The sequence below is a fragment of the Prolixibacter denitrificans genome (genome assembly GCF_003014495.1).
In the GTDB taxonomy this organism is placed as follows: domain Bacteria; phylum Bacteroidota; class Bacteroidia; order Bacteroidales; family Prolixibacteraceae; genus Prolixibacter; species Prolixibacter denitrificans.
This window is the reverse complement of the sequence record NZ_PYGC01000004.1, coordinates 287,160-344,830: the sequence shown is the minus strand read 5'-3', so window position 1 is coordinate 344,830 and position 57,671 is coordinate 287,160. Positions and strand designations below refer to the sequence as shown.

At 44.6% G+C, this 57,671-nt stretch carries 48 protein-coding genes (2 of these 48 cut by a window edge); 24 read left to right on the top strand and 24 right to left on the bottom strand.

Annotation, left to right across the window (positions count from 1 at the left end; translation table 11 throughout):
- The 3 genes from CLV93_RS10510 to CLV93_RS10500 form a co-directional block, all read right to left on the bottom strand.
- On the bottom strand, positions 1-308 hold the 5' end (the start) of the coding sequence (locus CLV93_RS10510) for a polysaccharide deacetylase family protein (protein WP_106542150.1). The gene continues 643 nt to the left of window position 1, outside the view; only the first 308 of its 951 coding nucleotides appear in the window; the start codon lies at positions 306-308; its stop codon lies beyond the left edge, outside the window.
- 105 nt (positions 309-413) lie between these two features.
- Positions 414-3,032 carry a PAS domain S-box protein gene (locus CLV93_RS10505; protein WP_146142004.1) on the bottom strand — a complete coding sequence of 873 codons (2,619 nt, stop codon included), beginning with the start codon at positions 3,030-3,032 and terminating at the stop codon, positions 414-416.
- A 350-nt stretch (positions 3,033-3,382) separates the two neighbouring features.
- A complete protein-coding gene (locus CLV93_RS10500; RefSeq protein WP_106542148.1) occupies positions 3,383-5,269 on the bottom strand; it encodes a beta-N-acetylhexosaminidase in 1,887 nt (628 codons plus the stop codon).
- 324 nt (positions 5,270-5,593) lie between these two features.
- Between CLV93_RS10500 and CLV93_RS10495 the strand changes: the two genes are divergently transcribed.
- From CLV93_RS10495 to argJ, 5 genes are all read left to right on the top strand, one after another.
- Positions 5,594-6,391 (top strand): undecaprenyl-diphosphate phosphatase, encoded by a 798-nt coding sequence (locus CLV93_RS10495; RefSeq protein ID WP_106542147.1) that lies wholly within the window; start codon positions 5,594-5,596, stop codon positions 6,389-6,391.
- A gap of 361 nt (positions 6,392-6,752) precedes the next feature.
- The gene (argB, locus tag CLV93_RS10490) at positions 6,753-7,583 is read left to right on the top strand and encodes an acetylglutamate kinase (protein WP_106542146.1); all 831 of its coding nucleotides are present in this window, start codon (positions 6,753-6,755) and stop codon (positions 7,581-7,583) included.
- A gap of 2 nt (positions 7,584-7,585) precedes the next feature.
- Positions 7,586-8,782 carry an aspartate aminotransferase family protein gene (locus tag CLV93_RS10485; protein ID WP_106542145.1) on the top strand — a complete coding sequence of 399 codons (1,197 nt, stop codon included), beginning with the start codon at positions 7,586-7,588 and terminating at the stop codon, positions 8,780-8,782.
- Entirely contained in the window at positions 8,775-9,812 is a 1,038-nt protein-coding gene (argC, locus tag CLV93_RS10480) for an N-acetyl-gamma-glutamyl-phosphate reductase (protein WP_106542144.1), read from the top strand. The genes CLV93_RS10485 and argC overlap by 8 nt, the downstream gene beginning before the upstream one ends.
- A gap of 100 nt (positions 9,813-9,912) precedes the next feature.
- Entirely contained in the window at positions 9,913-11,124 is a 1,212-nt protein-coding gene (gene argJ / locus CLV93_RS10475; RefSeq protein WP_106542143.1) for a bifunctional glutamate N-acetyltransferase/amino-acid acetyltransferase ArgJ, read from the top strand.
- A 69-nt stretch (positions 11,125-11,193) separates the two neighbouring features.
- On the opposite strand, the gene CLV93_RS10470 is transcribed toward argJ, so the two are convergent.
- Positions 11,194-12,027: a sulfite exporter TauE/SafE family protein gene (locus tag CLV93_RS10470; RefSeq protein ID WP_170108919.1), complete on the bottom strand. Its 834-nt coding sequence runs from the start codon at positions 12,025-12,027 to the stop codon at positions 11,194-11,196.
- Positions 12,028-12,128: 101 nt separating this feature from the next.
- Between CLV93_RS10470 and CLV93_RS10465 the strand changes: the two genes are divergently transcribed.
- Positions 12,129-12,701 (top strand): nitroreductase family protein, encoded by a 573-nt coding sequence (locus CLV93_RS10465; RefSeq protein WP_106542141.1) that lies wholly within the window; start codon positions 12,129-12,131, stop codon positions 12,699-12,701.
- Positions 12,702-12,712: 11 nt separating this feature from the next.
- Here CLV93_RS10465 and msrA read toward each other — a convergent pair whose 3' ends face one another.
- Positions 12,713-13,378 (bottom strand): peptide-methionine (S)-S-oxide reductase MsrA, encoded by a 666-nt coding sequence (gene msrA, locus CLV93_RS10460; protein ID WP_106542140.1) that lies wholly within the window; start codon positions 13,376-13,378, stop codon positions 12,713-12,715.
- Positions 13,379-13,398: 20 nt separating this feature from the next.
- On the bottom strand, positions 13,399-14,421 hold the full coding sequence (locus CLV93_RS10455; RefSeq protein ID WP_106542218.1) for an adenosine deaminase: 1,023 nt from the start codon (positions 14,419-14,421) through the stop codon (positions 13,399-13,401).
- Positions 14,422-15,062: 641 nt separating this feature from the next.
- Between CLV93_RS10455 and CLV93_RS10450 the strand changes: the two genes are divergently transcribed.
- The gene (locus CLV93_RS10450; protein WP_106542139.1) at positions 15,063-15,767 is read left to right on the top strand and encodes a hypothetical protein; all 705 of its coding nucleotides are present in this window, start codon (positions 15,063-15,065) and stop codon (positions 15,765-15,767) included.
- 49 nt (positions 15,768-15,816) lie between these two features.
- On the opposite strand, the gene CLV93_RS10445 is transcribed toward CLV93_RS10450, so the two are convergent.
- Both CLV93_RS10445 and corA read right to left on the bottom strand, forming a co-directional pair.
- On the bottom strand, positions 15,817-17,034 hold the full coding sequence (locus CLV93_RS10445) for a dicarboxylate/amino acid:cation symporter (RefSeq protein WP_106542138.1): 1,218 nt from the start codon (positions 17,032-17,034) through the stop codon (positions 15,817-15,819).
- Between the two features lie 120 nt (positions 17,035-17,154).
- Complete coding sequence (gene corA, locus CLV93_RS10440) at positions 17,155-18,243, bottom strand: magnesium/cobalt transporter CorA (RefSeq protein ID WP_106542137.1); 1,089 nt, start codon at positions 18,241-18,243, stop codon at positions 17,155-17,157.
- Positions 18,244-18,970: 727 nt separating this feature from the next.
- Between corA and CLV93_RS10435 the strand changes: the two genes are divergently transcribed.
- From CLV93_RS10435 to CLV93_RS10425, 3 genes are all read left to right on the top strand, one after another.
- Complete coding sequence (locus tag CLV93_RS10435; protein ID WP_106542136.1) at positions 18,971-23,311, top strand: CusA/CzcA family heavy metal efflux RND transporter; 4,341 nt, start codon at positions 18,971-18,973, stop codon at positions 23,309-23,311.
- 2 nt (positions 23,312-23,313) lie between these two features.
- On the top strand, positions 23,314-24,468 hold the full coding sequence (locus CLV93_RS10430; protein WP_106542135.1) for an efflux RND transporter periplasmic adaptor subunit: 1,155 nt from the start codon (positions 23,314-23,316) through the stop codon (positions 24,466-24,468).
- Positions 24,469-24,730: 262 nt separating this feature from the next.
- Positions 24,731-25,213, top strand: coding sequence for a thioredoxin family protein (locus tag CLV93_RS10425; RefSeq protein WP_106542134.1), 483 nt, complete (start codon positions 24,731-24,733; stop codon positions 25,211-25,213).
- 77 nt (positions 25,214-25,290) lie between these two features.
- Here CLV93_RS10425 and CLV93_RS10420 read toward each other — a convergent pair whose 3' ends face one another.
- Positions 25,291-26,592: an alpha-L-fucosidase gene (locus CLV93_RS10420; protein ID WP_170108918.1), complete on the bottom strand. Its 1,302-nt coding sequence runs from the start codon at positions 26,590-26,592 to the stop codon at positions 25,291-25,293.
- Between the two features lie 65 nt (positions 26,593-26,657).
- Complete coding sequence (locus CLV93_RS10415; RefSeq protein ID WP_106542133.1) at positions 26,658-27,233, bottom strand: HDIG domain-containing metalloprotein; 576 nt, start codon at positions 27,231-27,233, stop codon at positions 26,658-26,660.
- Positions 27,234-27,427: 194 nt separating this feature from the next.
- On the opposite strand from CLV93_RS10415, the gene CLV93_RS10410 reads away from it, so the two are divergent.
- The 4 genes from CLV93_RS10410 to CLV93_RS10395 all read left to right on the top strand — a co-directional run bounded on the left by CLV93_RS10410 (position 27,428) and on the right by CLV93_RS10395 (position 30,112).
- Positions 27,428-28,351 (top strand): glutaminase, encoded by a 924-nt coding sequence (locus tag CLV93_RS10410; RefSeq protein WP_246187230.1) that lies wholly within the window; start codon positions 27,428-27,430, stop codon positions 28,349-28,351.
- A gap of 98 nt (positions 28,352-28,449) precedes the next feature.
- Positions 28,450-28,872: a hypothetical protein gene (locus tag CLV93_RS10405; RefSeq protein WP_106542132.1), complete on the top strand. Its 423-nt coding sequence runs from the start codon at positions 28,450-28,452 to the stop codon at positions 28,870-28,872.
- Between the two features lie 54 nt (positions 28,873-28,926).
- Positions 28,927-29,583, top strand: a complete 657-nt coding sequence (locus CLV93_RS10400; RefSeq protein ID WP_106542131.1) for a tetratricopeptide repeat protein — start codon at positions 28,927-28,929, stop codon at positions 29,581-29,583.
- Positions 29,584-29,617: 34 nt separating this feature from the next.
- Positions 29,618-30,112 carry a TIGR00725 family protein gene (locus CLV93_RS10395; RefSeq protein ID WP_146142003.1) on the top strand — a complete coding sequence of 165 codons (495 nt, stop codon included), beginning with the start codon at positions 29,618-29,620 and terminating at the stop codon, positions 30,110-30,112.
- A 152-nt stretch (positions 30,113-30,264) separates the two neighbouring features.
- Here CLV93_RS10395 and CLV93_RS10390 read toward each other — a convergent pair whose 3' ends face one another.
- The 4 genes from CLV93_RS10390 to CLV93_RS10375 all read right to left on the bottom strand — a co-directional run bounded on the left by CLV93_RS10390 (position 30,265) and on the right by CLV93_RS10375 (position 32,793).
- Positions 30,265-30,702 (bottom strand): phosphate-starvation-inducible PsiE family protein, encoded by a 438-nt coding sequence (locus tag CLV93_RS10390; RefSeq protein WP_170108917.1) that lies wholly within the window; start codon positions 30,700-30,702, stop codon positions 30,265-30,267.
- Positions 30,703-30,818: 116 nt separating this feature from the next.
- Complete coding sequence (locus CLV93_RS10385) at positions 30,819-31,472, bottom strand: CPBP family glutamic-type intramembrane protease (RefSeq protein WP_106542128.1); 654 nt, start codon at positions 31,470-31,472, stop codon at positions 30,819-30,821.
- Between the two features lie 127 nt (positions 31,473-31,599).
- Positions 31,600-32,079 (bottom strand): DUF456 domain-containing protein, encoded by a 480-nt coding sequence (locus tag CLV93_RS10380; RefSeq protein ID WP_106542127.1) that lies wholly within the window; start codon positions 32,077-32,079, stop codon positions 31,600-31,602.
- A 12-nt stretch (positions 32,080-32,091) separates the two neighbouring features.
- Positions 32,092-32,793: a hypothetical protein gene (locus tag CLV93_RS10375; protein ID WP_106542126.1), complete on the bottom strand. Its 702-nt coding sequence runs from the start codon at positions 32,791-32,793 to the stop codon at positions 32,092-32,094.
- Between the two features lie 336 nt (positions 32,794-33,129).
- Here CLV93_RS10375 and CLV93_RS10370 point away from each other — a divergent pair, with 336 nt between their 5' ends.
- On the top strand, positions 33,130-34,068 hold the full coding sequence (locus CLV93_RS10370; protein WP_106542125.1) for a cation diffusion facilitator family transporter: 939 nt from the start codon (positions 33,130-33,132) through the stop codon (positions 34,066-34,068).
- 25 nt (positions 34,069-34,093) lie between these two features.
- Here the strand turns inward: CLV93_RS10370 and selD are convergent, their stop codons facing one another.
- On the bottom strand, positions 34,094-35,155 hold the full coding sequence (selD, locus tag CLV93_RS10365) for a selenide, water dikinase SelD (RefSeq protein WP_106542124.1): 1,062 nt from the start codon (positions 35,153-35,155) through the stop codon (positions 34,094-34,096).
- A 7-nt stretch (positions 35,156-35,162) separates the two neighbouring features.
- The gene (mnmH, locus tag CLV93_RS10360; protein ID WP_106542123.1) at positions 35,163-36,188 is read right to left on the bottom strand and encodes a tRNA 2-selenouridine(34) synthase MnmH; all 1,026 of its coding nucleotides are present in this window, start codon (positions 36,186-36,188) and stop codon (positions 35,163-35,165) included.
- Positions 36,189-36,446: 258 nt separating this feature from the next.
- Between mnmH and CLV93_RS20250 the strand changes: the two genes are divergently transcribed.
- A complete protein-coding gene (locus tag CLV93_RS20250) occupies positions 36,447-36,776 on the top strand; it encodes a hypothetical protein (RefSeq protein WP_153637037.1) in 330 nt (109 codons plus the stop codon).
- Positions 36,777-36,818: 42 nt separating this feature from the next.
- On the opposite strand, the gene CLV93_RS10350 is transcribed toward CLV93_RS20250, so the two are convergent.
- Together CLV93_RS10350 and CLV93_RS10345 are read right to left on the bottom strand one after the other, a co-directional pair.
- Positions 36,819-37,544 carry a LytR/AlgR family response regulator transcription factor gene (locus tag CLV93_RS10350; RefSeq protein WP_106542122.1) on the bottom strand — a complete coding sequence of 242 codons (726 nt, stop codon included), beginning with the start codon at positions 37,542-37,544 and terminating at the stop codon, positions 36,819-36,821.
- 11 nt (positions 37,545-37,555) lie between these two features.
- Positions 37,556-38,635 (bottom strand): sensor histidine kinase, encoded by a 1,080-nt coding sequence (locus CLV93_RS10345; RefSeq protein WP_106542121.1) that lies wholly within the window; start codon positions 38,633-38,635, stop codon positions 37,556-37,558.
- Positions 38,636-38,885: 250 nt separating this feature from the next.
- On the opposite strand from CLV93_RS10345, the gene CLV93_RS10340 reads away from it, so the two are divergent.
- Positions 38,886-40,709, top strand: a complete 1,824-nt coding sequence (locus CLV93_RS10340) for an alpha-amylase family glycosyl hydrolase (protein WP_106542120.1) — start codon at positions 38,886-38,888, stop codon at positions 40,707-40,709.
- A 5-nt stretch (positions 40,710-40,714) separates the two neighbouring features.
- The gene (locus CLV93_RS10335) at positions 40,715-41,653 is read left to right on the top strand and encodes an alpha/beta hydrolase (RefSeq protein WP_106542119.1); all 939 of its coding nucleotides are present in this window, start codon (positions 40,715-40,717) and stop codon (positions 41,651-41,653) included.
- Positions 41,654-41,755: 102 nt separating this feature from the next.
- Here CLV93_RS10335 and CLV93_RS10330 read toward each other — a convergent pair whose 3' ends face one another.
- The 5 genes from CLV93_RS10330 to CLV93_RS10305 form a co-directional block, all read right to left on the bottom strand.
- The gene (locus CLV93_RS10330) at positions 41,756-42,046 is read right to left on the bottom strand and encodes a YciI family protein (RefSeq protein WP_106542118.1); all 291 of its coding nucleotides are present in this window, start codon (positions 42,044-42,046) and stop codon (positions 41,756-41,758) included.
- 130 nt (positions 42,047-42,176) lie between these two features.
- Positions 42,177-42,752: a DJ-1/PfpI family protein gene (locus CLV93_RS10325; RefSeq protein WP_106542117.1), complete on the bottom strand. Its 576-nt coding sequence runs from the start codon at positions 42,750-42,752 to the stop codon at positions 42,177-42,179.
- A 141-nt stretch (positions 42,753-42,893) separates the two neighbouring features.
- Positions 42,894-43,964 carry a winged helix DNA-binding domain-containing protein gene (locus CLV93_RS10320; protein ID WP_106542116.1) on the bottom strand — a complete coding sequence of 357 codons (1,071 nt, stop codon included), beginning with the start codon at positions 43,962-43,964 and terminating at the stop codon, positions 42,894-42,896.
- Positions 43,965-44,240: 276 nt separating this feature from the next.
- Positions 44,241-44,696 carry a cold-shock protein gene (locus CLV93_RS10310; RefSeq protein WP_106542114.1) on the bottom strand — a complete coding sequence of 152 codons (456 nt, stop codon included), beginning with the start codon at positions 44,694-44,696 and terminating at the stop codon, positions 44,241-44,243.
- A gap of 465 nt (positions 44,697-45,161) precedes the next feature.
- Positions 45,162-48,380, bottom strand: a complete 3,219-nt coding sequence (locus CLV93_RS10305) for a PAS domain S-box protein (RefSeq protein ID WP_106542113.1) — start codon at positions 48,378-48,380, stop codon at positions 45,162-45,164.
- 276 nt (positions 48,381-48,656) lie between these two features.
- Between CLV93_RS10305 and CLV93_RS10300 the strand changes: the two genes are divergently transcribed.
- The 3 genes from CLV93_RS10300 (at position 48,657) to CLV93_RS10290 (ending at position 55,753) form a co-directional block, all read left to right on the top strand.
- Positions 48,657-49,850 carry a saccharopine dehydrogenase family protein gene (locus CLV93_RS10300; RefSeq protein ID WP_106542215.1) on the top strand — a complete coding sequence of 398 codons (1,194 nt, stop codon included), beginning with the start codon at positions 48,657-48,659 and terminating at the stop codon, positions 49,848-49,850.
- A gap of 235 nt (positions 49,851-50,085) precedes the next feature.
- Positions 50,086-51,903 (top strand): outer membrane protein assembly factor BamA, encoded by a 1,818-nt coding sequence (gene bamA, locus CLV93_RS10295; RefSeq protein WP_106542112.1) that lies wholly within the window; start codon positions 50,086-50,088, stop codon positions 51,901-51,903.
- Between the two features lies 1 nt (position 51,904).
- A complete protein-coding gene (locus tag CLV93_RS10290) occupies positions 51,905-55,753 on the top strand; it encodes a translocation/assembly module TamB domain-containing protein (protein ID WP_106542111.1) in 3,849 nt (1,282 codons plus the stop codon).
- A 4-nt stretch (positions 55,754-55,757) separates the two neighbouring features.
- Here CLV93_RS10290 and CLV93_RS10285 read toward each other — a convergent pair whose 3' ends face one another.
- On the bottom strand, positions 55,758-56,453 hold the full coding sequence (locus CLV93_RS10285) for a Crp/Fnr family transcriptional regulator (protein WP_106542110.1): 696 nt from the start codon (positions 56,451-56,453) through the stop codon (positions 55,758-55,760).
- Positions 56,454-56,656: 203 nt separating this feature from the next.
- Here CLV93_RS10285 and CLV93_RS10280 point away from each other — a divergent pair, with 203 nt between their 5' ends.
- The 3 genes in view from CLV93_RS10280 to mnhG are tightly spaced (at most 1 nt apart) and all read left to right on the top strand, a layout consistent with a single transcriptional unit that may run on beyond the window.
- Complete coding sequence (locus CLV93_RS10280) at positions 56,657-57,151, top strand: Na+/H+ antiporter subunit E (RefSeq protein WP_106542109.1); 495 nt, start codon at positions 56,657-56,659, stop codon at positions 57,149-57,151.
- Positions 57,144-57,404, top strand: a complete 261-nt coding sequence (locus tag CLV93_RS10275) for an MrpF/PhaF family protein (RefSeq protein ID WP_106542108.1) — start codon at positions 57,144-57,146, stop codon at positions 57,402-57,404. Before CLV93_RS10280 ends, CLV93_RS10275 begins: the two co-directional genes overlap by 8 nt.
- Position 57,405: 1 nt before the next feature.
- On the top strand, positions 57,406-57,671 hold the 5' portion of the coding sequence (mnhG, locus tag CLV93_RS10270; protein WP_106542107.1) for a monovalent cation/H(+) antiporter subunit G. The gene runs 94 nt beyond the window's last position; 266 of the gene's 360 nt are visible here — the first part of the coding sequence; the start codon lies at positions 57,406-57,408; the stop codon falls past the right edge of the window.

The window sequence follows — 57,671 nt, the reverse complement described above, 5'->3', positions numbered from 1 at the left end:
TCAGACGTTAATGTGAGATGGATGCCAATATCTGCTTTGGGATTGTTTTTCGCGAAAGCGGCTATTTCCGGGAACCACGGACAGGGAACCATAATACTTCCCGAGGTGATTCCTTTCTTTTCAAACGCACTGATGACAGCCGCATCGGTACTGTGCGACAAGCCCAGGTCATCTGCATGGATGATTAGCAATTTGGCATTTTTGTCGTAGCCCAGTTTTTCGGCCAGATTTGGAGTTGATTGTGCGAAGCTCCCGGATACGCTCATGAAAAGCATAAGTATTCCGGTTCGTAGTGTAGTCAGTTTCATGATCTTGTTCGTTAGTTTTCGGTTCTGAAATTACAAAAAGGGAAAGGAATTTTGACAGGATTTATGGAGAAACCAGCATGTTTGTTTTCCATAGGTACAGTGATTTTACATCTGGTCACGGCTCTCGTACGGAAGATCGAAAAAGAATAAGGCGCCATCCTCTTTATTCCTTTCCAACCCAATCTCTCCGCCAAGCATTTCAACATATGCTTTCGATATGGCCAGTCCCAGCCCGGCTCCTTCGTGGTTTTTGGTACGGGTTTGTTCAGCCTGGATGAAGCGTTCAAAAATTTCGTCCTGCATTTCTTTTGGAATACCAATGCCGGTGTCCTTCACGTAGAAAAGTATCCGCTTGTCTTTAATGGTGTAACCAAAGTTAATTTCGCCCTCATGAGTAAATTTAAGGGCGTTTTTAATCAGGTTGGTTAAAATCTGGTATAACTTCAATTTATCGGTGTTAATTTGAACGGAAGAATCATTTTCCCGGTGGCTGGTATAATTGATTTTCAAACCCTTCTTTTCCGCTTCCAGCACAAAGAAATCGAGCAGCTCTTTCATCAACTCTTCTACGTCGACCTGCTGTTTGTATAGGGTCACCTCTCCGGCTTCGATTTTGGAGATATCGATCAGGTCACTGATGATGGTCATCAGGCGGGTTCCACTTTCGTGGATAATCCGAATGTATTCGAGGCGTTCGTTGTTGGTTTCCGATTCCTGCAACAGCTCCGAAAATCCGAGAATCCCGTTCATGGGAGTCCGAATTTCATGAGACATATTCGCCAGGAAGGCGCTTTTCAGTCGGTCGCTTTCTTCGGCTTTTTCCTTTGCCAGCTTGAGATCGCGGTTATATTGTTCAATTTGTTTGTGGCTGCGGGCCAGTTCCAGTTCGGCTTGTTTGCGCTGCGTTATGTCGATAATTGTTCCGATGTAACCCACCAGTTTTTGGTGCATGTTGTATTCCGGGATGGTCATTCCCATTACCCAAACGATCGTGCCATCAGGTCTGACGAAGCGGTATTCTGCCTGTGAGGGTTGTTGGTTTTCAACACTGATATTCCAGTTGTATTTAACCGTTTGAATATCCTCAGACATAACCGCCTTCAACCAGCCGTATCCTAATGCCGATTGCTTGTCGATACCGGAAAGTTGGCACCATTGTGGATTGACATAGATGGTTTTTCCCTCTGCATCGGTGCGAAAAATACCTACCGGCGAATGATTGACCAGTGTATGGAATAGTCGTTCGCTTTCCAGCAGTTTCACCTCCATTTCCAGATGTTCGGTAATATCGTTAGCGAGAATCAGTTCTGACGGACGATGCGAAAACTCGATTCTTCGTGTGAAGGTTTCCATAAAAGCCACTTGGCCGCTTTTCAGCAAGAAAGGACGGATGTGCACATGGTGAAATTTCGAATACTTTTTCGAGGTTTCTTCCATAATGCCTGCCGAATTGTCCTTCGGTTCCAGGTCCGCTATCGTAAGTTGAGAAAATTCCTTTTTGGAATAGCCGAATGTTTTGATGGCAGCATCGTTGGCAGCTGTAATTTTTTGAGTCTCGAGGTCGTACAGAAATACCGGTTGCGGGTTTTCTTCAAACAGTAGCTGGTAATTGTTCCCGATTTCTGCGAGTTGTTCCTGGGTCTCTTTAAGCTGGGTGACATTTGTGGCGGTTACCAAAATGGCTGATTTTTCATCCCAGGTAAAATCACTTAGCGACAATTCCAGCCAGACTTGCTTTCCCGATTTGCTGATGCTCTTGACAATCGTCCGCGTTTCGATGTCATTTTTGTCGAAGTTTTCTACAATATCCGACAAACACCGGTATTCAGCTTGCTCCTTTCGGGCTACCTTAATGCACTCGGTTTTCGACATCAATTGTTTCCGGGAGAACCCCAGGACTTCTTCCAGTGCATGGTTGGCATAAACCACTCGTTCACCGGCGATGATGATAATTCCGGATGTTGTGGTTTCCAATAACGCAACGAAACGCTTTTCCGATTCCTGCAGTTTCCGGGTACGCTGGTTGACCCTTATTTTCAGGAATATGGAAATGAGCAAAACAATGACGCCCAGGCCTGAAACCAATAACAGAATATTGAGATAGAAGTCGGCATTGTGTTGAACGATTTGGATATCGCTGTTACTTCGCACCCATATTTCATAGTTTTGGTCTTGAAGAGGACTGTCGTCCCGTTGGGCCACAATACCGGTAATCTCGATAACGTCGCCTTTTCTGAAGTGTTCGACCAGCGATTTGTTGAAGTCGCTGCTGAATACCTTTATCTGTTGTTTCCCGTTGTCGTATTCCAGTATCAAAAAATCTCCCCGGTTGCCTCGTCCTTCGTTGACGATACGAGCTTTCAGGTTGACCAGCCTCCCCTCCATTTGTTCGAGTGACTGAGTTACCAGTTTCATCGGCTGTACGATTCTTCGATGTAGCGAATCGAGCATGGTAACTTTGGCTGAATCTATCTCGGTTAGTCCCCAATAATGACCTATTTTTCCATACACAGCAATGCTGTCGCCTTCTTTTACCGGAAAATCAGGGAAGTTGCGGTTGTAGACAACTATTCCCCCGGTGGAGTCCTGGAGGGCAATGATCATCTGGCTTTTCATGAGTAGTCCGGAAGGAATAGTAACGCGCCCCCTTACTTCGACCCACTGTCCGAGACGATCAGGGATGAAGTTGCTGTCTCGGTCGGCCCTGGCTTCATTAATGGACATAGCTTTTTGTTCAGTTTGTGAAACTGCCGGCTCAGGGTAGACGGTGAATGTCAAAAGCAGATAAACTAATATCAGAAGCCTGTTTTTCAAGTAATAATGGAATTTCGGTAGAGGTTTGCTATTGTTTTCCCGCTTCGTTAACGGGTAATGGCTTTTAAATGTTTAGTTCCAGTGATTTTTGTACCAATGGTTGTGCTTCGCTTTTCTGGTTATGTTTTATAAGTTATGTATAATAACGGAATGTCAAAGTAGTTTATTATCCGTTGTAACGACAATTTGTCTTAAAAAATAAGGGTTACAGCGCGCAATGGCTACTGCAACCCTTTGTTCAATTTTGTTGAGGTTGTTATTTATTTTCCGGCACGTTCTTCCAACTGTTTTCTCTTCAGTGTGATGAGATGACCGATGGGTTTTTCGTTCCGGTAGGTGACTACCCGCAAAGTAATCGGGCCATCCGGTAGTTCAACGGGACCGGTATATTTCGGACAGAAATTGTCAGGCATGGTATCGTCGATGGTGTAGTAGATTACCAGGTCTGGTATTTCAGTGCTCATCACCAACATCAATTTGCCGTTTTCCTTTTTGGTAGTGATTTCGGCATCGTAAACGGCTTTGGAATAATTCACTTCTGCAACATCGGAACGCGAAAACTGGTTTTCCATGCGTCGGGCAAAATCGTTCCAGTTTTTGGCTGATTTGGGTGACCAGAATACCTCTGAAAGTGCCCAGGCACGTGGATAGGTCATGTAGTCCACATACCGGAAGGTTGGGGTTTGTTCGGTCCATAAGTTTCCCTGACCTCCGAGAATGTATTTGGGATCGACTCCATCAGGTACTGGCTCGAAGCTGTATGCTTTCGATACACGCAAATTGGCGTAAATAGGCGGGTCAACAGTCGGGTCTCCTTGGCAGTAATCAAGATAGGCGTAGGTGGTAGGAGTCATCACCACTTCGTGTCCCATTTTGGCTGCTTCGATGCCGCCTTTCATTCCGCGCCAGCTCATTACGGTAGCATTGGGGGTAATTCCGCCTTCGAGGATTTCGTCCCAACCTAACAGACGTTTTCCTTTCGATTCGAGGATTTTCTCGACACGGTTCATGAAATACCCCTGAAGTTTCTCCACATCGGTAATCTTCAGCTTTTTCATGAGTGCCTGACAGCCCGGATCTTTTTCCCAGAATCCTTTGTAACACTCGTCGCCACCGACATGAATGTATTGGTTGGGAAAGAGTGCGGCTACTTCGGTGAAAACCTTATCAAGGAATTTGTAAACATCTTCGTTTGCCGGATCCAGTGTATTGTCGACAAACATTTTGAACGTTCCGTCATCGTACCATTTGGCAAAACTTGAGCCCGGATTTACTTTAACGCTGGTGTCTTTTGTACAGGAAAGTTCCGGATAGGAAGCAATGGCCGCCATACTGTGGCCGGGGACATCAATCTCAGGAATAATGGTCACGTAGCGGTCTTTGGCATATTGGATGATGTCACGGATATCATCCTGGGTATAAAAACCGCCTTCGGTTGCTTTTTCTCCGGGTTTGGGAGCTTCACGATCGCCAAAGTGTCCGTAGCGTTTTACCCGCCAGGCGCCCACTTCGGTGAGTTTGGGCAGCGATTTGATCTCGATGCGCCATCCGTTGTCATCGGTGAGGTGCCAGTGAAACGTGTTGTATTTGAACCGGGCCATCTGGTCGATATATTCTTCCACTTCCTTCTTGGTAAAGAAATGACGGCTGACATCGAGCATTAAACCACGCCAGGCAAAACGCGGGTAGTCGGTAATCGAAACAGCCGGAACATTCCAGTCGGCATCGGTTTTTGCTTTGCTTTCAACTTCTTTCGGGAAGAGTTGCAGCAGGGTTTGCATTCCATAGAACAGTCCGGCCGGTTTATTGGCGGAAATGACTATATCTTTAGGGGTTACATTCAACGTGTAACCTTCATCACCCAATGTTTTATCTGCTTTTTTATTCAGATTGAATTGGATGGTCCCTTTGTTGCCTTTTTCTTCTTTCAGGTCGAAACCGGTTGGAGTGTTTAGTTTTGATACCAACATGTTGGCTACATGTTTTGCATCATCGGCATTGTAGGAAACGGAAGAACCGGGTGTTAGGGCATAAAATCCGTCCGCAGGAACCACGTCAACCGGTTCCGGAATCAGATTCAGGCTGTTAGTCTGTCCGTTGACTGTCGCAACAGTCCAGACAAGCACCAGGAAAAGCAAGTTTTTCATCGTTTTTATTTAATGGATTAATATTCAGTTAAAGATTAGGTTTGCGTTGCCGAAACGTGACAACGTTGCCGATAAATATAGAAAATGTTCATAACGATCATAAAGGTTTTAGAAAGGTTCTTGTTATTCCGACAATTTTCAAAAAAAGCAATTGACGCAAATGGTTCTAATGGTTTGGCCTTAAATCTTTCCTAAATTTTTAACAGGGTAACTCATCTTTTCGTCCAGTTTTGTATTTTAGGCGCCGTTTGGATGGTTTTCCATTTGGTAAGCTGTTTTTTTCGGTCAACCGGAAATATTCACTAATAAAAAATTTCGTTTTCCATGACAGATATTATTAAATCCATTATCCTCGGAATCATTGAAGGGATTACCGAATTTCTGCCAATCTCGTCTACCGGGCATCTCATTATTGCGAATCAGTTCGTAACATTCGAGGAGAGTTTCACCAACATGTTCGATGTGGTGATTCAGTTGGGAGCCATCCTCTCAGTTATCTACTATTTCAGGAAGGAGATTATTCCCAAAAGCCTAAATATAGCTGAAAACAAACGCATTTTTGATATTTGGTTCCGGGCTGTTGCCGGCGTGGTGCCAGCGCTGATTTTGGGTGCCGCATTTGGTTCCTACCTCGAAGAAAAGTTGTTCAATCCGGTCGTGGTTTCAACGATGTTGATCATCGGGGGTCTGGTCCTGATTTTCATTGACCGGAAAGACCGGCCTTCGCGTTTTCATGACGTTGCCAGCATGGATTACAAAACGGTTTTACTCATTGGTTTGATTCAGTGTATGGCCATGATTCCCGGAACATCCCGTTCGGCGGCCACCATCATTGGTGCCATGTTGCTGGGAGCCGACCGGAAAACGGCAGCCGAATTCTCCTTTTTCCTGGCCATCCCGACCATGATTGCTGCTTCCGGTTACTCGTTGCTGAAGCATCACGCTTCGTTGAATAGCCATGATTTGCTTGTACTGGGAGTTGGTTTTGTTGTTTCTTTTATTGTGGCATTGCTGGTCATCGCTTTTCTGATGAACTTTATCCGGAAACACACTTTCCAGAGTTTCGGTTACTACCGGATTGTGCTCGGAGTTGTCATCCTGGCCTGGATATTTCTCTGGTAAAAGAGTCTTCATTTTCAACTAAGATATTTGCCCCGTTTCCTTTTCATTTTTGATGGAGGATTCGGGGTATTTTATTTCTTTTTCGTTGCTTCAATTTTTATTGGAATTTGGTTCCAATTGGCCCGAAAATCCTCTGATTTTTGAAAAAATTTCAATTCCGGTAACCCGCTAACAACGATACCGCTACAGCAATTTCCCACCTTGTCAAACGGCGCCTCTTATGGCTAACTGCCGAATTATTAGTAAATTTGCATTGATTTTATTCGATCGTCCGGTTAAAAATCGACCAAATTGCCGGATTCAAAATTGCCTTTCATCAGTGCATGAGTATTGCATTCAGAAATAAGAAAATCTAAAATTTATGATCAAAAGGAAAAAGCCTCTGATTCTGTTTAAGTACGGCGGAAATGCTATGACCGATGATGAACTGAAGAAGCAGGTGCTGGAGCACATGTGTTCGTTGACGAAAAAGGGATATCATGTGGTCATCGTTCACGGCGGAGGACCTTTTATTAAAGACATTCTGGGTAAAGTGGGCGTTGAGTCGGAGTTCATCGACGGTCACCGAAAAACCACTCCCGAAGCCCTGAGATATGTTGAAATGGCTTTGAAGGGCGAAGTGAACGGCAGCCTGGTCAGTTTAGTTAATCGTTTGGGATACAAAGCGGTTGGCCTCTCCGGCAAGGACGGAAAGATGGCCATTGCGGCCAAACGGCTTCATCGGAAGATGGTTGACGGGAAATGGAAGAGTTTCGATTTGGGGCAAGTGGGAGATGTCAAACATATTAATCCGCAGTTGCCTGAACAGTTACTGAATGAAGGATATATTCCGGTTGTTACCTGTATTGCGTCGGATGAAGAGGGAAATGACTACAACATCAACGCCGATATGTTTGCCGGTCACCTGGCCGGGGCATTACATGCTGAGCAGTATATTGTGTTGACTGACGTGGACGGTTTACGGATGGACAAAGACAAACCCGAAACGCTCATCGATAAGCTACATGTGGCGGAAATTCCGTCATTGGTTGAGGCAGGCGTTATTCAGGGAGGAATGCTACCGAAAATGGATGCCTGCCGCATTGCGTTGGCTGACGGCGCTGGTTCAGCCCGCATTATTAACGGAACCCAACCCGAGCAGATATCAGACCTAATCGGGAAAAACCCGGTTGGCACAACTATAATCAAATAATCATGACTTTAAAAAACAATCAGGCGTATCACGACGTCGATCAGAAGTATTATCTACAAACTTTCAGACGATATCCGATTGTTCTTGAGAAAGGAGACGGGGCAACCGTTTGGGACGTGGAAGGTAACCGCTATGTGGATGCTTTGGCTGGTATTGCGGTGAACAACGTGGGACACAATCATCCCAACGTGGTGAATGCCATTCGCGAACAGGCCGGGAAACTCATTCACATCTCTAATTTCTACCTGAGCCGGCCGCAAGCGGAACTTTCGCAGAAGCTGGTCGAAATGTCCGGTCTCGATCGCGTGTTTTTCAGTAACAGCGGTGCCGAGTCGGTAGAAGGAGCGATTAAAATTGCCCGAAAATATGCTCATAGCAAGGGACATGGCGGAACAGTCATTTCCATGAGCGGTTCTTTCCATGGCCGGACACTGGCTACCATCGCCACGGGTAAAAAGGCAACGCAGGAAGGATTCGAGCCCATTCCGCAAGGCTTTACTCAGGCCACTTTCAATGATATTGAGTCGGTTAAAAAGCTGGTGAATAATGAAACTGCTGCGATTATCGTCGAACCCATCCAGGGAGAAGGCGGAATCAACGTAGCCGAAAAACAGTTTATAACGGATTTGCGCGCCTTGTGTGACGAAAAAGATCTGGTACTCATCTTCGATGAAATCCAGTGTGGAATGGGACGGACAGGCCGTTGGTTCACGAAAGACTATTTTGGCGTACAGCCCGATATTATGACACTGGCCAAAGGACTTGGCGGCGGTGTTCCGGTAGGAGCCATCCTCTCGAATGAAAAAGTGAGCCAGGCGCTGAACTATGGTGACCACGGAACCACGTTCGGTGGAAACCCGTTGGCTTGTGCCGCTGCCCTGGCGACCATTCAGACCATCGAAGAAGAGAACCTGTTGAAAGCAGCCGTGGAAAAAGGAAAATGGCTGAACGATAAACTGTCGGAATTGAATGAACCTTCTATTAAACAAATCAAAGGCAAAGGATTGATGGTTGGTGTTGAATTTGATTTCGAAACGAAGCCACTGGTGGCTGAAATGCTGAAGAATGGTGTGCTGGCGAACGCCACCGCCGGAAATATTCTGCGTTTGGTACCGCCGTTGAACATTACTTATCCCGAGCTCGAAGAGGTGCTCAGGGGGTTGAAGATTTCGTTACAAAACTTGAGAGAGCATGGGTAAGAAAAAAATAGGCATCATAGGAGCCACCGGATATACAGGCTCCGAACTCGTCCGCATTCTCGTTAACCATCCGGAGGTTGAGATTGCATTAATTACTTCCGAAAGCCGCGCCGGCGAAAAATTCTCTGATATTCACACCTCCTTTCGGGGAATTGTTGACATTGTACTGCAGCCGGCTTCACAGGTAGAAAAAACTGACCTTGACCTGGTTTTTCTGGCATTACCGCATGGTGTTTCCATGGATTTTGTCAAAAAATATCATCAGAAGCCTTTCAAAATCGTAGACCTGTCAGGTGACTTCCGGCTCGATTCCCCGGAGGTGTACCATGAATGGTACCAGAAGGAGCATGTTTATCATGAGGGCTTCGACAGTGCCGTATTCGGTTTGCCGGAATTGAACCGCGAAAATATTAAACAATCCGAATTGGTGGCCAACCCGGGATGTTTCCCGACGACGGCCATTTTGGGATTGGCACCGTTGCTAAGCGAAGGTTTGGTTGAAAGTCGCGGAATTATTGTCGATTCCAAGACCGGAGTCACCGGAGCGGGAGTGAAGCCCAAAGAGGTAACGCACTTCCCGAATGTAAACGATAATTTCAAGGCTTATGGCCTGAAGAAACATCGCCACACCATTGAGATTCAGGATACACTGAATAAACTTTCTTCGGAAGAGGTAAGTCTGCAGTTCACGCCGCACCTGCTACCGGTCGATCGGGGAATTTTGTCGACCATTTACGCACGTCCGGTTAAGGAGCTGACGACGGCCGATCTGAATGCATTGTATCTGCGATATTACGAAGGTCATCCTTTTGTGCGGATTACACCGGAAGCACCGTCCATTAAAGATGTACGGGCATCGAATTATTGCAATATTTTCATAACTTTCGATGAGCGAACCGGCAACATCATTGTTTTAAGTGCGATTGATAATCTGGTGAAAGGAGCTGCTGGCCAGGCAATCCAAAACATGAACCTCATGTTGGGACTGGACGAAACTACTGGACTGAAGCAAGTTCCTGTAAATCCGTAATGAATCTTTTAAATCAATTAATCTAAAATCTTTTCAGGCACCTGCTGAAAACTAGTGCCAAAAGAAAAAACATAAGATGGAGTCAAAACAACGAAACACAATGATTAAGAATATTACGAATGTAAGGGGAATCAAGTGTTGGGGGGCGCACATCGGTGTGAAGTCGATGCGGCGCGACCTGGCCCTTATTTATTCGGAGGTTCCTGCCAGCGCAGCTGCTGTTTTTACGCAGAACCAGGTGGTTGCCGAGCCGATTAAGGTATCGCGTAAGCATGTTGCCGACGGCAAGGCGCAAGCCATTGTGGTCAATGCTGGAAATGCCAATGCTTGTACCGGCGAACAAGGCTTAGCGGGTGCTGAAGCCATGGCTGAAACCTATGCCAATGAATTGGGAATTGACAAGGATTTGGTGCTGGTAGCATCAACGGGGATTATCGGCGAACCTTTCCCTACCGATGACATTGTGGAAGGGATCAAGGAGAATGTCGATAAGCTGACGAATAAGTCGAATGCCGGCTCTTTTGTGGCCAATGCTATTCTGACAACGGACACCTTTGCTAAAGAGGGTTTTATAGAGTTCGATGTGAATGGCTATGAAGTCAATCTGGGCGGTATCGCCAAAGGTTCGGGTATGATTCATCCGAACATGGGAACCATGCTGGCGTTTTTGGTAACCGATGTGGCTATCGAACCCAAGTTATTGAAGCGCCTGGTGAAAAAAGCGGTCGATCGTTCATTTAATATGATCACTGTTGATGGCGATACTTCGACTAATGACATGGTCGCCGTATTGGCCAATGGAATGGCCGGAAATGAGATGCTGACCAAAGAGAAAGATCCGGGATGCAAGGTATTTTACGAACATTTGGAAAACATGATGATTCACCTTGCCAAGTTGATAGTTTCAGATGGTGAAGGCTCATCGAAGTTTGTTCAGTACCAGGTTACGCATGCTCCCGATGAGTTGACAGCCCGGAAGCTGGTTCGGACGATTTCGGATTCATCCCTGGTGAAAGCTGCAATGTTTGGCCGTGACCCAAACTGGGGACGGATTATTTGCGCAGCCGGAAATGCAGGTGTTCCTTTCGATTATGAGAAAGTGGATCTTTACCTGGGAGACGAAGAAACGCAGATTAAGGTATTGGAGAAAGGCGCTCCACAGGATTATGATCGCCATTATATGAAGAAACTTCTGCGGGAATCACACATCTATGTGAAGCTTGACCTGAACAACGGACGTGCTATCGCAACCGGTTGGGGAAGTGATTTGACCACAGATTACGTATTATTCAACTCAGTATATACAACCTGATTGAGAAAAGGCAATCCGTTACATAATAACAAGACTTTCCCTCTGGCATTTTCTGTCAGGGGGATTTTTTTAACTGGTTTGTACCTGGATGGTCAGCATCAATATTCCTAATACAAAATAGACGATACTCATCAGTCTCGACAAGGATTTTTCGCTGATTTTACTTGCCTGACGGGCGCAGAAGATGCCTGTGAAGATAGCGGCCATCGCAATGGTCATCCCTGCGGAAATATTAACGTTACCCATGCTGGCATGACCAATAACTCCTGAGGCAGCCGTTAATGACATAATCAGAATGGACGTTCCCAGTGCTTTGTGAATTGGAAATCTGTTGACAAACAGAAGTATCAGTAAAATGTTTGTTCCGCCGCCTGCACCCATAAAACCCGTCATGAAACCGCTACCACCCGCCAGTAAAACTCCTGCTATGCTTCGCCAAAGCGGAATGTCAGGAATTTCGGAATCTTGTCCGTCACTGTCGTCGTGGTGACGATCGCGACGAATGCCATTGATCCAAATAACGATAGCAAGAATAATCAACAGGGACGCAAAAGAGGAACCTAACCCATGGTCAGGGATTTTATCGGAGAAACGTGCCCCTACCAATGCCATGATAATGGAAGCCAGTGCTACAAAACCACCCGACTTCATATCGATATTACCATTCTTGTAAAAAGTGTAAGCAATGGCCAATGGTGTCAGCACATCTACCACGAGACTGGTACCAATCGCTTCGTGGATGGTAAATTTCAAAAGGAGGTGGATGAGAGGAACCACAACCATAACGCCTGAGGCTCCGGTGAGGCCGGTAACAAGGCCGGTAAAAATGCCGATGATGATCAGAAAAACAATATCCATCAGATACTTATAGGTCAAAGAGACATTGGTGTGCTCTGTAAACATAAGCATTCTGTCAGGTAAATAAAAATCGGAATGATGGATTGTATGGCTAAAACCTTGAGCCTTACCCAATGAATGCTTAAATTTGACGAAAACGGATTGTTATGAAGCTTCGGGAATTAATGATGAGGAATCGCAGCTACCGGCGATTTGTTGAGGAGTTCAGGATCGACCGGAAGGTATTGCTCGATCTGGTTGAGCTAACACGGTATGCCGCTTCCGGAAGGAATGCACAGCCATTGAAGTATAAGCTTTGCCATGAGCCTGAAGTGAACGAAAAGGTTTTCGAACACCTGGCATGGGCGAGTTATCTGACGGATTGGCCTGGCCCAAAGAAAGGGGAACGTCCTTCAGCTTATATTATCGTGTTACTCGACCGGGAAATTGCAGAGCAGTGTTTTTGTGATGATGGCATTGCCATGCAGAATATTCTGCTCGGTGCTGTCGATAAAGGATTGGGCGGATGTATCCTAAGAGCTGTTCACAAACCGGCTTTGCGCGAACTCTTTCGAATTCCCGAACGGTATGACATCATGGATGTGGTTGCACTTGGAAAGCCGGCGGAGGTGATACAGATTGAAGAAGTCGGAGGAGATAACGATACACGTTACTACCGTGATGAAGACGGAGTACACCACGTTCCGAAACGTTCGCTGGCGGACTTGGTAATCGACTAGCCAGTGAAATTCTATTTCAGTTTATCCTTGAAAACTTTCCGAAACTTCTCCAGTTTGGGAGTAATAACGAGTTGGCAATAAGGTTGATTGGTGTTGTTTTCGTAATAATCCTGGTGATAATTCTCCGCAGGGTAAAATGCCTCGAACTTTGTGATTTCTGTAACGATTGGGTTGTTCCAAATACCGGCACTGTTCAGCTTTTGCTTATATTCTTCGGCTAACTCTTTTTGTCTTTCATTATGATAGAAAATGACCGATCGGTATTGCGTTCCCACATCGTGCCCCTGGCGATTCAACGTAGTTGGATCATGTGTTTGCCAGAAGACCTTCAGTAATTCCGGGTACGAAATGCTCTTCGGATTGTAAATAACCTGAACACATTCTGCATGCCCGGTTTTCCCGGTACAAACTTCCCGGTAACTTGGGTTCTTAACCGTGCCCCCGGAATAGCCGGAAATGGCTTTCTTCACACCTTTCAGTTCGCTGAAAATTGCTTCGCTACACCAAAAACAACCTTCACCAAATGTCGCAGTATCGTATTCAGCTTTTTCATTCATATCCGATGCTTTTTTTTTGGGCTGTTTGCTATGATTTCCATTTTTCGGAAATGAAAATGAAGCAGTGATTCCCGCTAAAACGATAACGGGAATAAAGAGTATGTAACGTGAAGTTTTCATGTACCGGCTTTTACGATGCTTCAGTTTGAAAGTTTCCGGTTACTGTTATGAAAATAGGCATCGAGAATGGCCAGGTAACGCTGTTTTTCTTCCGGAAGGAGGAACGCGGACTCAAAAGAATTTCGTGCCAAACGGTACAAATGGTCCTTGTTCAGCTCAAGTGCTTTGGTAACGGCCAGGTAATTCTCGTTGACGTATCCTCCGAAATAAGCCGGATCATCTGAGTTAACAGTCACCTTCAGTCCTTTGTCCAGCATGGTTTTTAGCGGATGATCGGCCATGTCTTTTACGACCTGCAACTTCAGGTTCGACAATGGACAAATGGTTAACGGAACTTGTTCTTCCGAAAGCAGCGCAACCAAATCATTGTCCTCCAGACTCCGGTTACCATGATCAATGCGGGAAACGCTCAATCCCTGGAGAGCGCCCCATACATATTCCGCAGGACCTTCTTCTCCAGCATGGGCAACCGTCAGAAATCCCATTTTCCGGGCCTTGTCAAATACCCGTTCGAATTTCTCGGGCGGGTTACCTTTTTCCGATGAATCGAGACCAACAGCGATAATTTTATCCCGGTAGGGAAGCGCTTCGTTTAGTGTTTCGAAAGCTGATTCCTCCGAAAGATGACGCAGAAAACTCATGATAAGATTGGACGAAACGCCAAGCTCTTTCCGGCCATCGGTCAGCGCATCCATAATTCCTTCAACAACCAGTTGAAAAGGAACTCCACGGGAAGTATGCGTTTGTGGATCGAAGAATATCTCGGTGTGAAGTATTTTATTGTCATATGCCTTTTGCAGGTATGCCCAGGTCAGGTCGTAAAAATCCTGACGGGTTTGTAAAACATTGGCTCCTGCATAATAAATGTCAAGGAAATCCTGCAGTTGAGTAAACTGATATGCATTCCGCAACTCTTCAACTGAGGCGTAAGGTAATTTCAGTTGATTACGCTCAGCAATTTTAAACATAAGCTCAGGCTCAAAACTACCCTCAATATGCAGGTGTAGCTCGGCTTTTGGGAGATTTTTAATAAACTGTTCCATCCGTAAAATTAACGATTCTTGACTAACTCGGTCTGGTTGGTCATTCATCATAACGTATAACCGCGCAAGAGGTTTCAATGCTGCATGCAGAAAATTCTCAAATGGAAGCTATTTGCTTCATCTTTTGCGTGTTTTCGTTGACTTTGTTGAATGCTTGCCGTAAATTTAAGAACTAACTGACAAAATCAGGTTATTAATTAGCGTTCTTTCGTATAGACCAGATTAAATAGAAGGGTGACGAAACCCCGGAGGCGTTCGTTTTTTTATTCAACTGTATGATGCGATAAGTTTTGGGCAATTTATTACTTCCTGTAGTTAATTGAAACAGTTTACTCACTGTTTGCAGCTTAATTAAGTTATTGGCGATTACGTCCCCAGGTCTTTCGTTCCCTTTTATTTTATGTACATATAAATACTCGTTTTCAGTGAAACTGAATATTTTTTGATTGTACTCAAGGCAGACAATCTTTTTTGTTGATTCTTCATTCTATTCCGGCATAAATCCTGTCAGATTTCTTTTTGAAAACGAATGGAGATGGAGTGTGTTAGATAGGCTTCGTTTCTCTTCCGGGGAGAGGAGAGTTTTTTCCGGTAGCCTGTCTGTATTTTAATAGTATGTGAAAAACTAACGATTACTTGTGATGACGCGATTGAAGTATCAATTTACGCTGGATGATATGCCCCTGGTAGCTGAGTATATTTATCAGACTTATCAGCGGGACCATGATGACTTCGAGCATTATTCGTCCGATTTTAATCAGGAGTTTGAGGAAGCACTTGAAGAAAGGATTAATGCCATTCGGGAGTTGCCGGATTTGGATCTGTTTGACAGAAAAGTGGCTGAAAAGCAGAAGAAGTTATTGATAATGACGGGACACCTTCGTCCGTTGCTTAATATTACAGAGATGTATTTGCGTTCATCAAATGATGTTAGCAAAGAGCACGATGACGAATATGGTAACATCAGTTTATTACGTGACGGAATATCTGAGAAACGTTTTTGGGAAGTTCAATCAGGAATTTCCCGGTTGATTCGGTATATCAATCAGCATTTGCCTGAATTAACAGAACGCGGATTCCCGGCCCGGATTGTTGACGACTTTCGGTTGTTGTCAGAAAACCTGCAACGTATGGAGGTCGATTTGGCCGAAACCATTCATGAAAAAGAGGTTAGTACAAACGAAAGCGTTCGTGCCGAAAACGATTTATGGGAGGCGTTGGAGGATATTTGGAATGCTTGCCCTGAGGTGTTTGCGAAAGTTCATCCCGAAAAGGCGAGAGATTATCTGCCGGAAGAGATCAAGCGTCACATTCATCCCAGATCATCGCGGAAGATTATACAATAAAGGCTTTAAGAATAACAACGAGCGAGGCTGTCTGGAAAGGCGGCCTTTTTTATACTTTCAGTTCTTCTCCTTCCGATTTGGCGATAATGACCGCACCGCACGAGTCACTCCAAACATTGGTTGCGGTTCGGAACATATCCAGTATCCGGTCGACCGGAAGAACCAACGCAATCAGTTCAAATGGTAGTCCCAGCACATTGAGTAAAATGGTGATGATAACGAGACTGCCCATGGGAATGGCGGCCGTGCCAATGCTGGCCAGCAGAGCCGTGATTAGAATAATGAACTGTTCTTTTAAGCCCATGGCGGCTCCCTGTGCCTGCGCGATAAACATCACGACGGCGGCTATGTAGATGGCGGTGCCATCCATATTGACCGTAGCACCAATCGGCAGCGTGAAATTGGTAATCTTTTCCGAAACACCTGAATTTTCGTGGGTGTCATTCATATTCAAAGGCAGTGCAGCAGCCGATGAAGCAGTGGAAAAAGCAGTTAACAGTGGTGTCGTTACATTTTTCATGTGTTTAAACGGCTTTGCCCGACCTACAAACTTGACCAGCAGCGGCAGCGTGATAAAAGCGTGAATGAACAATGCGACGAGAACGGTTAGCATAAAGGCTCCGAGCCGGTATACCAAATCGCCAAAATCTTTTTGGTCAGCAACCACTTTCACAATCAAACCAAACACTCCGTAAGGGGCCAGCTTAATGATGAACATGGTAATCTTCATGAACAGTTCGAAGCCGGAAGTAAACAGATCGACCAACAGCTGACGGTGCTGACTTCCCAGTTTGGCCAGGAATATCCCAATGATGATGGCAACAAAAATGATGGACAACAATTCGTTGTCGACCATTGCTTTGAAAATATTGTCGGGAACAATATCGATGAGCGTTTCGCTGAAACTTTTGTGCTGAATCTGCAGCTTGTCAACATTCTCAATCGCTGTAATATCGACACCGATACCCGGTTTAACCAGATTGACCAGGATTAAACCGGTCGAAATAGCCAACATACTTGTTACTACATAATATGCGATGGTTTTTAACCCGAGACGACCAAAATTTCCGTGTCCACCGATACTGGATATCCCCGAAATAATGGAGGTGAGAATGAGTGGGATGACAATCATTTTCAGCAACCTGAGAAAGATATCACCCATCCAGCTCACATAGGGAACTACAGGTTTGAAAAATATACCAACGATAACCGCGAGTACAAGAGCAATCAGAATTTGCCAGTGGAGGTCTATCTTTATTTTTTTCATAAACTTACAGGTTATGCACAGCGATAGGCGCGGCACCGAATATAGCGAGAATTATAGAATCAGCAAAAATCAATGAATCCCGGACTGGAAGGTCATTTTAATACGCGTTTGACTCAATTGCTAAATCCACTTTTTCTTTCGGAAGTACCAGGTGAGAAGAACGACAATACTTATCATGATGGCCCACAGAACAAAATAGGCGTACTTCCAGTGAAGTTCAGGCATGTTTTCGAAATTCATTCCGTAAACACCTACCAGGAATGTGAGCGGGATGAAGATGGTAGCAATAATGGTGAGCACCTGCATCACTTTGTTCATCCGATAACTGATGCTTGACAGATACAAATCTTTTAGCCCGGAAACAACTTCCCGGTAGGACTCAATGGTTTCGATAATTTGAACGATGTGCTCGTAAATGTCGGTGAAATATTTGCGGGTTTTGTCTTCAATTAAATCAATATCATCGTTTTCCAGCTTTCGCATCGATTCGCGAATCGGATAGGTTATTTTCCTGAGCTGTAGTAAATCGCTCTTGATGCGATGAATTTCCTGCAGTGCATCTTCTCCCGGGTGGTTAAAAATTCGCTCTTCCAGTTTTTCCAACTGGTTCCCGATATTCTCAATAATGGTGAAATAGTTGTCGACAATTACGTCGGTTAGCGCATAAAACAGGTAATCAGCTCCGCGCGAACGGATGCTTCCTTTGGAAGATGAAAGGCGGTTGATGATTGGTTCAAAAATATTGTCGGGCTTTTCTCTGAAACTAATAACATAATTTTTCCCAAGAATGAGGCTGACCTGGTCAGTTGTTAGATTGTCAGTTTGTTCTTCGTATTGAAGCATTTTCAAACTCAGCATCACATACTCATCTTCGTCTTCCACTTTCGGACGTAAATCCGTATTCAGGATGTCTTCCATTAAAAGAGGATGTATCTCATAATGGCTACCCAATTTTTCCATCAGTTCCACATCGTGCAGTTGGTCGATGTTGATCCAGCTAATTGGGGCGGTTTCTTTCCGCCTCAATGCATCTTGTAAGGTAGCTTTGGTATTCACTTCAAACTTTGAAGTGTCGTAATCGATGATGGTTAGTTCGGGGGCTTCTTCGTGTTTGTCGCCAATAAAAACCATGCTGCCAGGTGGAAGACCTGCTTTTTGAGAGACTTTCTTTTTTCGGGTATTGCGCTTTTTGATGTGTGGATTTTTCATACGTGTTGGCTCTTAAACTTCTGTCGATGTCAGAAACAATGAATAATCGAAGTGGTTTAACTGCTTATGACTGCAAGTCTGTAATTTGGATGTGCTTGCTTTTGCAGTTTCCGATTTATTATTCACCTAAATTAAGCAAAACATTTAGTATGACTATCATGATACTGAGGGGAGAGGACCGGCAATTTTTTCCCAATGCAGCTATTTTAATTTGCTGTAATCAGTCTACATAAGCCTGAACTCTTGTATTGTTATGCTAAATTTTTTAACTTTTAATTCAATTGTTTCTGAACCTAACAACCCTCTTCCTTATTTGATTTGTTTAATTGAGTAGTTGAAACTTGACCAAACAAATGCCTGTAATGAAAGAATTTTGCCTGAAATTAAAGCAAATCAGGAAGGTGGTTTTTAGCGATGAACTATTTGTTTGCGCCACAGGAACTCCAAAATGTAAATTATTAATTTTTTATTGACTGTATTTGTTTTCAGTTGTTTGGCATGAAAGATGCAAATATGAAGACATTTATATGTATGGTTTTGACTGAAACTAGACTTTAACCTAAAACTGCAATGAGGTCTGATAGAATCAGCTCTCATAACCAAAGGCTGCTTGTTGGCTTGATTTCTTTTCCGGAAGCTAACTCTGATAGCGACAAGTTGAAGAAGATGAAAGTTTCGTCAAAGCAGCCGAATAATTGTTTGTGAAATTAGCCTAACAGATGTTCCTATGCTTGATAGAATTATTGAATTTTCCATCAGAAACAAGTTGGTCATCGGATTATTGACACTTGCTCTGATTGGATTGGGGATTTACAACTTTACCAAATTACCCATAGACGCCGTTCCTGACATCACCAATAACCAGGTGCAGGTGACGACGGTTTCTCCCTCATTGGCACCCCAGGAGGTTGAGCAATTCATCACGTTTCCCATCGAGGTGGTGATGGCTAACATTCAGGGCGTGAAAGAGATTCGTTCCATTTCGCGTTTTGGCCTTTCGGTGGTAACCATCGTATTCGAAGATCGAATCAATACGCACATTGCACGCCAGATGGTGAGTGAGCAAATTAAAAGGGCCGAGCAGGATATTCCTGCCGGATATGGCACCCCGGAGATGATGCCCATTACCACCGGACTCGGTGAGATATTTCAGTATGTTTTGGTTCCTGAAAAAGGGTATGAGAAGGCATTTGATCCGATGAAAATCCGTACAGTTCAGGATTGGATCGTGAAACGGCAACTGGCCGGAATTCCCGGAATTGTCGAAATCAGTAGTTTCGGCGGTGAGGTAAAACAGTATGAGGTCGCCGTGAAGCCTCGCGATTTGGTGGGAATGGATGTAACCATCACCGAGATTTACAACGCGCTGGTGCGGAATAACGAAAATACAGGTGGAAGTTATATCGAGAAGGGACCGCACCGGTATTACATTCGTGCCGAGGGGCTGGTGCGCGACGAGAAAGACATTGGCAATATTCTTATTAAGAATGTTAATGGTTATCCGCTGTTTATTAAGGATGTTGCCACGGTGAAACTTTCTTCACCTCCGCGCTTTGGTGCCATGACCAAAGACGGGAAGGGCGAAACGGTTGGCGGAATCACGTTGATGCTCAAGGGAGCCAATACTTCCCAGGTAATCAAAGAGGTTCGGAAACGAATAACCCAGGTTCAGAAAAGCCTTCCCGAAGGATTGAAAATCGAGCCATATCTCGACCGTTCGCAATTTATTGCCAAAACGATTGATACCGTCAAGCAAAATCTGTTGGAAGGAGGTATCATCGTCATATTCATTCTGATTTTATTGCTTGGAAATTACCGTTCCGGACTTATCGTGGCGTCGGTTATCCCACTTTCCATGTTATTTGCGTTCATTATGATGAATATTTTCGGGGTAACAGCTAACCTGATGAGTTTGGGTGCCATCGACTTTGGTCTCATTGTCGACGGTGCCGTTATTGTGGTGGAGGGAATTGTCTACTTACTACATCAGCGATTTAATGGCAAAATACTCAAGGCCGCCGAAATGGACGATACTGTTTCGACGGCCACGCACCGGGTGGGACGTTCAGCGGCTTTTGGCGTTTTCATTATTCTGATTGTTTACCTGCCGATTCTTGCTTTTACCGGCATTGAAGGAAAGAACTTTAAGCCGATGGCGCAAACGGTCAGTTTTGCGTTGCTGGGAGCATTGATATTGTCGTTGACTTATGTGCCGATGATTAGCGCTGTTTTTCTTTCCCGGAAGGTTAAAGAAGAACATAGCCTGGCCGACCGGATCATTGATTTTCTGAACCGTTCACATCAGCCGGTATTGAAATGGGCCTTGAGACACAAAGTGTTGGTTTTGCTGGTAACGATCGTTTTGTTCGTGGCAACCATGTTCTCATTTTCACGGTTAGGTGGTGAATTTATGCCTACGCTGGAGGAGGGGGATTTGGCCTGTCAGATGGTCATAGCGCCGGGGGCTTCACTGGGGCAGAGTATCAAAACCACTACGCAGGTTGAAAAGATTCTTATGAGTCAGTTCCCGGAGGTAAAAACGGTAGTGTCGAAAATCGGAACGGCAGAAATTCCTACTGACCCAATGGCAGTGGAAGATGCCGATATCATGATCATTTTAAAGGATAAGAAGGAGTGGGTGAGTGCTGACAATCGGGAGGAATTAGTTGCTAAAATGAAAAAAGCATTGGATGTGATTCCCGGAGCCTCATTCGATTTTACGCAGCCGATTCAGTTGAGATTTAACGAATTGATGACTGGTGTAAAAGCCGATGTGGCGGTGAAAATCTACGGAGACGACATGAATCTGCTTTTCGAGAAAGCGAACGAAGCTGCGACGATAATTCAGAATGTTCAGGGAGCCGGCGATGTGCGTGTCGAACAAGTGACAGGCCTCCCGCAAATGATGGTTCGTTTTGATCGGGATAAACTGGCCCGTTACAACCTCGATATTACAGATGTTAACAATGTTATTCGGACAGCGTTTGCAGGAGAGAAGGCTGGTTTGGTATTTGAAGGCGAACGAAGGTTTGACCTGGTTATTCGTTTAGACGAAGCTTACCGGAAAGATATCCGGGCCCTGGAGCGTTTGCGGATTAATAAGCCGGGGGGCGAATTGATTCTGCTTAGTCAGGTGGCAACCGTAACTATGGAAAATGGTCCGATGCAAATTAGTCGTGATAACACTCATCGCCGGATTGTGATTGGAATTAATGTCCGGAACCGTGATGTGGAATCGTTTGTGAACGAAATTAACGATAAACTGCAGGCCAGCGTTAAGCTGCCGCCGGGCTATTATTTCAGTTATGGTGGTCAGTTCGAAAACCTGCAGTCGGCAAAGAAAAGCTCATCGATTGCTGTGCCGGTAGCACTGGTCCTGATTTTCATTCTACTCTATTTTGCCTTTAGCTCCTTAAAGCAGGCAACCTTGATTTTTACAGCCATTCCGTTGGCAATTATGGGAGGCGTTTGGACACTATTCCTTCGTGGAATGCCTTTCAGTATTTCGGCTGGTGTCGGCTTTATTGCCCTGTTCGGAATTGTTGTGTTAAACGGTATCGTGTTGATATCCTACTACAACCAATTGGAACAGGAAGGCGTAACCGATATTTACGAACGGGTACTGAAAGGAACGAGTATGCGTTTGCGTCCGGTATTGCTGACGGCTTCGACTGACGCGTTGGGTTTCCTCCCGATGGCTGTCTCTACGGCTGCGGGTGCCGAAGTTCAAAGGCCACTGGCTACCGTTGTAATCGGAGGATTGATCACATCGACCTTCCTGACGTTGGTGATTCTGCCGGTTCTCTATTACCTGTTCCATTCAGGCGAGTGGAAGAAGCTTTTAAAACGGAAAAAGAAACCGGTGGCTACGGTTGTTTTGCTGCTATTACTTTTCCCGGTAGGTAAAAGCTGGGCGCAGGAATCGCCCAGGACAGTCACTCTGGACGAGGCAGTGGAGTTGGCACTTAATAATAACCTTTCGGTGAAAGCTCGTTCGTTAATGGTGGAACGGGAGCAGGCTTTGAAGAAATCGTCTTTTTCACTAGATCCGGTTATGCTTCAGTATGACAAGGGAAAGATAAATACCAATTATAACGACTACAATTTTCAGGTGCGGCAACGCTTTGAATTTCCAACGATGTATGGAGCGAATGCCCGCCTGGCAAATGAGAATATCCGCCAAAGCGAACTGGCGCTCGGAAGAGAAAAATCGATGCTGACAATCCAGGTTAAGATGTTGTATTCCCGCAGTCAGATTGCAGGTGAGAGACTTCGGTTGCTTCGCCGACGTGACAGCTTGTTTGGGGCGCTGGAGAAAGCTGCTGACAGGCAATTGAAAAGTGGCGCCATTGGTCTTAGCGAGTATAACCTGTTAAAAGCCGAAGCGCTGCGGTACCGGCAAGAGCTGTTGGCCGCCGAAACAAATTTCGAAACGCAGCTGGGACAGTTGCAGGTCTTGTTGTATTCCGAAGAACGGATTTTGCCTGTAACTGCTGAATTGGAACACTTTCAGCCTGTTGTCTTGGTGCCCGATACGACTTCCGCATCATGGAATTATCGCATGATGTTGCAGAATGTCGCTATGAAAAATGCAGAAGTCAAGGTTGCTGGGAACAACTGGGCTCCGGCATTTTCTGTCGGGTATTTCGATCAGAGTTTCGATGGAAACAAAGGATATGACGGCTGGAGTGTCGGTCTCGAGGTTCCCATCTGGTTTTGGTCGCATACTTCGAAGACCAAAGCGCTGAAACTGGAGCGTGAGTCACTGACTTATCAGGCAGCCCAGCAACGGCAACAGGACTGGACGCTTCAGAAGCAATTGATTATGCAGCTGCAGCAGCTGTCTAAAAGTGTGGATATGTATGAATCGGAAATTATTCCCCGAGCCCGGGAACTGCTAAAAGCTGCTGTCAAGAGCCGGGAGTTGGGGCAAACCGATTACATCGGATTTTCTAAAATGGCCGGCGAAGCTTTCTTGTCGCATTTTAATTATCTCGATATCCTTCAGCAATATAATGAGACGGTTTTACAATTGAATTTAGTAATGGGTTCCCCGGAAACAAAATAGCCATGAGAAATCAACTTTTTATCATCCTTGCCACAGTCGTGCTGATTCTTACCGCCTGTGGCCGAAATAAAAACGGTAACAACGAGGAAGCCGCAGCTTCCGGACAGTTGCAACTGAGTCGTGAGCAGATTGCACATACCAATATAACGTTCGGTCAGCCGATGGAGAAAAATATGTCGGACGTGATTCCGGCCAGAGGAATGGTGGCTTTGCCTCCTGATGGACAGGCACGAATCAATTCCTTTTCATCGGGCATCGTGAAACGCATTCATGTAAAAATGGGACAGAAAGTTAAGCGTGGACAGGTGTTGGCGATGCTGACCGGCCCGGAGTTGATCACGATGCAGGAGAATTACCTGAAAAGTGTTTACGCCCTGGAGATGCTGGAGAAAGAATATCAGCGTTTGCAACAGCTGGAGGTCGATAATATTTCTTCGCGGAAGCAGTTGGAACAGGCGAAAGCTGCTTATCTGTCGGAAAAGGCAACCGCCCAATCGCTGTATGAGCGTTTACGTCTGCTACACATTGAACCAGAGAAATTGACGAGAGACGGCATCCAAAGTGAAATTCCTGTTATCAGTCCACTTGATGGAATGATCAACAAGATTAATTTTTCGGTCGGCCAGATTCTTTCTCCCGACCAGATGCTTTTCGAAGTGCTGGATTTAAGCAGGTTAGTGTTGAATATTTCGGTTTTGGAGAAGGATATTCCCCAAATCTCGGTGGGACAGAATGTCATGTTCATTCCATCCAATCTGGGTGACAAGCCTTATCCTGCAAAAGTGACGGCAATTGGCGGGATGGTGGAACAAACAGCCAAGGTTGTCAATGTGGTACTGAAACCCGTCGAGCTGCCGGATAAACTTTTGCCGGGCATGTTTGTCGCTGCGATGATTCGGGTGGACGCTCATATGGCGAAATGTGTTCCGGAGGCTGCTTTGATTTATGACGAAAGCAACAATTCCATCCTGTTTTATACTGAAGATGATCCGGAAAAGTCTGGGAGTGTTACTTTCCGGCACATTCAGGTTGAACCGGGGTATCGTAACAATGGTTTTGTTGAGGTTGCAGGCCTCGATCAGTTACCTGCTAATGCGCATGTTGTTTTCGACGGTGGGTATTATCTCTATTCAGAAGTCTTAAAAATGCAGGAATAAAAAGCTGAAAAGCTTCTGTTTTTAATGTCCCTAAGAATTTTTGTTAAAAAAAATAATTGTCAGTAGCATTAAAAATGCCCGGGAGAGTTGATTTCTCGGGTATTATTTTGTTATTTTGGAATGATTTAGAGCGCATTGAGGCATTTAGGATGTGAACATATTTGGCATGATAAATGTATTAATGTAGATATATAAAACAATATTGGAAGCGATTGAGACGTTTCTGGATCAGAAGGTAATAAGATATTAAGTTCGAAGTATTATGAAGAAAATTTTTGTGATCGTTGCGTTGGTTGCCTTTGTGGCTCAGGGAGTGATGGCAGCAGTACCCGGTAATGGGAAGGGAGACGCAGATGTTCAGCCGGTTAAGCTGACAAAAGCCATGTTCCTGCAGAAGGTGATGAATTATGAGAAAAATCCGAATGAATGGAAATACGAAGGAAGCAAACCTTGCATCATCGATTTTTACGCCGATTGGTGTGGACCGTGTAAGCAAGCTTCTCCGATTCTGGATGAACTGGCAAAAAAATATGCCGGTAAAGTACAGTTTTACAAAGTCGACACTCAGGTAGAACAGGAGTTGGCTGCTGTATTTGGTATCCGTGGTATTCCCGCATTTTTGTGGGTTCCGATGGATGGTAAACCGACCATGACCAGTGGAATTGCACGCAGCAAAGAGGAAACTAAGGCTATGTTCGAGAAATTGATCAACCAGATTTTATTGGGAAACAAACCAGCTGAGTAACAAAATAGCATATAGAGATAATAGAAAGAGGCTTTCCAAATGCGGAAAGCCTCTTCTTGTTTCATCTATGACCTTTTTCAGATTTCCATGACGAGAATAGTGTCGTAAGGTTTTCTTTTGTCTTGTGGAATGTTGAGGGTTGTTCCGAATTTGTTCTGCTGAAAGTTTACCGGCGTGTTGTCATCGAAGAAATAGGCTTTTTTCACCTTCTTACCAAAATCCGGGAGCAAGAGGTTGGTATCCTGCAAATCGAGAACGTGTACAAAAACCTTGTTGCCTTTCACGGTAGTTACGCCCCAGTTATGAGGCGAAACAGGGCCTCCCCGGGTTCCGTATATCGTTTTACCGTAGCGGTCCATCCATTTCCCGATTTCACCAAGTGTTTTTACAAATTCCGGCTGTATTTTCCCGTTAGGCATCGGGCCGACATTTAACAGGAAGTTGGAATTGTATCCGGCAGCTTTTACCAGGTAATGAACGAGATCTTTCGTTGATTTATAATTCTTGTCCTGCAGGTTGAATCCCCAGGAATGATTCATCGTCTCGCAAGTCTCCAATGGTAATTGTCCAACTTCCGATTCGCCGCTAAAACCAGTTGTGTTGTGACCGGGTAAATCTTTTTCGAACATCTGAAAATCTTCTCCCGGTTTGGGCGCCTGGTGGTGATTGCTTCCAATGAGACATGACGGTTGTAGCTTGTGAATGAGGCTGTACGTTTTATTTAGCCGCCAGTCAGCATCCTTTTTATCCCACCATCCATCGAACCAAATACCGGCAATGTCACCGTAATTGGTCAGCAATTCGGTCAACTGACCATCCATGTAATCGAGGTAAGCATACCAATCGCCTTTTTCCGGCCGACCGGAATAGTGACCGGTATTACCCCTCGGATAATAGTTGTTTTGGTACCAGTCGAGCTGGGAATAGTAGAAGAAAAGTTTAATGCCCTGTTTGTGGCATTCATCTGCCAGTTGCTTTAGTACATCTTTTCCGTATGGTGTTCGGTCAACGATGTTCCAATCGGTCAGCTTCGTGTTCCACATGCAGAATCCGTCGTGGTGCTTGGACGTGATAGTGATGTACTTCATCCCGGCTTCTTTGGCTGTTCTTACCCATTCGGCAGCATCGAAGGCGATGGGATTGAAAAAAGCCGGAAGCTTTTCGTACGTCTTCTTATCGATGTGCTGGTTGTTCATCACCCATTCGCCGTCACCCAATACGGAATAAACGCCCCAATGGATGAACATTCCGAATTTGGCATCCTGAAACCATTGACGGGCTTCCAGGTTGCCGGGCGTGGGTTGATAGTCTTTTTGTGCCATAACGAATGACGAAAACAATGAGAACAGAACAACGCCTGCCATTTTTCTGAAATGCATGGTGTATTGGTTTAGTTATGATGAGACTAAGTTAGTCGAAACTTTCCGGAAATGCTGTGAGAATATCACAGCTCTCCGCGAAGTCCGAGCGATTCGGCTTCTTTTTGCATTCCGGCAATGGTTTCGGCCATCAGTTCTTCCAGCGGAATGCCCAGCATTTCGGCTCCCTGCATGATGACTTCACGATTGGCACCGGCAGCAAACGATTTGGTTTTCCACTTTTTCTTCACCGATTTGACGGTCAAATCGAGGATGCTGCGTGATGGGCGAACGTAAACTGCTGCGGTAATCAGACCAGTCAGTTCATCGGTGGCGTACAGCACTTTTTCCATTGGGAGTTCCGGTTTATCATCGGTGCACATTCCCCAGGCATGGCTCATGATGGCTCGAATGTAATCTTCCGGCCATTCATGTTCTTCCAGTATTTGGCGGGTCATGGTGCAATGTTGCTCCGGATACTTTTCGTAGTCCAAATCGTGGACTAAGCCAATGATGCCCCATTTTTCCTGGTCTTCACCCATCTTTTCGGCAAAATGTTTCATCACGGCTTCTACCGCCATTCCATGCCGGACGAGGCTGTCCGAATCGTTGTATTGCTTCAGCAACTCCAGTGCTTCATCGCGTGTAGGTATTTTCGACATCTGCTTTTGTTTTTGATCAGCTCTAAATTTAACAAGAGATTATCGTTCACCCAAGATTCGATACAGTTTTTACGATTAGTGATTTTTCATTAGAAAAAAGGTGGGAGAATGTCAGCTTTTTACCTGTAAAGAGGCTGTTTAGAAACAGACGAAAATCCTTTACGGGAATGGTGAATCAGCTAATTTAGCATATTATGATGCACATCGATTTACAGGCTATATTGAACGAAATTGCCCAAGAAGTAGAACCGTTTTATGGCAAGGGCAACGTAGCCGATTATATTCCGGCATTGGCTAAAGTTCCTGCCCGGCAGTTTGGCATGTCGGTTTCGTTGTTGAACGGCCAGGAATATGTAGTCGGTGATGCAGATGTGCCGTTTTCCATTCAGAGTATTTCCAAGGTATTTACGCTGGTCATGGCTTTCCGCGAAAAAGGCGATGAGGTATGGAAACGGGTGGGACGTGAGCCTTCCGGGACACCGTTTAACTCGCTTACCCAGCTGGAAACTACCGGCGGTTATCCCCGTAATCCGTTCATCAATGCAGGGGCACATGTCGTGTCAGATATGCTGATGGATTTTCTGCCCAATCCACGCCAGTCGCTGCTCGGGTTTGTGCGCATGTTAACGCTGAATGAAACGATCGATTACGATGCCGAAGTGGCCGAGTCGGAGCGGATTCACGGTGACCGGAACCGGGCGTTGGCCTACTACATGAAAAGCTTCGGGAATATTCACCACGAGGTGGATCAACTGCTGGATGTTTATTTTCACCAGTGCGCACTGTCGATGAGTTGTCGTGACCTTTCGCGCAGCTTGTTGTTTTTGGCCAATCATGGTATTGTTCCTCACTCGGGCGAACAAATATTGAACGAAAGTCGCTCCAAACGTTTGGCATCCTTAATGCTCACCTGCGGTTTGTACGACGAGGCCGGAGAGTTTGCATTTCGTGTAGGTCTTCCTGGTAAAAGTGGCGTAGGCGGAGGAATTGTCGGCATCATTCCCGGGTTGCTGAGTGTTGCCGTTTGGAGTCCCGAACTGGATGTATCGGGAAATTCGGTGCTGGCGATGGAAGCGTTGGAACGTTTTACTACCAAGTTGGGAATCTCAGTTTTCTGATTCCTGTTTCTCATTTTAGTTTTTATTCAAGAAGACGAGTCTGGTTGGTGGTCCGCTGTAGCGAAAATTCGTTATTTTCGTTATAAAATATCATCTCTATGGGCATCCAACGTAAAGACTTTCTGGTGCGCCAGTTCGAAGAACTGGGGCGGGTAATTGCTGCTTTGCTGGGATTTCGCGAAAAAGGCGAATCAGAAAGAGCACTGGATTACGCGACCGATTCGTTGAAAGGCATGCTGGATAACGATCCGGATTACTATCTCTCTTTTTCGGATGATGATTTTCGAAAGAATCTTCAGGAGCTGTGGAAGCCTGGTATCGCCGGAATGGAAATCCTGTCGGAGATGTTATATCAGCTTGGCTGGATTTATGATGATTTGGGAAAACCGGACGTTGCTTCCAATTGTTTCCGAAAAGTGAAGATTACCTGGGAGGTGCTGGAAGAAGATCAGGGAACGTTCAATATGGAGCGTAATATGAAACTGGAAGTGCTGGATAAGTATATCTCGAGTCATGCCTAGAACGATGTAAATCACCTCAGCAGATCAGTTTGTAGTTTTATAAAAGAGATTCCTATGTCACTAAATATCAGAAAGAATTACCGCGAACGAAAACTCAGGGAAGCCTGGCAGTTGTATCACGATGGCAAACGCGAGGAGGCTTTCAGTAAAGTTCGCCTGTTGCTCAAATCGACCAACAAGGAAGTTCGACTGGAAGCTTTACAGGTTGCCGGAATGGCGATGTATAAACTGAAGCGGTTTGATCAGGCGATCAATTATTTTCAGAAAGCCTGTAAGCTGGCCAATGCCCGTCACGACTGGTTCAACCTGGCCATGGCCTATGCCAAATCCAAACACGTATTGGAAGCAGAAGCGGCCTTTAATATGATTAACGGGGCGTCGACGAAACATTCTTACCAATACGCCATTTCGCAGCCACAGATGTTGTACCAGTATTTCCGCGTATTGCGTGATTCAGGTTTTATGCGTGAAGCTTTTGGTCGAATTAACGAACTGAAAGCGATGTATTGTGCATTGTATAAATCAGAAGAGGATTACCTGGCTTCGAAGGGAATGCCCGGACTTTCGTTAATGATGCGGGAAGCTCTTCCTGTATTGCAATCACTAGCGGCTGAGAGAGACATGGTTTCCTGGCTCGAAGATTTCGGAAAAAGAATAAAAGAACCCGGTAGTCAGGTTTTGAAGGATTATGTGACTTTGTTGGACGTCTGATTTTCTCGTGCTGCCTGGTATTAAAGAATATTCAGTGAAAACTATTATCGGAATTATGGGGCCCGGCGAATCGGCCGGAGAAGAAGTCTGTGCTTTCGCAGAATCAACTGGTGCTGCTTTGGCCAAAGCCGGTTTTGTTGTATTGTCCGGTGGCCGGGCGGAAGGAGTCATGGAAGCAGCTATGAAAGGCGCCGCCAATGCAGGAGGACTGACCATTGGTATCCTTCCGGGAAGTGATAAAAAGGGGATGTCGGAATATGTTGAGATTCCTGTTTTTACCGGTATCGGTCACGCAAGGAATGCTGTTAACGTGCTTTCGTCGGAAATGGTTGTTGCTATCGGACTAGGCCCCGGAACGGCGTCGGAAGTCAGCATGGCTATCAAAATGAAAAAGCCCGTTATTCTCGCTTGTATGGATGAGCTGGATGTGCAGTTTTTTAGTCGTTTAGGAGAAGTGGTTGCAGCCAGCACGCCTGAAGATATTGTAACTATTATCAGGCATAAGTATAACCAAAATGCTCATATTTAATATTGTTCCAATTAAAAATTATTCTATCTTCGGAGCCGGATAAATAAATATGGGCGACCTAATCTCATGTTCCCATTTGGGTAAAAGATTAGGTGAAAAAATCCATTCCGGACCTAACCAAGTATATGGGGCTGTGCACACCTACAGCCCCACTACTTAATCAGCTTATTCCCGCTTTTTACTCTGTTCCCTTTTTTCAACAAATAATAGCCTGTCGCCAGTGACAGTATTATAAAACCAATTCCCAGCATGGTCAGGCCTTCTGTATCTGAATAATCGAGCAACACGACTTTCCGGGCAACCGCGATGATAGCTACCAGCAAGATAATCTCGGCGTGGAAAATATTGTCTTTTAAGTAAACCTTAACTGTTTCAAATAATTCCAGTCCAATCAGGATGCTGAAAAATAAGCCAAAAACTGAATCGAGATGGTTGATGTCGAAAGCGATAGCATTCTCATGTGGTTCGATAAAAATTACTTTGAAAATCAGGACCGCGAACTCGAATACCGAAACGATGACGACGATTCCGAGAAGAAGAAGCATCGCCCAGATGACGAATCGTTCAAATTTTTCAATCAGTTGATTCATATTCAGTTTGTTTTCAGATGGGGTAGACATCGTTCACACAACAATTTTGGATAATTGGTAACTACATCGGTAAAGATAATGTTTTTAAACTGAGCTTTTTCTCCCTAAATATAGGTTTATACAACCTGTTCGGTAAAAAACATGCCCAATCCACAAGTGAAGAGCCATACGCCGTAAAGCGAATGCTCAATAACGCTGGCAACCAATGATTTGGTTTCGATATAGCGTTTGGTGAAGAGAATGCCGCCGATAAACGTGAGAATAACGGCCAACCAGTTGTGGAAGATGATGTGGCCAAAGGCAAACATGGCGGCACTGGCCAGAATAATGGTGCTGTTGCTTTGAAACAGTTTCCGGTAGCGGTGAACAAAGAAAGCGCGGAAAGCAATATTTTGCGGAATGACAGAGAAAAGCGGGTAGGACACGAGTAGCCCCAACCAGAGCCACGGGTGATTTCTCGGTAGGTAAAACAGGTGATCCGGCTCCCAGAAATAGACGACCAACGTCATGAGTAATGCCACCGGAACAAAGTAGAGAAATATGCGTCCGATAGATTTTCTGGCTTTTCCCCAGTTCCATAGTCGCTTAAGACGGAAAGAGGGATCGCGGATGAGTTGAATCAGAAAAATAATTGCTCCGAGAAGAAGTATGGGGAAGAAGGAGACGTCGATGACCTTTGTAAACAACAAAATCGGAACAATCAAAAAAATTACCAGGAACTCTGTTATCCTGAGAATGCGCTTGCGGTAAAATGAAATGAATCCTCTCATAAGTGAATATTGTAACGTGGATTTTTGAAGGGGGTACTATTATATATACGTTACAATGAGAGATATAGTTCAAAATAAACTGAAATTTCCGGATTTGGACGTTCGTTTTTTTGCCTGTCAAAATTGTTCAAGACCAGAAAAGTCCTTTAAAAAATAGGAAAAACATCGTGCCTGAAATCAGAATTTTGATGAAAGTGGCCACCAGGAATCCGATGAACGAACCAAATCCTGCCCGAAACATTTCTTTGGAGCGCTTTCCTGCGTACATTTCGCCGACGATGGCTCCGGCAAATGGACCGAGAATGAATCCGATTGGTGGGAAAAATAGTCCACCCAACAGTCCGATGATGCTGCCCCAGACCCCGTATTTACTGCCGCCGAATCGTTTGGTTCCCCAGATAGGAATCACATAGTCGAGAATGGTAACCACCAGGGCAACAATTCCCCAGATGATGAAAAACCGGGTGGAAAAGGTTACCCTGTCGGAAAAACTGAGGACAACCAGGCCCAGATAGGAAAGGGTGGGACCGGGTAATGCAGGCAGAATGCAACCTATCAGGCCAACCAACATCAGGATGGCACTGATAGTGATAAGAACATAGTCCATTAATCGGGCGTATTAGTTCAGGGAATTGTAATAATTAACCAGCTTTATCAAATCCTCTTTGTCTTTGGGCGACAGTTTGTTGGATTTGTAATATTCTGCAACTTCTTTCTTGTGTTTCGGGAAAGCTCCCAGCAAATTCTTTTTCTTGGTGACATGTTGAGCCGGAAAAGCGCCTACCTGGATATAAAAATCCTCCATAGGCCAGTCAAAACGGGCTGGTTTTGGATCAACGTAGGGTTTCTCTTTTTCTTTGTCGAAGAACTTGATGGTGTGCTGTGCCAGGAGTCTGACATTGCCGTCGGCCAAAATCTCGAAGTATCCCTCTTTTGTTTTATTACCAGTGAACTGGTAACTGGTATATGTGAATGTTCTGTCACCAAATTCGGCTCTTTTTACGATACTCTTTGGAGAAAATGTCATTGGCTTTCCGTTCTTCTCAAACTGGAGTTCATCCTGGTATTGGTCATATCGCATCGGTACGTCAACGTATTTGTCTCCTTTGGTTGTGACGACAGTCCCCTTTACAAACTGGTCGTTTAGAAAGGGAGAGCCCTGAATGTCTTTCAATGAAAGATTCTGAAGACCGAAACGTTCTCCGTGTATCATTTTTGAAAAACGTACATCGTCGATAGTTTTCAATACTACGTTTTGTGATTTGCCAATCAGTGGTAATATAACAAGGAGTGCAATAATCAGTCGTTTTAATTGTTTCATGGATTTCAGGTTTGAGTTTGTTTTAATTGTCTGAAAATAGAAAAAATCGAAGGATTATGCATGGTTCTTTTGAAGTTTTCCCAAGCTCGGTTTTTCACTTTCGTTGAAGTTTTCGCCATGGAAAAATTTTTAGGTCCCAGGTGCAAATTTCATGCTAATCTATAAACATTTTCACCCCCGTTACGTTACAGAGAATGAGTACAGTAGTTTTTTCTATGGTTTGTTTAGTTAAGTTAGGTTAGTTGGTTTAATTCTTGATTGATTTCCTTTGCGTTGGTGTTTTAAGGGTTACAACCCCGGTTCGATGGAACCGGGGTTTTTTAAATTTGCATTCATATGAGTTCACATCATCATAGCCATCATCACCATGAGCATGCTTCGGTTGATAATATGACCGGAAAGAAGCTTTTTTTAACGATTATTTTGAATTTCCTCATAACAGCTGCCCAAATTGTGGGAGGAATTCTTTCGAACAGTTTGGCGCTGATTTCGGACGCATTACACAATTTGAGTGATGGTGTGGCTGTGTTGCTTGCATGGATTGCTTACCGACTTGGAAAAAAGCCGGGTACTCCCCGTCAGACGTTTGGCTTTCGCCGAAGCGAGATTTTGGCAGCGTTCATCAATTCGGTCGCCTTGATTGCCATTTCGGTTTACCTGATAGTGGAAGCAGCTCAGCGTTTTGCTGACACGACTCCTGTGGATGGTGGCATTATGTTGTGGCTCGGAATTATTGGATTGGTAGCGAATACCATTTCGGTGCTTCTTCTGCAAAAAGACAAGGGAAATAATATCAACGTTCGGGCTGCTTATTTGCATTTGTTAGGCGATGCGCTTACCTCGCTGGCTGTTATTATTGGTGCCATTGTGATTGAGGTTTGGCAGATTTACTGGATTGACCCGTTGGTTACGGTGATTATCAGCCTGTACATTCTGTATCATACAATTGGTCTGCTGAAAGAGTCGACCTCCGTGCTGATGCAGTTTACGCCTTCGGAAGTTGATTTGGTGGAAGCAAAGCAGAAACTGGAAACGTTGCCGGAAATAAATAACGTGCATCATCTTCATTCATGGGCGTTATCCGAAGGCAGTCTGTATTTTGAAGCGCATGTCAATCTGCAAAATGATCTTCCAACCAGCCAAACCATTGAAGTACGACATACAATCGAAGAACTGCTGCATCATGAATATGGCATTGAGCATGTCACATTGCAGTTTGAATACAACAGCCATCACCATCCGGGCGTATTGGCAGATGGAAATGGCTGTTGCTAGTTCTGGTTGTGACTGTTTCGCCGGCTTATTTTACCTCCACAACAAATTCCTTCGGTTCGGTTAAAACTCCGAATGATTCCAGCTGCATTCCATATCGTGCGGTCACTTCGTGGAATTTATCCCGGTGGGCCGGATCAACCGCTACTAAAAGTCCTCCGCTGGTTTGAGGATCGCACAACACTACTTTTTGTTCTTCCGTGAGGGGCGAAATTTTGTGTCCGTAGCTATCGAAATTCCGGAATGTTCCTCCCGGGAAGGTTTTGTGTTCGATATAGAAATCAAGATTGTTCAGCACCGGAACTTTAGCCAATTCTACAGTGGCACTCAGATTACTTCCTTCACAAATTTCAGAGAGGTGTCCCAGCAATCCAAATCCGGTTACGTCGGTAATGGCCGAAACTCCCTCTAATTCTCCCAGTTCCTGACCAATTTTGTTCAGCGTAATCATGGAATTGCGGGCGACATTCAAATCTTCTTCTTTCAGAAGGCCTTGTTTTTGTGCGGTCGTTAAAATGCCAACACCCAATGGCTTGGTAAGGTACAGTTCACATCCGGCTTTCGCTGAACTGTTCTTTTTAACGTGATCACGCGAAGCGATTCCGGTTACGGCCAATCCAAAGACAGGCTCCGGGCCGTCGATGCTGTGCCCGCCTGCAATGGCGATACCAGCTTGTGCACAGGCTCGTTTGGCTCCTTCGAGAACTTTGCCTGCTGTTTCGGCAGGAAGCTTATCTACCGGCCAAACCAAAATGGCAATAGCCATCAATGGTTTGCCACCCATAGCATAAATGTCGCTGATAGCATTCACCGATGCAATGCCGCCAAAATCATAAGGATCGTCAACAATAGGCGTAAAGAAATCGGTGGTAGATATGAGCACTTTTTCATCATCGATGGCATACACCGCCGCATCATCAAGCGTTCCGTTGCCAACCAAAAGATTGGGATCGTCAACTTCCGTTTTTGTTTCAGCTAAAATGTTCCGAAGAACCTTTGGCGAAATCTTGCAACCACATCCCGCTCCATGCGAATATTGAGTGAGCCTAAGGGGTTCAACAGGTATTTTGTTATCTGAACCTTTTTCCATTTTCCTTCTATAATTTTAATTCGTTTGCTTTCTTAACCAGCTTCACTGCATCTTCACGAATATCCTTTCCGCTCAAATCGATGCTTGCGTAGCTCTTTTTGTATTTATCACGACTGTATCGGTAGGCTTTATCGTAATAACTCAGCAGTAATTCTGCAACCTGTTCCAACTCATTGTTTTGGTATAAATCAAGAATCAGGTTGGTTCGCTGTTCTCCAAGGCGTTTGTGCAACGACATAATGGCGTCTGTCATTCTGGACCTTTCCAATTGTCCGTAGTCTTTGACAACTCGTTTAACGCGCTGTTCAACAGGAACCTCTATTTCGATGATTCGGGCCTGGTTCATGGCTTTCCAGAAAGGATCAGGCAAGAAAACATGACCAATGCTTTTGCTTTCCCCTTCGACCCAAATGCGTTTTTCCTTGTCGAGTTTTCGTAAAGCTGCCAAAAGGATATTCTGGAATTGCTGAGTAGTAGGCTGGTCACCTTGCCCAACACCACCAAACACTGAACCCCGATGATTCGCCAAGCCTTCCAGATCAAGAATCTGCTCTCCCTGGCGGGCCAGTTCCTGTATAATTTCTGTTTTTCCACTACCGGTAAAGCCTTCCAACACAATTAAGTTTGGAATTGAGGCGAATTCTTCCAGCAGTAAATTGCGGTAGGCCTTGTAGCCTCCTTTAAGCGTGAAGCACCGGATGCCGACACGCTCAAACAGCCAGGCCATACTTTCCGAACGCATGCCGCCGCGCCAGCAATGAACCAATAATTCTCCATTTCCCGCCAACGCTTGCGCCTCCTTCACAAATCGGGACATCTTCGGACCGATAATGTCCAAACCGCGCTCGATGGCTTCCGTTCTCCCTTGTTGCTTGTATATCGTCCCGATTTCTGCCCGCTCTTCATTTGAAAAGAGAGCAATGTTTACCGCCTCCGGAATATGGCCTTCGGTGTATTCGGCTGGAGAGCGAACATCAACTACCGGAGTATTTTCTGCTTTGCTAAGAAATTCGTTGGGAGACAGTATTTGCATCGAGTGAAATTTGGCACAAAATTATGCTTTTCGGAGTGGAAAACAAGGGGATGATGTATGAAGAGAAACCAAAATGTGTTAAAAGGGAAGACGATGATTTTTGTTTGCTAAAGTTTATAGTTGCTTCTAACAGGTGGTAGAAGAGCGACAAACAAAATGATGACAGCATAAAGCATATAAAAAGTGTGTAACCAATGAACAGACTGCATGATGACCATTTCGACCTGTATCCATATGATGAGTGTAAAGCCGATATAAATGCAGAATGACCATGTCCAGTGCATGTCGGTGAAGAAATTGATTTTAGAGGCCAGGGGCGATTTAGGTTTTTTAGCCAAAGCAAAGGCGAGCAAAAGTGGAAAGATTCCAAGTACGGTAAATAGTATGATTCAGGGGATTAAAAAGCTGTTAAAAGGTGAATTTTCTATGAGAGAAACCGACATTCCAAGAGCTTCACCCGATGGTGAAATAATCAGTCCTAAACCACCGGCGACGGCACCAATGCCCAGGAATATCATTAGTGAAATGAGCAGATTTCGCATGGTTTTCATGACCAGAAGTTCGTGTAAAAGTCTATTATTAAACTAAGGTAGAACGTTGATTTGTAAACATCAAGGTAGTGTATACTTCCTATTTCTCGATAATGTGATGAATTGAAGCTTTGTAGCTTCTTCCGATAGGAACTTTCAAGATATCTGTTTCGATATGATGATAGGTCATTGCCCTGATGTGCCGAATGTTAATGATGAAGGAGCGATGGCAGCGAACGAAAATACCGGAAGGTAAACGATCTTCCAGTTGACTGATGCTTTGATAAACCAGGTGATTCTCTTTTGCTGTGTAGATCTTCACATAGTGCCCCTGGCTTTCGGCCGCGACGATGTCGGACAGCATAAGACGAACCATTTTGTTTTCGACTTTGAAATAGGCAAAGCTCTCGTCTGCTTGTACGGCAGATTCTCTTATCTCTTCCATCTCCTTCAAACTATTATCATTCTTGGAAAGCCATTTGGTAGCTTTATTGACTGCACGAACAAAACGATTGAAGGTAATGGGTTTAACGAGGTAATCGACGGCATCCAGCTCAAAACCTTCCAATGCATGTTCTGAATAAGCCGTCGTAAAAATCAGCGCTGGCATTTCCTTGATTTGTTTGGCCAATTCAATCCCTGACATGAGAGGCATATTGATGTCGAGAAAGACCAGATCGATTCCTCCCTTCAGTATTTCGGTATTAGCTTCCAGCGCATTTCTGCACTCACCAACGAGTTCGAGAGAATCAATTTTCCCGATGTGATCACGGAGCACCGTTCGGGCCAGTGGTTCGTCATCTACTATGAGGCATTTGATCTTCATTCAATGGTAATTTACATTTTCGTTTGGGGATGAGAAAGCGCTTTATCAAAAATGGTTAGCGTAGCATAGTGAACTTCATCTTCATTCTTTAGCGAAAGTTCATAGTGATTTGGGTAAAGCAATTCCAGTCTTTTCTTCAGGTTACTGATACCGATACCACCATTTCTTTTTTGTCTAGAAGTATCCCCCGAACTGTTTTCGACCAGAAGCTTCATTCGTTCGTTGCTTAACTCCATTTGGACAACAATCCAGGGTTTCTCTGCTCCAAAAGCTTTTAAATGTTTGAAGGCATTTTCGATGAGTGGGATAAAGAGGAGAGGAGGAATTGTGCCATTGCGATGGTTTACCAGGGAGAAGGAAATATCAACTTCTTCGTTTAACCTGATTTTTTCAAACTCGATATAACTTTTGATGAATTCCACTTCGTTGTCAATGCTCACTTTCGGGGCGTCTGCTTCATAAATTAGGTAACGCATAATTTCCGATAGCCGGGCAATCGTATCTGAAGTCAGTTCTGATTTCATCAGCGAAAGCGCATAAATACTGTTTAAGGAATTGAACAGGAAATGAGGATTGACCTGTGTCCTCAGAAATTTCAACTCTGCCTGGAGCTTTTCTTTTTCCAGTTGATTGCTTTTCTGTTGCTGAAACAGCCAGTATTCAGTCAATTTTATTCCAAAGGGAATCACCATTGCCGTGTTGAGGGTCAGAATGATGTTCAACTGATCGGTCAACCGGATTAAGCTGTGTGGGCGGTCCGGGAAATAAATGGATTCGATGAAGAAGTACCAGGTGAATTTTACCAGGATGCTTAAGAAGGCCAAAATCAGCAGGTAATAAAAAATGAAAAGCACGTAGCGCTGACGTTCCAGGAAAACGGGCATGAAATAATAGAGAATGCTGTAAACGAAGATAAGTTTGTAGGGAAGTTCCAGCAGCTGGATATAGAAAGTCTTTTCGTAATTGTTGTCGAAGGTGCCCCACATAACACCCCAGAAACAAACCCACAGCACCCAGTAAATGACATGCAGTCCCCATCGGGGAATTCCGGTTCTTCGGGCAATATTTTGAGTAATTGAGTAAAATTTCATTGACTCAGTTTTCAGAATGATAAAATTAGGCAAAAAGGTCAGTGTGTCTTTCTGTTTTTCACGAACAACAGGAATATTGCATAAATAACCGGTTTTTAGGCCTGATTGTCGTTCAGGTTGTGAGGATGGTTGTCTGTGAAAATGAGTTCATTTTGTTCTTTGGTTGTCGTTTATTCGTATTTGAGAACTGCAGATCAGTAGCAGGATTGAATTCAATAAAAATGAATAACGAATTCCAAATTTTAAACCAATGAAAAGAACAGCACTGTTTTTCGTTTTCTTATTTTCTTCGTTTGTCCTTTTTGCCCAACAGGCACGAGTCGATAAAATTGAGCCGCCTTTCTGGTGGACAGGCATGCATGATCCGACACTGCAATTACTGGTTTACGGAAAAGATATCGCTTCAGCGTCGGTCACTATCAATAAGCCCGGAGTTGAGCTGGTTACTGTAAAACCGATGCCGAACAAAGATTACCTGGTTATCAACCTGAAGGTATCAAAGGCGGCTGAGCCTGGTAAGTTTCCCATTGTGTTTCGAACAAAAAGCGGGAATATTGAACGAACGTATGAACTGAAAAAACGTCGTGAGCATGCTGACGTTAAGACTCCCTTTCGGGAAAATGATGCCATTTACCTGCTCACACCCGATAGGTTCGCGAATGGCGATACAACGAATGATACGATGGCCGGATATGCCGAAAAAGCCAATCGTTCGATCAATTACGGCCGTCATGGTGGCGACTTGAAAGGAATGACTGAACATCTCGATTACATCAAGAAATTGGGGATGACAGCCATTTGGCCTATGCCTTTGTTGGAGAACAACCAGGCGGCTTATACGTACCATGGTTATGCCATTTCGAATTTTTACCAGACGGATAAACGTTATGGCTCTAATGACGATTACAAAGCGTTTGTCAACGCAGCTCATCAGAAGGGATTGAAAGTCATCATGGATCAGGTGTTTAATCACTGTGGTTCGGCACATTACTGGATGAAAGATATGCCTTCTCCAAACTGGATTAACAGTATGGACAGCATCGGACGATGCATTTTCAGCAATGCTACAATTTCCGATCCTTACGCCTCTAAATCGGATATGAAAAGGCAGGTTCGTGGTTACTTTGACACCAATATGCCTGATTTGAATATGGACGATCCAATTCTGGCAAAATACATGATTCAGAATTCGATTTGGTGGGTGGAATACGCCAATTTGGATGGTCTGCGAATCGATACTTATCCTTATTTTTCCAAAACATTTTCTGCCCAATGGAAACAACGTATTGACCAAGAATATCACGGAATGTTTGTTGTTGGAGAGGTTTGGGCGACGGATGTTTCGCACGAAATTTACTGGAACAGAAAAGGAACGAATCCGGATGGGTATCAGTCGCATTTGGAAAGTATCATCGACTTTCCTATTTACTATGCTACCCTTCGTGCTTTTAAAAAAGGAGGCAATGTAAGTGAGGTTTTTAATACGTTGACGAAGGATTATTTATACGGCCACCCCGAATTGAACATGATTTTTCCGGATAACCATGATGTTGACCGGATTTTAGGAGACTTGAATGGTGATTACAACCGGTTAAAACTGGCGCTGAGTTTTATGGCGACCACACGCGGCATCCTGCAGTGGTATTACGGTACCGAGATTTTGATGAAGGGATTGAAACCCGACGGAGTTATCAGAGAAGATATGCCCGGAGGATGGGCCAGCGATACTGTGAATGTTTTTAAAGATATGAACTTGTCACCTGAACAGCAGAATGCGCTGGACTTTTCAACGCGGTTACTGAACTGGCGGAGAAACAGCAAAGCCATCGCATTGGGAAAGCTGGTGCATTTTGTTCCGGAGAATAATGTATACGTTTATTTCCGAATTGCCGGAAATGAAAAGGTGATGGTCGTTCTAAACAACAATACGGAAGCTCAGTCACTGGACGTAACGCGGTTTGATGAAGTTCTGAAAGGAGTGCGGACGGGAACGAACATCTTAACAGGAAACAAAATTGATTTTGAGTCTTCGTTGAATATTCCTGCATTAACTCCGTACATTATTAAGTTGTAAATGAGATGAAAAATAACATTGTTGTTTTACTTTTTGTGTTCCTAATAGTCGGCTGTAAAGCCAAAGGCACTTCAGATCCGATGCCCAAAGTTTGCAGTGGACAAGTGGAACGGGTCGCAAAGTTTCCATCAAAGTATATTGCAGCCCGCAATGTCGATATTTGGCTTCCGAAAGGATACAACAAGCATCAAAAGTACGCCGTGCTATATATGCACGATGGTCAGATGCTGTTCGATTCGACAACGACCTGGAATAAACAAGCGTGGTGCGTTGACGAGGTTGTGAGCAAGCTGATGAGTGAGAAAAAGATAGAACCATGCATCGTGGTGGGTATTTGGAATACAGGACAGGACCGTCACGGTGATTATTTTCCGCAGAAACCTTTTGAGTCTTTACCGGTTTCTTTCCAGGATTCATTGCTTCATAAAGTGTGGCAGGCAAAAAACATACCCTTATTCCCGATCGGATTACAGTCAGATAACTACCTGAAATTTCTGGTTAAGGAGCTGAAACCGTACATCGACGGTACGTATTCTACTTATACCGATCCACAACATACTTTCGTGATGGGATCTAGCATGGGAGGGCTTATTTCGATGTATGCAATTTGTGAGTACCCGGATGTGTTTGGTGGGGCAGCTTGTATGTCGACACATTGGCCTGGAACATTTTCGTTGAAAGATAATCCCATTCCCGATGCGTTTGTTGACTACATGAGACAGCATCTGCCATCGCCGGATTCACATCGTATTTATTTCGATTATGGTACTGAAACCCTCGATGCGATGTATGGACCTCTTCAACAGAAAGTGGATAGTGTCATGCGGGAGCGGGGATATTCCAAATCGAATTGGGAGACGTTGAAATTTGATGGTGCAGATCATTCGGAACGTTCCTGGCACAAACGACTGGATGTTCCGGTTACATTTTTATTGGGAAGGTAGAAATGGCTTGACTGAATAATATTTTTTTCCAAAGATAGACTTCAGAGTTGTTTGGGCCGGATGTTAATCCGGATCAAACAACTCTGGTCTTTTTTATTCATTTTATCGCTGTTTCAGGAATTCGAGTTCTTTACTTGTCATGGTAGGGACAAATTCGACGATTTCGTAGTCAGCCACATCATTGATTTTGAACGGGTCCTTTGCTAGTACTTCTTCAAGTTCTTTCTTGCTTTTCATGTTTGAGAGGATCACTCCGCCGGTACGTGGTACCTTTCTTCCGGAAGCAATGAAATTTCCTGCCTCGTATTGTTCTTTCAGAAATTCAACATGTTCGTTGAGGTGTTTTTCCACCCCTTCAATTGCCACTTTGTATGTTAAGACTGCAACAAACATAACATTCTATTTTAATTACCGGCTCAAAGATAGGCAATGTCCGGCATTGATTTATTTCCGGGGAATGACAAGACCGGCAAGAACCACCTAATCTCACCGGTCTCCTCTCAAATTTATTATGTTGAGCGGTTTAGATTTCAATCTTCGCGCCCATTACTTTCAAAAACTCGCGGATGAATGCCGGGTGACCGGGCCATGCCGGCGATGTGACCAGATTACCATCGACGTAAGCATCGGTTACCGGGATGTCCTGGTATTCTCCTCCTGCCAGATTCACTTCGGGGCCAACGGCCGGATAGCAAGTCAGCTTTCTTCCTTTTACAACATTGGCAGCTGTTAAAATCTGAGCTCCGTGGCAGATGGCAGCTACGGGTTTGTCAGTGGTAAAGAAATGCTTCACAACTTCCAGCAGATCTTTATTCAAGCGCAGGTATTCCGGGGCTCTTCCTCCGGCAATTACCAATCCATCGTACTGTTCAGCCTTAACATCTTTGAAACTGTAATTCAGGGCGAAATTGTGTCCGGGTTTCTCTGAATAGGTTTGGTCGCCTTCGAAATCGTGGATGGCTGTTTTAACCGTTTCGCCCTTTTTCTTGCCGGGGCAAACAGCGTGAACTTCATATCCTACCATGACTAGCATTTGGAAAGGGACCATGGTTTCGTAATCCTCTGCGAAATCACCGGTTAAAAAAAGAATTTTCTTCATCTCGTTGAATTTTAATTAGTACTGAATGTTAATTTTCGGTCAGCGTGGGGGTAGGCAGGTCTCCTGATGAAAAAACAACTCCTTTATAAATAAAGTTTTTCAGCTTCTTGAATTTTAAGATGGGTAGTGTAAAAAAATCGTTTAGCTGTTCATTTCTTTTCCGATAAAATCAGCTAAAGCTAGTTTCTGTTTCTCTGTTTGTGACATAACAAATTGGTTGACTGGCTGAAAGAAATCGGTTGCGATGTCGATGCTGTTTCTCTTAATCGTCCTTTTCCATAAACCTTCAACTTGTCCGTTTACTACAATCACAGGCCAGAATAAGCCGTTTCGGGAAATGGCCTTTTTATAATGTTCTGAAGGGATGACGGCACTTCGGTCGCGATAGCTGATAATGAATTCATCGAATGCAGGAAGGAGAAAAACAGATTCGTTGTCTGGTTGGGAAAACGTCTGATTTTGGGAAAACCAGTAATCCTTCGAATGGATTGTTGCTGAATGTAATTGGCTTTTAGTCAATTCAAGTGCGAGACTTGCCTGTTTTTTTTTCAATCCTGACCACCAAACGAAATCATGCAACGTTGCCGGGCCGTGGCTGGTAAAATATCTAATGGCGAGTTCTGATAAAGCTTCTTCGTACGAAAGTCTCTTTTTATTGGGAACCCTTTCTTCCAGCAAAGAATAGGTTTGCTTGTTACCTTTCAGGGGACCGCTGCAGATAATTGCATCCAGCTCAGCATGGATCAGGAGGTGTGCTGCTCGGTTATCTTCGTTCGGAATGCCTGCCTTCTCCAGTAGAGACACCAGTTCGGTGCGGGGCGACGAGCCGTTTTTCTCCAGGTGTTTGATGAAGATGTTTTTCGCTTTCTTCAGCATCCCATGGGTTATGCCTAAAGATTTGTGGCGTCCATTGAGTGCTGTTTTTATTTGAGGACCGGTCAACTCAAGCATCCAGTAAATATCGTCAGCTGAAACGCAATGCCAGGTTGGGCGCATCAGGTGAGTGCGGATTATTTCTCCTTTATTGAATGCTTCTCGCACTGACTCATGAGTTGAATCAAATGTTCTTAGCCCGATTGCCCATAATGCCATGGGCAGATCCTGTGCCTGGATGGCTCCAAGCCATTTCACTATCTCAGAGGGAGATGTTTCAGTTGGAGAAGTGATTTGTTGATTTTTTAGTCGGGCCGCAGCAATCTCATGTTTTTCCATTGAACAACGTTTCCAATCGTGAAAAATATTACGAAGGAATTTACGGAAAGTTCGCTTTTATCGGAAATAAGTGGGCTTTGTAATTTGGCGAACCGGGAACAGTCAGGTTTAGCGCAAAAAAAATGCCGTCACCTGGTACGAATTGTCTTTCGGGTGACGGCTTATTTTTTGAAGTTGTTTTGTTATCTTCTGTTGTCAGAAACGAAGTTATTTGCCGGGAAACAGTCAGTGAACCAGCCATAATGCTTTGTTCCGACTAACGAGTGTTACAGTAAATTACTGATCGAGCAATTTTACCCTGACGGCAACCGGGCCTTTCGGTCCAGGTTCTACTTCGAAGGTAACTTTGCTGCCTTCATTGATCTCGTCCAGTGCATTGTTTACATGGACAAATACACTCTCCTGTGTTTCGGTATCCCTGATAAAACCATAACCTTTGGAATCGTTATAATAGGTCACTTTTCCTTTTCTTATCGGATCGAGCTGTTCCATTTCCTCTTTCTTAGGAATGCTAATCTCAATGTCTTCGGCTTTCGTCTTGGTTTTCTTGTCCGGATCCGGAGGAGTATCCGTAATCATACCGTTTTCATCAACGTAAGCAATCATATCGTCGAGACTGTTCTTTTTATCGTTCTCTTTCCTGGCTTGCCTACGTGCTTCTTTTTCTTTTCTCTTCTTCTCTTTTTTGTTTCGTACTTCTTTTTTGTTGAAAGTTTCTTGTGATCTACCCATAAATAAATTTAATTGATAATATACCTGACTGTTTGTATTTTCCTTTCGTAACGCCGAATAATTCGGTTAGTTGTATTCCGATTGCAACAGTTGACTTTGTTTCATAAGTCTTTTCCGTTACACGGGAATCTTCAGATGTATGTTGATTGCTGAAATTCGGTTCGTTAAATTGATCGGTTTCCAGCAGACTACTGCCGGATTGTGCAAAACGGTGCCGAAACGGGATCTTAAAAAGAGCAGTGAATAACTAATGCGAATGTGGAATTAGTATATGTGCGCTTAATCTCAAATCAGAATCAGTGCAAATATAACGTTTATTTTCAGTGTTTTTGAAATAAAATGCTTTTTCCTCAATCAAAAGCTTTGTGTATATCACACCATTCGGATGCCTTTAGGTTGTCTTGTTTTGGTTTAGGTCAACTCTTTATTTGATTATTTTTAGTGTTCCAACACTGCAAACGCCGGTTATGATTCCTGAGATTCGAAGTAATTCTCAATCTTGGCCAGCAACTCAAAGCGGTTGACGGGCTTGACAATGAAATCATCGCAACCGGCTTCCAGGCATTTCTCCTTATCCTCGGCCATGGCATAGGCTGTAACGGCAATCACGGGTATGTCGGGATTTAATCTTTTGAGCGTTTGCGTTGCATCAAGACCGTTCATAATCGGAAGTTTGATGTCCATCAGAATCATGTCGATATCCGGATTCTGCTTATAATATTCAATTGCTTCTTTGCCATCTGAAGCCCATACAATTTGGATTCCGGTTTTACCAAGAACACTGTAAATGTATTGGTAATTCGACTCCACATCTTCCACAATTAATACTTTGTGCTGTTGCCAATCGGGCACAAAGTGATACTTATTGTCGGCAGTATTATGTATCATCTTTTTTGTTGTTTCCTGATTTGAAGGTTGAAACGGAAAAGTAACGGAAAAAATTGTTTGCTTGCCCGGAACTGAATTGACATTCATGGTTCCGCCCAGTAGTTCGGCTAATTTTTTAGCGATAGATAATCCCAGTCCGGTTCCACCAAATTGCCTGGTAAGGCCGTTGTCGGCTTGCCGAAATGGTTCAAAGATTAAAGGAATCATGTCGGAAGCGACACCTATTCCGGTATCTTTGATGTAAAACTCAATTTTGTCGAAATTATGATTAGTTGGATGTAGTTTGTATCCGCATTCGATATGTCCTTCGCTGGTAAATTTAACAGCGTTATCCATTAAGTTGGTGAGCAACTGTTTCATTCGTCTTTTGTCGGTCATGTACGAGAAAGGGCCTTTGAGTGCCGGACGGTTATATATTTTTACGCCCGGTTGCGCCAGGTTTTCATATTCCTGGCAAAGATTTTCCAGCATTTTATTGATATCGCACGGAGCTTTCTCAATTGCGGTAGATCCGGCTTCTATTCGTGAAATTTCCAGGATGTTGTCCAGCACTCGGAGCAATAAGTTGGCATTATTGGTGATGTGACCCGCAAATTCTTCGCGTTCCTCTTCGTTCAGATCGTTGTCTATAAGTAGATTGGTGAAGCCGAGGATCACATTCATCGGCGTGCGGATCTCATGCGAGATGTTGGCCAGAAATGCTGATTTGAGCCTTCCAGATGCTTCAGCTTTCTCTTTGGCTTCATTTAATTCGGCTTGTATCAGTTTGATGTTGGTGATGTCACGACCACTGGACTGAATCTCGGTGATTTCACCATTCTCATTCCGAATCGGGACGTTGATCCACTGCACCCAGGTTTCCGGTTTCCCATTCCTTGCCGGTACATTGATTTCGAATGTGTGGACCTTTTGGGTTTCTGTAATTATTCTGATTTGTTCATGGATGTAATCCTGTGAAGCATCTGGGATGAAGTTGATCCACCGTTTTCCTATCAGGTTTTCCCGGGGCTGACCGAGGTACCGGCAATAGGCATCGTTGACAAACAGTATCGTAGTATCGGGGAGAGAGTGACAAATGTAGTCAGTCATCTCCTGTATGAGCGTTTCGTAATAAAGTTTGCTTTTGTTCAGTTCAACGGTTCTGTGCTGTATTAATTCATTCAGGTTTTCCCGGTGTTGTTTGAGTTCATTGCTCGTGTTTTTTTGTTCGGTAAAGTCTTGGACAGAAGAAAGTACCAGCATTTCTTCATCGCTCATGAAGATTGAAGCACTATACAAACCAAATCTTTTTTGCTCTCCAACTTCGATGGTAATCTCTTCATTGATAACCTTTTTCTCACGCAGCAGTTTTTCCCGAATATTTTCGCGGGTTTCCTTCGAAATGAATCCCAGTTTAAAAAAGTCGGTATTCACTATTTCCTCTTTCTTTTTCCTAATAAGGTCGAGAAAGCGTTGGTTGACATCGACGATAGTCCCGGTGGCCATTTGTGTTATGACCATATAGGATGGACTGAGTTGAAAAACCTGCTCAAAGCGTTCCTGTATAGTTTCCAACGGAATAACTTCGTTTAATACGCCCACAATCCGGGGGCGACCCGAGTGGTGACTGAACATGGTTTTCCCCTTGCAGGAAATTGCCTGGTATTCTCCGTTCGATTTTTGAAAGCGGAACTCGGTTTCGAAAAACTGGTTCCGGGTTTCGGAAGCAACGTCCAACTGACTGACGAATGCATCGCGGTCGTTGGGATGGACATAGCGGATAAACTCTTCTTTCGGCCAATGATTCTGTGTATAACCGCACTTTATCATCCAGTGCCTGTCGATGACAAACTTTGATTTAGACGGATTGAATTCCCAATACCACTGTCCGGAAGTGTCCAGCAGCCAATCCAGTTTCTCTTTATAATGAATAAGTCGCTTCCGCTTGTTGTCGATTAACCACGCTAGTGAAAGCACGCGACTGATTTCTTCCCAAAGTGATTCTTCGAAAGTGAGCGATTTATGGGGTATAATCCCCAGGTAGGCAGCCACGTTGTTTTGTGGTACAATAGGGAAAATGTAAAGTTCGTCAATCCCCTTGTCCTTTAACTTGGAAGCAATGTTTTCCGGCAATTCCTGGCGTTGGACATGGAGTTTGTCTTTTGCCGGCTCCAGGTGATATAGCAACTCGTTCCAGATATTGATGAACGCTCTGTTTTGCTCTGTCACAATCTGAAACTGCTCTTTTTCCGACGCGCAGGTATAAACCGGGGTGTCAGTATCCTTTCGATTAAAGTATATGAAGAGATTTTTGATATTCGGTTGAGGACACGTCAGGCGGAGAAATTCATTTAATTTTCTGTCGAGGGAAGTGTCGCCGTTGACCAGTTCGATAATTTTATCCAGCAGTTCTTGCTTTTCATCCGATTGGTTTTGCCGGGTTTTATCTTCCCGCAAGGTGACCCGCAGCAAATTCATATCAGCATCGGCTGATGAGATGAGCTGGGAAACAGCAAAATATTTCTCGGTGTCCCCTTTGGAGTTGGTGATTGTTATAGTTTTCGGAATGGGAACATAAGTAGTCTCAAAAGCGCTTTTAACTTTCGATAGCAAGATTTCACGCTCTGAACGATGGATAAGTTGCAGCCAGTTGTCGGCCGTTGCCGGTAAATCAAACGAACGTAGATTCGCAATTTGAAAGGCAGACGGAGAGCAATAGACCAACTCTCCGCGACTGGTTAACAGGAACTCAGGGTCACGGGAATGATCCAGAAAATTCTTCCATTCTTCCAACATTTTGCTCACTCCGACATCCATAAACTTCGTACTAAATTGAAAGGGTGTGTTTCATTACAACGTAACTTTTTCGATTATATGATATTTTAACTGATTAAAATTCAGTGACTATTTAACAAATTGTAACTGTCTGGTAATAATCGTGACAGTTGCCTTTCTTTGTTTGTTCAATTTTCTGTCGATGTTCCGGATACTGCGGTTTCATTCTTGTTTTAAATTCCCTATCTTTTTGCCTTGAAAAAATGCGTACTTTGCGCTGCTTTAGAATTGTTGAACCTGAATAAACAGATATTTTTGATGGGTAAAGTGTTGATCATTGGCGCCGGAGGTGTAGGAACAGTGGTTGCTCACAAAATGGCCGGACTTCCAAAGGTATTTTCGGAAATTATGCTGGCAAGCCGCACCAAAGCAAAATGTGATGCGATTGCTGAAAAAATTGGTGGAAACCGGATCCAAACGGCTCAGGTGGATGCCGACAGTGTACCGCAATTGGTGAAACTGATTCGTTCGTTTCAGCCCGATTTGGTGGTAAATGTCGCTCTTCCTTACCAGGATTTAACGATCATGGATGCCTGTCTCGAAACGGGTGTTTCCTATCTGGATACCGCCAATTATGAGCCGAAGGATGAAGCCAAATTTGAGTATAAGTGGCAGTGGGCTTATCACGATCGTTTCAAGGAAGCAGGTCTGACTGCTATTCTGGGATGTGGTTTCGATCCGGGTGTGACCAGTATCTTCACTGCGCATGCGGCTAAAAACGTGTTCGACGAAATCCAGTATCTCGACATTGTCGATTGTAACGCCGGCGATCACGGGAAAGCGTTTGCTACTAATTTCAATCCCGAAATCAATATTCGTGAGGTGACCCAGAAAGGAAAATACTGGGAGAATGACGATTGGCAGTTGACCGAACCACACGAAATTCATAAGCCGTTGAATTATCCGAATATTGGCCCGAAAGAATCCTATTTGATTTACCATGAAGAGCTGGAATCGTTGGTGAAAAATTTCCCGACCATCAAACGGGCTCGCTTCTGGATGACCTTTGGACAGGAATACCTGACTCACCTGAGGGTGATTCAGAATATCGGTATGGCTGGTATTGAGCCCATCATGTACGAAGGGAAGGAGATTGTCCCGATTCAGTTCCTGAAAGCTGTATTGCCCGATCCGGGTGATTTGGGTGAAAATTACCATGGAGAAACCTCCATCGGTTGTCGCATCCGCGGATTGAAAGACGGCAAGGAGCAGACTTATTACATTTACAATAATTGTAGCCACGAAGCAGCTTACAAGGAAACTGGGATGCAGGCTGTTAGTTATACCACGGGTGTTCCGGCGATGATTGGCGCGATGATGTTTATGCAGGAAAAATGGAAAAAGCCCGGCGTCTACAACGTTGAGCAATTCGATCCGGATCCGTTCCTGGAAGAACTGAACCAACATGGGTTACCATGGAATGAGTTGCATAACGTTGATTTGGAGTTGTAAAAATTCGACGATAATACGAACAAGGAGCTGTCTCATTTTGAGGCGGCTCTTTTTTTGTGCTGGTTTTGACTCCATCATTCATTTTTCCGCAAGTCTTCTCAAACCCATTTCCTGATTGGCACTTTTTGAACTAAATTAGTGTTTCAACCGTTTAAAATGGGTGATTACAGCAGTGTTTCACTGTCTTCACTTCAGCGATTGGTTCACTCTTTCGAAATCGATCAAAATCACTTGTATGCCGGGAGTCTTCAGGATTATTTTATTGGCGTTTATTCTTCTCTTGCCGTTTGAGTCATTCGCTCAAAAGAAACCGGTGATTAAGAAGGTGGTATTCGAAGGAAATGCCACGTTGAGCGACGAAGACCTCGCCGGACAGATGAATACGGAAAGCCCTACATTTCTCGATAAGTTACAATTCTGGAAGCCGGGTCCGACTTTCTCTAAGTATACGTTGGACAATGATATCGATCGGTTGAAAAGCTACTATCAGCGGAATGGCTTTTTGCATCCGGCGATTCATTATTCCCTCGACTCCAATCGGGTGGGTAGACGAATTTCTGTTTTGATTCATGTAAAAGAGGGAAGACCTTACCTCGTTAACCGGATAAAGATATACGATGACACGTTACGGCTGGATTCTGCGATCGTAAATGAGGCAAAGAAGGAGTTCCCGGTGAAGGTGGGAAAACGTTTTGTCGATCAGGATGTTTACCAGTCGGAAGACAAACTGACCAGTGCTTATACCAATAAAGGTTTTCCATTGGTGAATGTCAAACGTGATATTCAGGTCGATACTTCGGCACATTCAGTCGATTTGCAGTTTCAGGTAAAGCCGGGCCCAAAAGCGTGGTTCGGTAAAGTAACCTTTAATGGTGATTCTTTGGTTCCGGTGAAGTTTATCCGTAACAAACTCCGGTTTTCTCCGGGAGACCGCTTTTCGCAAAAGCAGCTACAGCTAACACAACAAAAGCTTTTCAATACCGAGTTGTTTAGCTATGTGGTTGTGCGCGCACAGACCGATAGCATTCAGGGCGATAGTATTCCGATTACTGTTTATCTGAAGGAAAAGCCGCGTTGGTCGTTGCAGGCGGGTGTGGGATATGGTACAGAAGACCGCGTTCGGGTATCGGCTGAAGTTACCCGTTTACATTTTCTGGGTGGTGCCCGGCGATTGATTTTCAATGGGAAGCACTCTCATTTTCTCCCGTTCAGTTTTGACACTAAGTTCATTCAGCCTGATATTTTTCGCGATAATCTCGATTTTATCCTGAACCCGTTTTATATCCGGGAGAATGAAACCGGTTTCGAAGTCGACCGACTGGGAACCGGCGTCACATTTCAGCAAACATTTTCTTCCGGTACTGCCGGCTATTTGATGTATTCGCTCGAAAAAGACCGGCTGACCAATAAAGCTGCGGCAGCAATCGATTCAACGGTCAATCCGCAGGATTCGATTCACAATAAATCAGGAATCACCGTAGGTGTTAGCCGAAATACAACCAACGACGTTTTCGATCCGACCGACGGCTGGAAGCTTGACACGTACGTGACGTACATGGGCGTTGGTTTTCAGTCGAAATATCACTACATCAAAGTAGAATCAGACGTCCGGCACTATATTCCGTTCAACGTGAATTGGGTTTTTGCGGCCCGGTTGCGGGCCGGTGTCATTCGACCGATAAAGGGAGACAGGCAAAGTCCGTTGGAAGACCGTTTTTTGCTTGGAGGTGCGAACTCATTGAGGGGTTGGGGCCGGAATCAGGTTTCGCCGGTAAACGAGAACGGGGTGCCCATCGGTGGTAACAGTGTGCTGGAAGGAAGCGCTGAAGTTCGTTTCCCGGTATACGAAATTTTTGGAGGAGCCGCTTTCATGGATTTTGGAAATGTCTGGCCCAAAGCATTTAACTACAACTTGGAACGTCTTAAATATGATGTTGGGTTGGGAGTTCGGGTGAAGACGCCTATCGGCCCGATTCGGTTGGATTTAGCGACACCGGTGTTTGAGAATAAGTTTCGAACGCAGTTTTTCATTTCTATCGGACAGGCATTTTAGTATGGTAAGGAGAATCATCAACATAGTAAGCTGGCTGGTTGGCGGAATCATCATTCTGATTCTCGCTGTGCTGCTGATGCTCCGTACCGGAATGCTGAATCAATGGCTGGCATCTGTCGTGTCGTCGAGAGGGAGTGAGATGTTGCATGCCGAAGTGAAACTCGATTCCATCCGGGGGAACCTGTTGGGAAATTTTTACCTGAAGAATTTCTCGCTTTCGCGGAATGATACAATTTTGTTGGCTTTTCAGAAGCTGGATGTAAAATATTCCCTGGCATCTGTCCTTAGAAAAAACGTGAACGTTGACTATGTCGGGCTGGGACAACTGCGTGTTTTGGCTGTCCAGGAAAGAGATTCGACCTGGAACCTGGAGCACATTTTTCCGGCTGACACCACAAAAGTGCAGCCGGATTCGACATCGAAAAGCGGAAGTAGTTGGAAGGTCAACATATCCGACTTTCGTCTGAAAGACTTTCAGGGAACGGTCGTCCCGATTGACACGGCTGCGATTATTCCGCGCAGGTTGGCCCTCAGCTTAGCATTATCTTTCCGGTTCGAACCGGAAGACCTGGCGCTAAATCTAAATCAGTTTCACCTGCAAACGCAACAACCGGATGCAGTTATCGACAGCCTGACGGGAAAACTGGAGATGGTGAAACGGCGGTTGAAGTGGAGCGATCTGCACTTTCAAACCACTCGTTCGCGGATGACCAGTAACGGAATACTGCCGCTCGATTCACTCAATTTAGCTGATTTGCAGCTGGCTTTTCAACCGCTTGATTTGGCGGATTTGCAGCCGTTTATTAAGCAGCCTCTTTACGGTAAGCCTAATATTCAGCTTTTGCTGAAAGGAGGCATGCAGCAAAACCAGATGCAACTCAAGGTTCAAGAGGCACAGCAGCGTCTTGCCCTCGAGGGCTGGTTCAAAGATTTGCGCACGAATCCGCAGTACAACTTTCACCTAAATATCGACAGTATCAATGCAGCAACCTGGACGCGAGATAGCACGTTGAATTCATTGATTTCCGGACGTTTTGCCGTCGATGGTGATGGCTTTGACATAAAAACCAATCGTGTTAAGCTGGATGGACAGTTAAACGATGCTCACTATTCCGGTTATACCGTGAAAAATTTCTCCGTGAATTTGGACAAACGAGCCGGGAATGTAGATGCTCGTTTGAATGCGGATGCATGGCTTGGAAAGATAGAGAGTACAGCTCATCTTAAAGAGCTGTTTACCCATCCTGCTTACCAAATTAATGCCCGGTTGAGGCATGTCGACCTGGCTGATTTCCTGCCGAAAGATTCCTTGAAATCAGATGTGAATCTGGATCTTCGGTTGAAGGGCTCAGGGATGAAATTGAACGATTTGAAAGCACAGGCGGAAATACGGTCAAACAATACGATTCTGTTAGGGCAACCGGTGACGGATTTTCATACCCGGATGCGTTACAATGCTGGCAATTACCAATTGGATAGCTTGCTCTTCGAGGTTCCGGCCTTTCATCTGTTCGCGAAGGGGAAGGGGAACATTCATTTGAGTAACGACTTTTCGTTGACTGTTCAGGCTCGTGATATTAATAGTCTGGCCAAACCACTCGGATTGCCGCCATCGAAAATGACCGGTACCATTTCCGGAAGAATAATCGGTCCGGCTGATTCGCTCCGGTTTGCGGGAAATATCGATCTGCAACATCTCCGGTATGATTCCATTACAGTGGGGGCGCTGGCAGGAAATGTACAGGCCGTACTTCAGAAAAGTCTTTACAGCGGGGAAGCCGATTTGCAGGCAGGTTCAATGGATATCAACGGCATCGCTATGCAATCGTTGGGGCTGAAGACCCAATTCAAAAATGGACGCTTGGATAATCAGGTTGATTTGGTGATGAATGATTCGCTAAAGGCAAATTTGGCAGCAAACGTCTTTTTTAAGAATGCTCTCCGGGTTGATTTGAAGCGACTCCATTTGAGTTTGATCCACTCGGAATGGAATGGAGGAAGCGATTCGACTTCGATAATTCCGTCCGGTGATTCCATTGTGGTGAGGAACCTGGTATTGGCGTCGGCTAAGCAAAAAATCGCGCTGGATGGCCGTTTCGCTTTTCATGGTAATGAAGATTTAAACCTGTCTCTCGATAATGTTGATTTGTCGCAAATTCCTCCTTTCAAAGGTGTTCCGCAAAACTTAAAAGGAATTGTTTCGTCCGGAATCCGGTTAACTGGTAGTGGCACCAAACCGGAAATACAGGGTTTCCTGGATATTCAAAAGCCGGCGCTCGACACCATCAGTCTGAAACAAATTGCAGCTGATGTGAATTTTCAGGATGAGAGATTGAAATTGCAGTTGGGTGTGCTGGGTGAAAAGGATTCTCTCCTGACCGCGGAGTTGGATCTCCCGTTGCATCTTTCATTTGCCGACAGCATTTATCTGCTTCGGAAAACCGAACCGGTGCATGGTTACCTGCGGATTGATAGTTTGGAAATCGCCCGTTTTAACCGGTTTATTGCTCAGCAGGGCATGAAAGTTGGCGGACTGTTTTCGGCCAATGTGCAGCTCTCGAATACCATCGACGATGTCAAGATTGGTGGGCACGTACATCTTGATAACGGGCAGTTTGACGATAAAGAGTACGGGTTGAGCTATCGGAATATTATACTACGAAGCGGGCTTCAGGGAAACCGGTTCTCCATTGATACCCTTGGGATGAAATCCGGAAAAGGATACTTGGGGATGCATGGTTATGTGAAGCTGAAATCGCAATTGGGGGCTGAGCCGGAATACATTCATTTGAATATCAGTGGTGAAAAATTCTCAGTGGCCAATTCCGACCTGCTGGATGCGGTTATCAATACAAATATGCTTTTGGAGGGAACTCCGCAGCAGCCCAAATTCTCCGGAAAACTGACTGTTGAAGAGGCACACTTGAATGCGGATGCCTTGCGTGCCCGAATGGCGGTAAAGTCGAACGATCCAAATCCGCCGTTGTTAGTGCAGGCCATAAACGATGCGTCGGTAACGGATACAACCGGTAAGAAACAGGTGACTGTAAATGATACGATTTCAGCTTTCCAGTCAGTTGATTTTTATCGTCAACTGAGTGGAACTTTTACGGTCCGCATTCCCGGAAACTTCTGGATCAAGGGGAAGGACATGAACTTTGAGCTGAAAGGAGATTTGCGTGCCGTGAAGGAAGGTAAACCGGTTGATCTTTTTGGTACATTGAATGTGCAGCGCGGGTTTTATAAGATGTATGGCAAACGATTCGATTTTGAATCAGGCAGCTTAACCTTCACGGGAAGCGATGAGATTAACCCGATGGTTGATTTTACCATTGCCTATTCCTTCCGCGACGTCGAAAAGCAACTGAGGAAAATTACCCTGCACATAACCGGAAGAGCGCTTGAACCAAACTTTGAGTTTCGTCTCGATGGCCAGCAAATTACCGAGCAGGATGCTCTGTCGTATATTCTGTTTGGACGTTCTTCCAATCAACTTACTTCTGCGCAGAATTCGAGCGTGAACAGTGCATCCGGTGTAGCAAAGAATTTGGCGCTCGGGCAGGTGTCGTCGGTGTTGAAAGATGCGTTGCAGTCGACACTTAACCTCGATGTGCTGGAGATTTCGGGCGGAGAAAGCTGGTCATCCAGCAGTGTTACCGTTGGAAAATACATTACCAGGAACCTGTACCTGGGATATCAGCGAACTTTTGCTCTCGATAAGAAGACCAAAATTATTGCGCCGGAAAAGATTACCCTGGAATACCAAATCCTGCGCTGGCTGTACTTGCAGGCAACCAACCAGGCGACCAACTCAGGATTTGATTTAATTATTAAAAAGTCGTGGAAATAGTGGACTAGCCGGTTTGGCTGATTTTTTCCAGCATGTCGCGTTTCAGCAAGGTAATATCGCCATTGCTGTCTTCCAGAATTCCGTTCTCTTTGAAGTCCTTGATACCTCGCACCACACTCATCACGGACATTCCTGTAAACTCAGCGATATCTTTCCGTGTAAGCGAGAGGTGAAATGAATCGCTTCTGTAAAGTTGGTCGGCGAAGAAAAGAAATGCTTCTGCCAAACGGCCGTTCATCTGCTTCTGTGTCAGCGAGACCAGTTTTTCGGTACGGTGTGCAAAGTGTTGGTTGATGGCATGAATGATGGATGCCGCAAATTGACCGTTTTGGCGCACGAACTTCTCAAAAATGTGGATATCCATGGCACAAATCACGGAATCTTCGACAGCTGCAATCGAGAACTGCAGAATACTGTTCATGTACAATGACGAAAGCCCCATCAGTTTGCCACTCGGGTAAAAGTTTAGGATGAGGTTATTATCCTTGTCAATTTCACGATAGATTTTGGTCAGTCCTTTTTTCAGGAATAATATATGGGTGACAAATGAGCCCTGTTTGGCGATAACTTCCCCTTTGCGATAGTGCAATTCAACCCGTCTTTCATCTACCGAAAGCAACTCCTCTTCCGATAATTTTTCAAAACAAGCCGATTTATTCTGGCATAAAAGGCATGATGTTTTTGTGCTATTGTCAATCATTCAGCTCCTTACAATTTCTCCGTTTCTTGTGATAATTCGCGCGTAAACATACATCTATTTACAGATGTACACAAGGCTATTTCAACATATGTATGTTTGGTTTTTTGACTTTCCGAATGTCATATTCGATTTCCTGTAAGCATCCATATATGTAGGTATTATTACATCAAGATATTTAGGTTATTAAATAAAACAACAAACCAATGAATGTTAAGAACATAGGAATTTCTTTCGTGATTCTGTTTGGATTTTGGTTGTTGCTAAACGGCACTTTTACGACGCCCATTATCGTCACCGGTTTAATTGTTTCGCTGATTATTCCGATGTTTTTCTGTGCGCGTTGTGACGTGTTTGCCGATATGCGGCTTACCCCCAAAGCGTTTCTTTACACCTTCATTTATCTCTTCGTTTTTGCGTTTGAGTTGGTGAAAGCGAACCTGGATGTTACCCGCCGGGTGATTTCCCCAAAGCTTCCCATCAACCCCGGGATTGTGAAGGTAAAGACCAAACTGAAATCAAAAATGGCCCGGATGATTCTGGCCAATTCCATCACACTTACGCCTGGTACCTTTACTCTGGCTATCGAGAAGAAGTACCTCTACATCCACTGGATCGATGTACAAGATAAGGATGTTGAGGCAGCTACGAAAGAGATCGTTCAGAAATTCGAAAAATACCTGGAGGTGATTTATGGTTAATACAGTTCTTACTATCAGCGTCGTGCTGATCCTGCTTTCGGTACTGCTTTCGCTCTACCGTTTCATCAAAGGTCCGAATACCGCCGATCGCGTGATTGCCTTCGATGTAATGACCATTGCGTCCATCGGGCTGATTGCCCTGATATCCTATTTCGCCAACCGGCTGATATACCTTGATGTGGCTGTCGTTTACGGCCTGCTGAGTTTCATCGGGGTGATTGTTGTGGCAAAATTCCTTGAAAAAAGCTTGTGATATGGAAATACTGAAAATAATTGGCGCCGTGATTACCCTGATGGGCTCGATTGCTCTGTTCCTTGGAGCGCTCGGTCTGGTCAGGATGCCCGATTTATACAATCGCATCCAAACGGGAACCAAAGCGTCAACCTTCGGAACTGTTCTCACCCTGCTGGGATTGATTTTCATTTTCCCCGGATGGGTCGGAAAACTGTTCATCCTGATGCTGTTTGTAGGTATCTCCAACCCGGTTTCATCGCACGTGTTGGCGCGCAATGCTTACCG

Coding starts and splice junctions, on each gene's coding strand:
- CLV93_RS10505 (WP_146142004.1), bottom strand. CDS start 3,032: ATGTCCATTAATGAAGCCAGGGCCGACCGAGACAGCAACTTCATCCCT.
- CLV93_RS10500 (WP_106542148.1), bottom strand. CDS start 5,269: ATGAAAAACTTGCTTTTCCTGGTGCTTGTCTGGACTGTTGCGACAGTC.
- CLV93_RS10495 (WP_106542147.1), top strand. CDS start 5,594: ATGACAGATATTATTAAATCCATTATCCTCGGAATCATTGAAGGGATT.
- argB (WP_106542146.1), top strand. CDS start 6,753: ATGATCAAAAGGAAAAAGCCTCTGATTCTGTTTAAGTACGGCGGAAAT.
- CLV93_RS10485 (WP_106542145.1), top strand. CDS start 7,586: ATGACTTTAAAAAACAATCAGGCGTATCACGACGTCGATCAGAAGTAT.
- argC (WP_106542144.1), top strand. CDS start 8,775: ATGGGTAAGAAAAAAATAGGCATCATAGGAGCCACCGGATATACAGGC.
- argJ (WP_106542143.1), top strand. CDS start 9,913: ATGATTAAGAATATTACGAATGTAAGGGGAATCAAGTGTTGGGGGGCG.
- CLV93_RS10470 (WP_170108919.1), bottom strand. CDS start 12,027: ATGTTTACAGAGCACACCAATGTCTCTTTGACCTATAAGTATCTGATG.
- CLV93_RS10465 (WP_106542141.1), top strand. CDS start 12,129: ATGAAGCTTCGGGAATTAATGATGAGGAATCGCAGCTACCGGCGATTT.
- msrA (WP_106542140.1), bottom strand. CDS start 13,378: ATGAAAACTTCACGTTACATACTCTTTATTCCCGTTATCGTTTTAGCG.
- CLV93_RS10455 (WP_106542218.1), bottom strand. CDS start 14,421: ATGGAACAGTTTATTAAAAATCTCCCAAAAGCCGAGCTACACCTGCAT.
- CLV93_RS10450 (WP_106542139.1), top strand. CDS start 15,063: ATGACGCGATTGAAGTATCAATTTACGCTGGATGATATGCCCCTGGTA.
- CLV93_RS10445 (WP_106542138.1), bottom strand. CDS start 17,034: ATGAAAAAAATAAAGATAGACCTCCACTGGCAAATTCTGATTGCTCTT.
- corA (WP_106542137.1), bottom strand. CDS start 18,243: ATGAAAAATCCACACATCAAAAAGCGCAATACCCGAAAAAAGAAAGTC.
- CLV93_RS10435 (WP_106542136.1), top strand. CDS start 18,971: ATGCTTGATAGAATTATTGAATTTTCCATCAGAAACAAGTTGGTCATC.
- CLV93_RS10430 (WP_106542135.1), top strand. CDS start 23,314: ATGAGAAATCAACTTTTTATCATCCTTGCCACAGTCGTGCTGATTCTT.
- CLV93_RS10425 (WP_106542134.1), top strand. CDS start 24,731: ATGAAGAAAATTTTTGTGATCGTTGCGTTGGTTGCCTTTGTGGCTCAG.
- CLV93_RS10420 (WP_170108918.1), bottom strand. CDS start 26,592: ATGCATTTCAGAAAAATGGCAGGCGTTGTTCTGTTCTCATTGTTTTCG.
- CLV93_RS10415 (WP_106542133.1), bottom strand. CDS start 27,233: ATGTCGAAAATACCTACACGCGATGAAGCACTGGAGTTGCTGAAGCAA.
- CLV93_RS10410 (WP_246187230.1), top strand. CDS start 27,428: ATGATGCACATCGATTTACAGGCTATATTGAACGAAATTGCCCAAGAA.
- CLV93_RS10405 (WP_106542132.1), top strand. CDS start 28,450: ATGGGCATCCAACGTAAAGACTTTCTGGTGCGCCAGTTCGAAGAACTG.
- CLV93_RS10400 (WP_106542131.1), top strand. CDS start 28,927: ATGTCACTAAATATCAGAAAGAATTACCGCGAACGAAAACTCAGGGAA.
- CLV93_RS10390 (WP_170108917.1), bottom strand. CDS start 30,702: ATGAATCAACTGATTGAAAAATTTGAACGATTCGTCATCTGGGCGATG.
- CLV93_RS10385 (WP_106542128.1), bottom strand. CDS start 31,472: ATGAGAGGATTCATTTCATTTTACCGCAAGCGCATTCTCAGGATAACA.
- CLV93_RS10380 (WP_106542127.1), bottom strand. CDS start 32,079: ATGGACTATGTTCTTATCACTATCAGTGCCATCCTGATGTTGGTTGGC.
- CLV93_RS10375 (WP_106542126.1), bottom strand. CDS start 32,793: ATGAAACAATTAAAACGACTGATTATTGCACTCCTTGTTATATTACCA.
- CLV93_RS10370 (WP_106542125.1), top strand. CDS start 33,130: ATGAGTTCACATCATCATAGCCATCATCACCATGAGCATGCTTCGGTT.
- selD (WP_106542124.1), bottom strand. CDS start 35,155: ATGGAAAAAGGTTCAGATAACAAAATACCTGTTGAACCCCTTAGGCTC.
- mnmH (WP_106542123.1), bottom strand. CDS start 36,188: ATGCAAATACTGTCTCCCAACGAATTTCTTAGCAAAGCAGAAAATACT.
- CLV93_RS20250 (WP_153637037.1), top strand. CDS start 36,447: ATGCAGAATGACCATGTCCAGTGCATGTCGGTGAAGAAATTGATTTTA.
- CLV93_RS10350 (WP_106542122.1), bottom strand. CDS start 37,544: ATGAAGATCAAATGCCTCATAGTAGATGACGAACCACTGGCCCGAACG.
- CLV93_RS10345 (WP_106542121.1), bottom strand. CDS start 38,635: ATGAAATTTTACTCAATTACTCAAAATATTGCCCGAAGAACCGGAATT.
- CLV93_RS10340 (WP_106542120.1), top strand. CDS start 38,886: ATGAAAAGAACAGCACTGTTTTTCGTTTTCTTATTTTCTTCGTTTGTC.
- CLV93_RS10335 (WP_106542119.1), top strand. CDS start 40,715: ATGAAAAATAACATTGTTGTTTTACTTTTTGTGTTCCTAATAGTCGGC.
- CLV93_RS10330 (WP_106542118.1), bottom strand. CDS start 42,046: ATGTTTGTTGCAGTCTTAACATACAAAGTGGCAATTGAAGGGGTGGAA.
- CLV93_RS10325 (WP_106542117.1), bottom strand. CDS start 42,752: ATGAAGAAAATTCTTTTTTTAACCGGTGATTTCGCAGAGGATTACGAA.
- CLV93_RS10320 (WP_106542116.1), bottom strand. CDS start 43,964: ATGGAAAAACATGAGATTGCTGCGGCCCGACTAAAAAATCAACAAATC.
- CLV93_RS10310 (WP_106542114.1), bottom strand. CDS start 44,696: ATGGGTAGATCACAAGAAACTTTCAACAAAAAAGAAGTACGAAACAAA.
- CLV93_RS10305 (WP_106542113.1), bottom strand. CDS start 48,380: ATGGATGTCGGAGTGAGCAAAATGTTGGAAGAATGGAAGAATTTTCTG.
- CLV93_RS10300 (WP_106542215.1), top strand. CDS start 48,657: ATGGGTAAAGTGTTGATCATTGGCGCCGGAGGTGTAGGAACAGTGGTT.
- bamA (WP_106542112.1), top strand. CDS start 50,086: ATGCCGGGAGTCTTCAGGATTATTTTATTGGCGTTTATTCTTCTCTTG.
- CLV93_RS10290 (WP_106542111.1), top strand. CDS start 51,905: ATGGTAAGGAGAATCATCAACATAGTAAGCTGGCTGGTTGGCGGAATC.
- CLV93_RS10285 (WP_106542110.1), bottom strand. CDS start 56,453: ATGATTGACAATAGCACAAAAACATCATGCCTTTTATGCCAGAATAAA.
- CLV93_RS10280 (WP_106542109.1), top strand. CDS start 56,657: ATGAATGTTAAGAACATAGGAATTTCTTTCGTGATTCTGTTTGGATTT.
- CLV93_RS10275 (WP_106542108.1), top strand. CDS start 57,144: ATGGTTAATACAGTTCTTACTATCAGCGTCGTGCTGATCCTGCTTTCG.